At 66.0% G+C, this 57,671-nt stretch carries 48 protein-coding genes and 3 pseudogenes (2 of these 51 running past the window's edge); 23 read left to right on the forward strand and 28 right to left on the reverse strand.

Annotation, left to right across the window (positions count from 1 at the left end):
- A pseudogene (locus J7J08_RS04635) lies at positions 1–130 on the reverse strand (AMP nucleosidase) (its annotated part extends 5 nt beyond the left edge of the window); the annotation flags it as partial.
- 86 nt (positions 131–216) lie between these two features.
- Here J7J08_RS04635 and J7J08_RS04640 point away from each other — a divergent pair.
- The 8 genes from J7J08_RS04640 to J7J08_RS04675 all read left to right on the forward strand — a co-directional run bounded on the left by J7J08_RS04640 (position 217) and on the right by J7J08_RS04675 (position 7,858).
- Positions 217–1,626, forward strand: a complete 1,410-nt coding sequence (locus J7J08_RS04640; protein ID WP_214901983.1) for an amidohydrolase — start codon at positions 217–219, stop codon at positions 1,624–1,626.
- Between the two features lie 11 nt (positions 1,627–1,637).
- Positions 1,638–2,888 carry an amidohydrolase family protein gene (locus J7J08_RS04645; RefSeq protein ID WP_214902418.1) on the forward strand — a complete coding sequence of 417 codons (1,251 nt, stop codon included), beginning with the start codon at positions 1,638–1,640 and terminating at the stop codon, positions 2,886–2,888.
- An 86-nt stretch (positions 2,889–2,974) separates the two neighbouring features.
- A complete protein-coding gene (locus tag J7J08_RS04650; protein ID WP_214901985.1) occupies positions 2,975–3,610 on the forward strand; it encodes a DsbA family protein in 636 nt (211 codons plus the stop codon).
- A gap of 83 nt (positions 3,611–3,693) precedes the next feature.
- A complete protein-coding gene (locus J7J08_RS04655) occupies positions 3,694–4,638 on the forward strand; it encodes a DegV family protein (RefSeq protein ID WP_214901988.1) in 945 nt (314 codons plus the stop codon).
- 106 nt (positions 4,639–4,744) lie between these two features.
- The gene (locus tag J7J08_RS04660) at positions 4,745–5,080 is read left to right on the forward strand and encodes a hypothetical protein (protein WP_214901991.1); all 336 of its coding nucleotides are present in this window, start codon (positions 4,745–4,747) and stop codon (positions 5,078–5,080) included.
- 90 nt (positions 5,081–5,170) lie between these two features.
- Complete coding sequence (locus J7J08_RS04665) at positions 5,171–6,136, forward strand: L,D-transpeptidase (RefSeq protein WP_214901993.1); 966 nt, start codon at positions 5,171–5,173, stop codon at positions 6,134–6,136.
- Between the two features lie 6 nt (positions 6,137–6,142).
- Positions 6,143–6,868: a M23 family metallopeptidase gene (locus tag J7J08_RS04670; protein ID WP_214901994.1), complete on the forward strand. Its 726-nt coding sequence runs from the start codon at positions 6,143–6,145 to the stop codon at positions 6,866–6,868.
- Positions 6,869–6,997: 129 nt separating this feature from the next.
- Positions 6,998–7,858 carry a PA4780 family RIO1-like protein kinase gene (locus tag J7J08_RS04675; RefSeq protein WP_214901996.1) on the forward strand — a complete coding sequence of 287 codons (861 nt, stop codon included), beginning with the start codon at positions 6,998–7,000 and terminating at the stop codon, positions 7,856–7,858.
- Between the two features lie 46 nt (positions 7,859–7,904).
- Here J7J08_RS04675 and fghA read toward each other — a convergent pair whose 3' ends face one another.
- The 7 genes from fghA to J7J08_RS04710 form a co-directional block, all read right to left on the reverse strand.
- Positions 7,905–8,735, reverse strand: coding sequence for an S-formylglutathione hydrolase (gene fghA / locus J7J08_RS04680; RefSeq protein WP_214901997.1), 831 nt, complete (start codon positions 8,733–8,735; stop codon positions 7,905–7,907).
- Positions 8,736–8,752: 17 nt separating this feature from the next.
- Entirely contained in the window at positions 8,753–9,862 is a 1,110-nt protein-coding gene (locus tag J7J08_RS04685; protein WP_214901998.1) for an S-(hydroxymethyl)glutathione dehydrogenase/class III alcohol dehydrogenase, read from the reverse strand.
- A 55-nt stretch (positions 9,863–9,917) separates the two neighbouring features.
- Complete coding sequence (frmR, locus tag J7J08_RS04690) at positions 9,918–10,193, reverse strand: formaldehyde-responsive transcriptional repressor FrmR (protein ID WP_214902000.1); 276 nt, start codon at positions 10,191–10,193, stop codon at positions 9,918–9,920.
- A 237-nt stretch (positions 10,194–10,430) separates the two neighbouring features.
- On the reverse strand, positions 10,431–10,703 hold the full coding sequence (locus tag J7J08_RS04695) for a DUF2845 domain-containing protein (protein WP_214902002.1): 273 nt from the start codon (positions 10,701–10,703) through the stop codon (positions 10,431–10,433).
- Positions 10,704–10,791: 88 nt separating this feature from the next.
- Positions 10,792–11,775 (reverse strand): glycoside hydrolase family 43 protein, encoded by a 984-nt coding sequence (locus J7J08_RS04700; RefSeq protein ID WP_214902005.1) that lies wholly within the window; start codon positions 11,773–11,775, stop codon positions 10,792–10,794.
- A 36-nt stretch (positions 11,776–11,811) separates the two neighbouring features.
- Positions 11,812–13,176 carry a HAMP domain-containing sensor histidine kinase gene (locus J7J08_RS04705; RefSeq protein WP_214902009.1) on the reverse strand — a complete coding sequence of 455 codons (1,365 nt, stop codon included), beginning with the start codon at positions 13,174–13,176 and terminating at the stop codon, positions 11,812–11,814.
- Positions 13,173–13,916: a response regulator gene (locus J7J08_RS04710; protein ID WP_214902012.1), complete on the reverse strand. Its 744-nt coding sequence runs from the start codon at positions 13,914–13,916 to the stop codon at positions 13,173–13,175. The genes J7J08_RS04705 and J7J08_RS04710 overlap by 4 nt, the downstream gene beginning before the upstream one ends.
- Before the next feature lie 244 nt (positions 13,917–14,160).
- Between J7J08_RS04710 and J7J08_RS04715 the strand changes: the two genes are divergently transcribed.
- The 4 genes from J7J08_RS04715 to J7J08_RS04730 are packed head-to-tail and all read left to right on the forward strand — an operon-like array spanning position 14,161 to position 16,989.
- Complete coding sequence (locus J7J08_RS04715; protein WP_214902015.1) at positions 14,161–14,898, forward strand: SDR family oxidoreductase; 738 nt, start codon at positions 14,161–14,163, stop codon at positions 14,896–14,898.
- Between the two features lie 18 nt (positions 14,899–14,916).
- The gene (locus J7J08_RS04720) at positions 14,917–15,969 is read left to right on the forward strand and encodes an alpha/beta hydrolase (RefSeq protein ID WP_214902018.1); all 1,053 of its coding nucleotides are present in this window, start codon (positions 14,917–14,919) and stop codon (positions 15,967–15,969) included.
- Between the two features lie 34 nt (positions 15,970–16,003).
- A complete protein-coding gene (locus J7J08_RS04725) occupies positions 16,004–16,420 on the forward strand; it encodes an organic hydroperoxide resistance protein (RefSeq protein WP_214902021.1) in 417 nt (138 codons plus the stop codon).
- 17 nt (positions 16,421–16,437) lie between these two features.
- On the forward strand, positions 16,438–16,989 hold the full coding sequence (locus tag J7J08_RS04730) for a thioredoxin family protein (RefSeq protein WP_251006418.1): 552 nt from the start codon (positions 16,438–16,440) through the stop codon (positions 16,987–16,989).
- 42 nt (positions 16,990–17,031) lie between these two features.
- On the opposite strand, the gene J7J08_RS04735 is transcribed toward J7J08_RS04730, so the two are convergent.
- The gene (locus tag J7J08_RS04735; RefSeq protein WP_214902025.1) at positions 17,032–17,868 is read right to left on the reverse strand and encodes a porin family protein; all 837 of its coding nucleotides are present in this window, start codon (positions 17,866–17,868) and stop codon (positions 17,032–17,034) included.
- A gap of 195 nt (positions 17,869–18,063) precedes the next feature.
- The gene (locus J7J08_RS04740; RefSeq protein ID WP_214902026.1) at positions 18,064–18,951 is read right to left on the reverse strand and encodes a LysR family transcriptional regulator; all 888 of its coding nucleotides are present in this window, start codon (positions 18,949–18,951) and stop codon (positions 18,064–18,066) included.
- A gap of 104 nt (positions 18,952–19,055) precedes the next feature.
- Here J7J08_RS04740 and J7J08_RS04745 point away from each other — a divergent pair, with 104 nt between their 5' ends.
- Complete coding sequence (locus J7J08_RS04745) at positions 19,056–20,108, forward strand: NAD(P)-dependent alcohol dehydrogenase (protein WP_214902027.1); 1,053 nt, start codon at positions 19,056–19,058, stop codon at positions 20,106–20,108.
- Positions 20,109–20,153: 45 nt separating this feature from the next.
- Here J7J08_RS04745 and J7J08_RS04750 read toward each other — a convergent pair whose 3' ends face one another.
- Positions 20,154–21,518, reverse strand: a complete 1,365-nt coding sequence (locus tag J7J08_RS04750) for a glutamate--cysteine ligase (protein ID WP_214902028.1) — start codon at positions 21,516–21,518, stop codon at positions 20,154–20,156.
- A gap of 230 nt (positions 21,519–21,748) precedes the next feature.
- Between J7J08_RS04750 and J7J08_RS04755 the strand changes: the two are divergent.
- Both J7J08_RS04755 and J7J08_RS04760 read left to right on the forward strand, forming a co-directional pair.
- Positions 21,749–22,578: pseudogene (locus J7J08_RS04755) on the forward strand (AraC family transcriptional regulator).
- A 140-nt stretch (positions 22,579–22,718) separates the two neighbouring features.
- Positions 22,719–23,657, forward strand: a complete 939-nt coding sequence (locus J7J08_RS04760) for an MBL fold metallo-hydrolase (protein WP_251006445.1) — start codon at positions 22,719–22,721, stop codon at positions 23,655–23,657.
- Between the two features lie 18 nt (positions 23,658–23,675).
- Here J7J08_RS04760 and yihA read toward each other — a convergent pair whose 3' ends face one another.
- Positions 23,676–24,296, reverse strand: coding sequence for a ribosome biogenesis GTP-binding protein YihA/YsxC (gene yihA / locus J7J08_RS04765; protein WP_214902031.1), 621 nt, complete (start codon positions 24,294–24,296; stop codon positions 23,676–23,678).
- Between the two features lie 155 nt (positions 24,297–24,451).
- On the opposite strand from yihA, the gene J7J08_RS04770 reads away from it, so the two are divergent.
- The 4 genes from J7J08_RS04770 (at position 24,452) to J7J08_RS04785 (ending at position 27,735) form a co-directional block, all read left to right on the forward strand.
- On the forward strand, positions 24,452–25,252 hold the full coding sequence (locus J7J08_RS04770; protein ID WP_214902034.1) for a c-type cytochrome: 801 nt from the start codon (positions 24,452–24,454) through the stop codon (positions 25,250–25,252).
- 107 nt (positions 25,253–25,359) lie between these two features.
- A complete protein-coding gene (locus tag J7J08_RS04775; protein WP_214902037.1) occupies positions 25,360–26,007 on the forward strand; it encodes a thiol:disulfide interchange protein DsbA/DsbL in 648 nt (215 codons plus the stop codon).
- 106 nt (positions 26,008–26,113) lie between these two features.
- A complete protein-coding gene (locus tag J7J08_RS04780) occupies positions 26,114–26,944 on the forward strand; it encodes a thiol:disulfide interchange protein DsbA/DsbL (RefSeq protein ID WP_214902040.1) in 831 nt (276 codons plus the stop codon).
- A 53-nt stretch (positions 26,945–26,997) separates the two neighbouring features.
- A complete protein-coding gene (locus tag J7J08_RS04785) occupies positions 26,998–27,735 on the forward strand; it encodes an endonuclease/exonuclease/phosphatase family protein (protein WP_214902419.1) in 738 nt (245 codons plus the stop codon).
- Positions 27,736–27,753: 18 nt separating this feature from the next.
- Here J7J08_RS04785 and J7J08_RS04790 read toward each other — a convergent pair whose 3' ends face one another.
- From J7J08_RS04790 to J7J08_RS04800, 3 genes are all read right to left on the reverse strand, one after another.
- Positions 27,754–28,623 (reverse strand): DMT family transporter, encoded by an 870-nt coding sequence (locus J7J08_RS04790; protein ID WP_214902043.1) that lies wholly within the window; start codon positions 28,621–28,623, stop codon positions 27,754–27,756.
- Positions 28,624–28,666: 43 nt separating this feature from the next.
- On the reverse strand, positions 28,667–29,536 hold the full coding sequence (locus tag J7J08_RS04795; RefSeq protein WP_214902045.1) for an EamA family transporter: 870 nt from the start codon (positions 29,534–29,536) through the stop codon (positions 28,667–28,669).
- 138 nt (positions 29,537–29,674) lie between these two features.
- Positions 29,675–30,151: a VOC family protein gene (locus J7J08_RS04800; RefSeq protein ID WP_214902047.1), complete on the reverse strand. Its 477-nt coding sequence runs from the start codon at positions 30,149–30,151 to the stop codon at positions 29,675–29,677.
- A 248-nt stretch (positions 30,152–30,399) separates the two neighbouring features.
- Between J7J08_RS04800 and fhuE the strand changes: the two genes are divergently transcribed.
- Entirely contained in the window at positions 30,400–32,574 is a 2,175-nt protein-coding gene (fhuE, locus tag J7J08_RS04805; protein ID WP_214902049.1) for a ferric-rhodotorulic acid/ferric-coprogen receptor FhuE, read from the forward strand.
- Between the two features lie 122 nt (positions 32,575–32,696).
- Here fhuE and J7J08_RS04810 read toward each other — a convergent pair whose 3' ends face one another.
- The 7 genes and pseudogenes from J7J08_RS04810 to J7J08_RS04845 form a co-directional block, all read right to left on the reverse strand.
- Entirely contained in the window at positions 32,697–35,567 is a 2,871-nt protein-coding gene (locus J7J08_RS04810) for a TonB-dependent receptor (RefSeq protein WP_214902051.1), read from the reverse strand.
- Positions 35,568–35,907: 340 nt separating this feature from the next.
- Positions 35,908–36,187, reverse strand: a pseudogene (locus J7J08_RS04815) (hypothetical protein); the annotation flags it as partial.
- Between the two features lie 69 nt (positions 36,188–36,256).
- A complete protein-coding gene (locus J7J08_RS04820; protein ID WP_285230660.1) occupies positions 36,257–36,688 on the reverse strand; it encodes a DUF4279 domain-containing protein in 432 nt (143 codons plus the stop codon).
- A gap of 1,369 nt (positions 36,689–38,057) precedes the next feature.
- Positions 38,058–38,543, reverse strand: a complete 486-nt coding sequence (locus tag J7J08_RS04825) for a hypothetical protein (RefSeq protein WP_214902055.1) — start codon at positions 38,541–38,543, stop codon at positions 38,058–38,060.
- Between the two features lie 416 nt (positions 38,544–38,959).
- Positions 38,960–39,358: a hypothetical protein gene (locus J7J08_RS04835; protein WP_214902059.1), complete on the reverse strand. Its 399-nt coding sequence runs from the start codon at positions 39,356–39,358 to the stop codon at positions 38,960–38,962.
- 4 nt (positions 39,359–39,362) lie between these two features.
- Positions 39,363–44,099, reverse strand: a complete 4,737-nt coding sequence (locus J7J08_RS04840) for an RHS repeat-associated core domain-containing protein (RefSeq protein ID WP_214902061.1) — start codon at positions 44,097–44,099, stop codon at positions 39,363–39,365.
- A gap of 376 nt (positions 44,100–44,475) precedes the next feature.
- Positions 44,476–44,880: a biopolymer transporter ExbD gene (locus tag J7J08_RS04845; RefSeq protein ID WP_214902063.1), complete on the reverse strand. Its 405-nt coding sequence runs from the start codon at positions 44,878–44,880 to the stop codon at positions 44,476–44,478.
- A 201-nt stretch (positions 44,881–45,081) separates the two neighbouring features.
- Here J7J08_RS04845 and J7J08_RS04850 point away from each other — a divergent pair, with 201 nt between their 5' ends.
- Both J7J08_RS04850 and J7J08_RS04855 read left to right on the forward strand, forming a co-directional pair.
- Positions 45,082–47,061 carry a transglycosylase SLT domain-containing protein gene (locus tag J7J08_RS04850; protein ID WP_214902065.1) on the forward strand — a complete coding sequence of 660 codons (1,980 nt, stop codon included), beginning with the start codon at positions 45,082–45,084 and terminating at the stop codon, positions 47,059–47,061.
- Between the two features lie 80 nt (positions 47,062–47,141).
- Positions 47,142–48,365, forward strand: coding sequence for a multifunctional CCA addition/repair protein (locus J7J08_RS04855; RefSeq protein ID WP_214902067.1), 1,224 nt, complete (start codon positions 47,142–47,144; stop codon positions 48,363–48,365).
- A 14-nt stretch (positions 48,366–48,379) separates the two neighbouring features.
- On the opposite strand, the gene J7J08_RS04860 is transcribed toward J7J08_RS04855, so the two are convergent.
- The 6 genes from J7J08_RS04860 to J7J08_RS04885 form a co-directional block, all read right to left on the reverse strand.
- Positions 48,380–51,361, reverse strand: coding sequence for an autotransporter domain-containing protein (locus J7J08_RS04860; RefSeq protein ID WP_251006419.1), 2,982 nt, complete (start codon positions 51,359–51,361; stop codon positions 48,380–48,382).
- Between the two features lie 150 nt (positions 51,362–51,511).
- Positions 51,512–52,579, reverse strand: a complete 1,068-nt coding sequence (locus J7J08_RS04865; RefSeq protein ID WP_214902072.1) for a heparan-alpha-glucosaminide N-acetyltransferase domain-containing protein — start codon at positions 52,577–52,579, stop codon at positions 51,512–51,514.
- Positions 52,576–53,724: an N-acetylglucosamine-6-phosphate deacetylase gene (gene nagA / locus J7J08_RS04870; protein ID WP_214902075.1), complete on the reverse strand. Its 1,149-nt coding sequence runs from the start codon at positions 53,722–53,724 to the stop codon at positions 52,576–52,578. Before nagA ends, J7J08_RS04865 begins: the two co-directional genes overlap by 4 nt.
- Positions 53,724–54,752 (reverse strand): SIS domain-containing protein, encoded by a 1,029-nt coding sequence (locus J7J08_RS04875; protein ID WP_214902079.1) that lies wholly within the window; start codon positions 54,750–54,752, stop codon positions 53,724–53,726. The genes nagA and J7J08_RS04875 overlap by 1 nt, the downstream gene beginning before the upstream one ends.
- A 7-nt stretch (positions 54,753–54,759) precedes the next feature.
- A complete protein-coding gene (locus J7J08_RS04880) occupies positions 54,760–55,827 on the reverse strand; it encodes a LacI family DNA-binding transcriptional regulator (RefSeq protein WP_214902082.1) in 1,068 nt (355 codons plus the stop codon).
- Positions 55,828–55,869: 42 nt separating this feature from the next.
- Positions 55,870–57,162 (reverse strand): sugar MFS transporter, encoded by a 1,293-nt coding sequence (locus J7J08_RS04885; RefSeq protein ID WP_214902085.1) that lies wholly within the window; start codon positions 57,160–57,162, stop codon positions 55,870–55,872.
- A 368-nt stretch (positions 57,163–57,530) separates the two neighbouring features.
- On the opposite strand from J7J08_RS04885, the gene J7J08_RS04890 reads away from it, so the two are divergent.
- On the forward strand, positions 57,531–57,671 hold the start of the coding sequence (locus J7J08_RS04890; protein WP_214902088.1) for a glucokinase family protein. 882 nt of this gene lie beyond the right edge of the window; only the first 141 of its 1,023 coding nucleotides appear in the window; the start codon lies at positions 57,531–57,533; its stop codon lies off the right edge, out of view.

The following is a 57,671-nucleotide window of genomic DNA, read 5'->3' on the forward strand; positions in this document are numbered from 1 at the left end:
CGTCAAAGCGCAGATGTCGGACCGACTTGCCATTGCGCCGTATTAGCTTAAGCGCCTCGATACCGATCTGGATATGGTTTTCGACGAACCGGGAGCTGACCTTGGCATCGGCGGCATCGGTGTTGACCCCGAATGCGGCATGCACTTGGCCACTTGGCAACGCGCCGGCCAGCGGCTAGCGTCGCGGGTGATCTTTCACGCCGCATCGGGGATGACATGCGTACACGATTGACCGCCGGGCTGGGCCTGGCGCTGTTTGCCTTGGCTGCGCCCTCTGCGCCGGCCGCATCGCGCTTCACGCAGGATCCGTACCCGAGCACCTATGCGCCGATCGCCTCGGCCCCGGTGCTGATCCGCAACGCTACCGTGCTCACCGGCACCGGCACCCGCCTGGAACGGACCGACCTGCTGCTGCGCGACGGCCGTATTGCCGCACTCGGCACCGCCCTGGACGCGCCCGCCAACGCGGTGCAGGTCGACGGCACCGGCAAGTGGGTCACCCCCGGCATCATCGACGTGCACTCGCACCTGGGCGTGTACCCCAGCCCCGGGGTGAGCGCGCACAGCGATGGCAATGAAATGACCGCACCGGTGACCGCCAACGTGTGGGCCGAGCATTCGGTATGGCCGCAGGACCCGGGCTTTGCTGCGGCATTGGCCGGCGGGGTGACCTCGATGCAGGTGCTGCCCGGCTCGGCCAACCTGGTTGGTGGGCGCGGGGTGACGTTGAAGAATGTTCCCGCTACCACCTACCAGGCCATGAAGTTCCCCGGCGCCCCGTGGGGCCTGAAAATGGCCTGCGGCGAGAACCCCAAGCGCGTGTACGGCGGCGGCAAGGGCGTGGCACCCGGCACCCGCATGGGCAACGTGGCCGGCTACCGTGCCGCGTTCATCGATGCCAGCGAGTACCTGGCCAAGAACGCGCCGAAGAAGGTCAGGAAGAAGCGCTGGTTCGGCGGCAGCGACAAGGGCGACAGCGCCGGCGATACCGGCGGCAAGCGCGACCTGAAGCTGGATACGCTGGCCGGCGCCATCGATGGCGACATCCGCGTGCACATCCACTGCTACCGCGCCGATGAGATGGCCACCATGCTTGACTTGTCGAAGGAGTTCGGCTTCAAGATCGCCGCGTTCCACCACGGCGTGGAGGCCTACAAGCTGGCCGACCGGCTGGCCGCCGAAGGCGTCTGCGGTGCGCTGTGGGCCGACTGGTGGGGCTTCAAGATGGAAGCCTTCGATGGCATCCAGGACAACATCGCGCTGGTCGACCGCCCGGCCAACAGCTGCGCGATCGTGCATTCGGATTCGCCCGAGGGCATCCAGCGACTCAACCAGGAAGCAGCCAAGGTGATCGCCAACGCGCGCCGCGCCGGCATGCCGATCGCCCCCGAGCGCGCGATCGGCTGGTTGACCTCCAACGCCGCCCGCTCGCTGGGCGTGGAGAAGCAAACTGGCAGCCTGGAGGTGGGCAAGATGGGCGACGTGGTGGTGTGGAACGGCAGTCCCTTCAGTTCCTACGCGCTGGCCGAAAAGGTATACATCGACGGCCACCAGGTTTACGACCGCCAGGACGTCAGGCGGCAGCCGCTGTCGGACTTCATGCTCGGCCAGGAGGCACGCCCGTGACCGCGCGTTCGATGGTTCCACTGCTGGTGCTGGCACTGCTGGGGGCCGCACCCGCCAGCGGGGCGCAGGACCTGCTGATCCGCAACGCCACGGTGCACACCGCCAGCGCGCGCGGCAGCCTGGAACACGGCGACGTGCTGGTCCAGGGCGGGGTGATCCGGGCGGTCGGCACCGGCCTGGCCGCACCGGCCGGCGCCACCGTGGTGGAAGCCAACGGCCGCCCGCTGACACCGGCGTTGTTTGGCGGCATCACCGATATCGGTATCGATGAAGTTTCCGGTGAATCGACCACGGTGGACAGTTCACTGAAGCTGGAAGACCAGCCGATGCGCCCGGAGTTCGACGTCACCCTGGCCTACAACCCGGCCTCGGTGCTGATTCCGGTCGCCCGCCTGGACGGCATCGGCTTCACCGCGCTGGGCGCCAACACCGACGGCAGCTTCATTGCCGGCCAGGGCGGGGTGATGCGGCTGGACGGCAGCGCCGACCCGATCGGCCCGCGGGCGCTGTTCATCCGGCTGGGCTCGTCCGGGGCCGAACTCACCGGCAGCTCCCGCGCGGCACAGTGGATGCTGCTGGAGCAGATGGTGGGCGAAGCGCGCGGCCAGAGCTCGGTCGATTCGCCGCATGCCCTGCTCACCCCCGCCGGCCGCGCCACGCTGGCGCGCTACCTGGCCGGCCAAGGGCGGCTGGTGATTGAAGTGGATCGCGCGGCGGACATCCGCCAACTGCTGCGCTGGGCCGCGCGCGAGAAGGTGAGCATCGCCATCGCCGGCGGTGCCGAGGCGTGGCGCCTGGCCCCGCAGCTGGCCCAGGCCAACGTGCCGGTGTTCGTGGACGCGCTGGGCAACCTGCCGGCCACGTTCGACCAGCTCGGCGCCACGCTGGAGAACGCCGCGCGCCTGCATGCGGCCGGCGTGCAGGTCAGCTTCGCCCAGCGCGACGATGCCTCGCACAACGCGCGCAAGATGCGCCAGCTGGCCGGCAATGCCGTGGCCAACGGCCTGCCCTGGCAGGACGGCCTGGCCGGCCTGACCCGGGTACCGGCGCAGGTGCTGGGCGTGGGCGACCGGCTGGGCAGCATCGAGGTGGGCAAGCTGGCCGACCTGGTGCTGTGGGAAGGCGACCCGCTGGATGTGGGCCACTACGCCGAGCAGGTCTGGCTGGGCGGGCGCGCCATGCCGATGCGTTCGCGCCAGACCGAACTGCGCGACCGCTATGCCGCCCCGGCCGGCAGCGAACCCAGGGCGTATTCGCGGTAAGGTCCGCATGACGCCAAGGCCGGGCCCTGCCCGGCCGGAATCCCGTAGAGCCAGGCTCTGCCTGGCTGGAGCCGCCAAGGAACGCCATGACCCTGCGCTGGTACTTCGACTTCGTCTCGCCCTTCGCTTACCTGCACTGGCAGCAGCTCAAAACCCTGCCGCAGTTCGAACGGATCACCCCGGTGCCGATCGCACTGGGCGCGGTACTGCACCACCTGGGCAACCTCGGCCCGGCCGAGATTCCGTCCAAGCGCCGCTTCACCTACCGCCAGGTGCTGTGGCAGGCGCAGCAGCAGGGCGTTCCACTGCGCTTCCCGCCGGGCCATCCGTTCAACCCGCTGGCGGCGCTGCGGCTGTGCCTGGCGGCGGGCGCCACACCGGCGTCGGTGGACATCCTGTTCAACTGGATCTGGCGCGACGGCCATGCCGCCGATACCCCGCAGGCGCTGGCCCTGCCCGGCGCGATGCTGGATATAGGCGACGTCGCGGCGGCGGTATCGGCGCCGTCGGTGAAGGAGCAGCTGCGCCAGAACACCGAGGCGGCCATCGCCGCGGGGGTGTTCGGGGTGCCGACCCTGGCCATCGATGGCGAGCTGTTCTGGGGCAACGAATCGCACGCGCTGATGGCGGCGGTGCTGGCCGACCCGGGCCTGCTGCAGCAACCGGAATGGCAGCGGATCGATTCGCTGCCGGTGGCAGTGGCGCGCAGCCGGCCAAGCTGACCCGCGCGGTCAGGCAACAGGAAGCGTTTTGAGATAGCTTTCACACTTTCGAACGGACACCCTGCCTGGAGGGGGCAAACAGGATGCGCATCGGAATCGTGGTCGACTCTGCCTGTGATCTACCGCAGGACTTCATCCAGCAGCACAACATCGTGCTGCTGCCCATCACCGTCCGGATTGGCGAGGCCGTGCTGGCCGACCACCGCGACGAACAGGCAACCCTGAGTTTCCTGCACGCCCACGTTGCCGAACACGGCGCCGAGGCCGAGACCATTCCCTTCAGCGTGGTGCAGATCCGCGATCTGTTCCTGGGCAAGCTGGTGATGGATTACGACCATGTGTTCTGCATGACGATCACCAAGACCCGCAGCCCGATCTACGACAACGCGATGCAGGCCAGCTTCGCGATCCTCAACGATTACAAACCGGTGCGCCAGGCGGCCGGCTACAACTCGCCGTTCGCCCTGCGCGTGCTGGATACGCAGAACCTGTTCGCCGCCCAGGGCGTCACTGCGGTGGAAGCGGTACGCCTGCGCGACAGCGGCGCCAGCGTGCAGCAGATCCGCGAGCGGCTGGAGCAGCTGGCGCTGAACGTGCACGGCTACATGGTCACCCGCGACCTGTATTACATGCGCGCCCGCGCCCGCCACAAGGGTGACCGCAGCGTGGGCCTGATCAGCGCCGCGCTCGGCAGTGCGCTGGACATCAAGCCGGTGCTGCACGGTTACCGTGGCACCACCGGGCCGGTCGCCAAGATCAAGGGGTTCGACAACGCCGTGCAGAAGCTGTTCGACTTCGTCGGCCAGCGGGTCAAGGCTGGCCTGCTCACTCCCACCGTGTGCGTGAGCTATGGCGGCGAGCTGGCCGACCTGCAGGCACTGCCGGGCTATTCCAGCCTGCGCGAAACCTGCAAGGCGCATGGCGTGGCGGTGTACGAATCGGTGATGAGCCTGACCGGCATGGTCAATGTCGGCAAGGGTGCGGTCACCGTGGGTTTCGCCGACGAGGCGCATACCTTCACCGGCTGAAGCCGGTGCCGGGCCAGCGCCAGCCGGTGGCCCGGCCGGCAGCCGGTTCCTGCACACCGGATCCACCGCGCATCTGCCAACCTTGACGCATTCAACGGAGGCCACCATGTCGCAGTACGTCATCAGCCTGCCGGACCCATCCAAGGCCCGCGGCAACGATTCCGATCTTTCCTTCCATTCGCGGAGCGCCAGCGGCTTCGCCGAAGAGCTTGAGGATGCATTGCGCACCACCAGGCTGTTCGACAGCTGGCGCGCCAAGCAACCCGACCCGGATGCGGTCGACTCGCAGTGGGGCGTGACGGATCCCGCCGCCACCGTCACCGGTGAGCTGAAGGACCTGCGCATCAACCTCATCGCCACCACGACCATCAACAGCGATGTGTTCCGGGAACGCTTGCGCCTGCTCGCCGGCCACCACTGGGAACTGCGCGACGTACGTTGAGGCTGGCGGTCAGCTACCCGTCAGGCTTTTCACAAGGCCTGTGCAGCACGCTGCGGCATGGTGGGGTCGAACCTGCCCTGGAAGTACCCGATGCCGCTGCGACTGCCTGTTTCCGCTTCCCTGCTTGCCCTGGCCCTGGCTGCCGCAGTACCGGCGATGGCACAGCCACCGGCCGCGTTGCCGGCGCCGGTGGCGGAAGAAGGGGCACTGGCCACCGGCCCGCGATCTGATCTGCATGCGCAGGTGTTGCTGGACCGGGCGCATTTCTCGCCGGGGCAGATCGACGGCTTGCTGGGCTCAAACCAGAAGCGCGCGGTGGCCGGCTTCCAGGCCGCGCGCGGCCTGAAGGTGACCGGCGAGCTGGACGACGCTACCTGGGAGGCCCTGCGAGCGGGCGACACGCCGCCACTGGTGAGTTACACCCTCACCGCCGAGGACGTTGCAGGGCCGTTCCAGCCGATTCCGGCGCAGCCATCCGCGCAGGCCAAGCTCACGACGTTGGGCTTCAGTTCCGTGGGCGAGGCGCTGGGTGAGCGCTTCCACGCCGATCCCAAGCTGCTGCAGGTGCTCAACCCCGGCGTGGACCTGGGCAAGGCCGGCAGCACGATCCAGGTGCCCAACATCGCGCCGACCGCGCTGGCCAAGGCGACCAGGCTGGTCGTCGACAAGTCCGACTCGACGCTGCGCCTGTATGACGCGCAGGGCAAGGTGTACGCGCAGTTCCCGGCCTCCTCGGGCAGCCAGCATGATCCGCTGCCGATCGGCGAGTGGAAGATCCTGGGCCTCTCGCGCGAGCCGACCTTCCATTACAACCCCACGCTGTTCTGGGATGCCAAGCCCGGTGAAGGCAAAGCCACCCTGCCGCCGGGGCCGAACAATCCGGTCGGTCGGGTCTGGATCGACATCTCCAAACCGCATTACGGCCTGCATGGCACCCCCGAACCGGGCCACGTGGGCAAGACCGAATCGCACGGCTGCGTGCGGATGACCAACTGGGACGCACTGCAGGTGGCCGACGCGGTTGATGCCTCGGTGCCCGTGGTGATGCAGGAGTAACCGACGATGCTGACGCGACTGCTGGCGCTGGGTGTGGTGATTGGCGTTGCCGGGTGGTGGTTGCTGGCGTCGGGACCGACCACCGCGGTAGAGCCGGGCACCGCCCGGCTGGAAACGTCGCACCGCGTAGAGCCGGGCTCTGCCCGGCTGGAAACGCCGCACCGCGTAGCGCCGGGCTCTGCCCGGCTGCCGGCATCGCCCGAGCCGCCCACAATCGGCCGGGCAGAGCCCGGCGCTACGGCTGGCATCACCCAGGGCCGGCCAACGGCCGGCGCTACCGCAGCGGGGCCTTCGGGCCTGCTGCTGCCGGTGCAGGGCATCACACCCACGCAGCTGCAGGACACCTTTACCGACGCGCGCAGCCAGGGGCGGGTGCACGACGCCATCGATATCCTCGCCGCCGAGGGCACGCCGGTGCTGGCGGTGGCCGATGGCACCATCGAGAAGCTGTTCGACAGCGAACGGGGCGGGCTGACCGTGTACCAGTTCGAACCCGGCGGTACCTACTGCTACTACTACGCCCACCTGCAGCGCTACGCCGATGGGCTGGCCGAGAAGCGGGCGGTCAGGCGTGGCGACGTGATCGGCTATGTCGGGCACACCGGCAACGCCAGCCCCGACGCCCCGCACCTGCACTTCGAGATCCACCGGCTGGGCCCGGAAAAGCAGTGGTGGAAGGGCGAGTCACTGAATCCCTACCCGCTGCTGCGCGGTGAACAGGCCCTGCCCTGAGCCCGGCCCGGCCGGCCTGGCTGAACCGGGATGGGGTTCGCAATTGGCCCGGCCGACGCGAAGGTGCGAGAATCGCCGGCCCTCCCTTGCCGGCTGGCGCATTGGCGCCGCCCACCTGACCGAGATTACGTGAAGACCCCCGAAAGCCTGCAGGCGCTGATCGAAGACGGCGTGATCGATGAAGTGCTGCGCCCGCTCAAGAGCGGCAAGGAAGCGGCCGTGTATGTCGTGCGCAGTGGCGACGACGTGCGCTGCGCCAAGGTCTACAAGGACATGGCCCAGCGCAGCTTCCAGCAGCGCGTGCAGTACCAGGAAGGCCGCAAGGTGCGTGGCAGCCGCGAGGCGCGCGCAGTGGGCAAGGCCAGCAAGTACGGTCGCAAGCAGCAGGAAACCGCCTGGAAGAACACCGAGGTCGACGCGCTGTACCAGCTGCGCGATGCCGGCGTGCGCGTGCCCGAACCGCACGGCTACTTCCACGGGGTGCTGGTGATGGAGCTGGTCACCGATGCCGAAGGCTTCTCCGCCGCGCGGTTGGGCGAAGTGGCGCTGGAGGCAGACCAGGCCCTTGAGTTCCATGGAATCCTGGTGCGCCAGGTGGTGCTGATGCTGTGCTGCGGCCTGATCCACGGCGATCTGTCGCCGTACAACGTACTGGTTGGCCCCGATGGCCCGGTGGTGATCGATTTCCCGCAGGTGGTCAGCGCGGGTGGCAACAATGCCGCGCGCAGCATGCTGCTGCGCGACGTCAACAACCTCACCGCCTACCTGGGTCGTTCGGCACCGGAACTGCTGGACACGTGGTACGGCGAAGAGATGTGGGCCCTGTTCGAGGCCGGCGAACTGCTGCCGGACAGCGTACTGACCGGCACCTTCGTGCATGACGAATCGACCATCGACCTGGACAGCGTGCGGCATGCGATCAACGATGCGCGCGAAGAGGCGCTGATCCGCCAGCAGGGCCGGGAAGCGGCGGAAGAAGACGACGATTGATCGGGTACAGCCACGCAGGGCGTGGCTGCGGGATGTCCGGCGCAAATCAGGCGTACAACGCTTTCGCGTGGTAGGCGATGTGCTCGCCGATGAAGCTGCTGATGAAATAGTAGCTGTGGTCATACCCCGGCTGCCGGCGCAGCTGCAGCGGGTGCCCCGCCGCCGTGCACGCGGCCTGCAGCCACTGCGGCTGCAGCTGGCTGTCCAGGAACTCATCGCCACCGCCCTGGTCGATCAGGAACGGCAGCTTTTCCGTTGCCGTGGCCACCAGCTCACTGGCGTCCCACTGCACCCAGCCCGCGCGGTCCTCGCCGAGGTACGCGCTGAAGGCCTTCTGCCCCCACGGCACCCGGGTCGGGGCGACGATCGGCGAGAACGCCGAGACACTGCGGTAGCGCCCCGGGTTGCGCAGTGCGGCCACCAGCGCGCCATGGCCGCCCATCGAATGCCCGCTGATGCTGCGCGCAGTGGTGGCCGGCAGATGCGCTTCAATCAACGCTGGCAACTCCTCGACGATGTAGTCATGCATGCGGTAATGCGCTGCCCACGGCTGCTCGGTGGCATTGAGGTAGAACCCCGCGCCCTTGCCCAGGTCGTAGCCCTCCGCATCGGCGACATCGTCGCCGCGCGGGCTGGTGTCCGGCGCGACCAGGATCACGCCGTGCTCGGCGGCGTAATGCTGGGCGCCGGCCTTGGTGATGAAGTTCTGCTCGGTGCAGGTCAGCCCGCTCAGCCAATACAGCACCGGCAGCTTCTGCGTGGCGGCCTGCGGCGGCAGGTACACGGCCACCTTCATCTCGCAGCCCAGCACCGCCGAGCGGTGCTGGTACACGTCCTGCCAGCCGCCGAAGGCGGCGCGGTGTTCGATGCGTTCCATGGGCATTCCCGCCCTGATCAGTAGTGGACGACCGAGCGGATCGACTTGCCTTCGTGCATCAGGTCGAAGGCCTCGTTGATCTTCTCCAGTCCCATGGTGTGGGTGACAAAGGGCGCCAGTTCGATATCGCCCCTCATCGCGTCTTCGACCATGCCCGGCAGCTGGCTGCGGCCCTTCACGCCACCGAAGGCAGTGCCCTTCCACGAGCGGCCGGTGACCAGCTGGAACGGACGGGTGGAGATTTCCTGGCCCGAGCCGGCCACGCCGATGATCACCGACTGGCCCCAACCACGGTGCGCGCATTCCAGCGCCGCGCGCATCACGTTGACGTTGCCGATGCACTCGAAGGTGTGGTCCACGCCCCAGGTGGTCATTTCAACGATGACCTGCTGGATCGGCTTGTCGAAGTCCTTCGGGTTGACGCAGTCGGTGGCACCGAACTGCTTGGCCAAATCGAACTTGGAGGGGTTGGTGTCGATGGCGAAGATGCGGCCGGCCTTGGCCTGGCGCGCGCCCTGGATCACCGCCAGGCCGATGCCGCCCAGCCCGAACACGGCCACCGAATCGCCTTCCTGCACCTTGGCGGTGTTGTGCACCGCGCCGATGCCGGTGGTTACACCACAGCCCAGCAGGCACACGTGCTCGGGGTTGGCGTCCGGGTTGATTCTGGCCAGGGAGACTTCAGCCACCACGGTGTACTCGCTGAAGGTCGAGCAGCCCATGTAGTGGTAGATCGGCTGGCCGTTGTACGAGAAGCGGGTGGTGCCGTCGGGCATCACGCCCTTGCCCTGGGTGGCGCGCACGGCCACGCACAGGTTGGTCTTGCCCGAGGTACAGAACAGACACTCGCCACACTCGGCGGTATAAAGCGGAATCACGTGGTCGCCCGGCTTCACGCTGGTCACGCCCTCGCCCACTTCCATCACGATGCCAGCGCCTTCATGGCCCAGCACGGCCGGGAACAGGCCTTCCGGGTCATCGCCGGACAGGGTGAACGCATCGGTGTGGCAGACCCCGGTGTGGGTGATCCGCACCAGCACTTCGCCCTTCTGCGGCGGGGCAACGTCAATCTCGACGATCTTCAGCGGTTCGCCAGCGGCGAAGGCAACGGCAGCACGGGATTTCATCGGGAATACTCCAGGACAAGGCACAAGGCAGGACAGCGCGCGGCAGCGCGCGCGCTCATTTCAGGTAAGAACGGATCAGTGCGCTCATGTCGCGCACGCGCTCGGCACGCTGCGTGTCCGACTGCGCAGGCTGGCCGAATTCCTCGCGCAGGTGGGCTTCCATGACTTCGGACATCAGCCCGTTGACCGCGCCACGGATGGCGGCGATCTGCTGCAGTACCGGGCCGCAGTCGGCCCCGGACTCCAGCGCGCGGTCCAGGGCATCGCACTGGCCGCGAATGCGCCGCACCCGGGCCAGGACCTTCTTTTTTTCTTCCGGGGAATGAGGCACGCCACCACGACCAGCTAACTATACTGGGGGATAGTATACACAGACCTGGAAAACGCGCTTCACGGCACCGTCAGGTCGGCGCGAAGCCTCGCGCGTTCTTCTTCTCGTTCTTTTCCGCCTTCTTTTCCTTGGCGGTCTTTGCAGGCTTCTTTTTCTGCTCTTTCTGCTTGTCCAGACCCTTGGCCATGACTGCGTTCTCCCCGTTGGTGAGGGAAGCATGGCACATCACAGGGGGGGTCAGTTGAAGATTTCCCGGATGGCAACGACCCGGCCGTCGCGGAACTTCACCTGCACGGTCTTGCGCTGCAGGTAATACTCCCAGCGCTCACCCACATTGCCGCCCTGGTCGCTCTCCTCCTGGATCACCCGGTCCGGCTTTCCGGCCACCTGGGTGACCTTGCCGGCGGTATCCCCCGAGTTCACCAGGCCTCGTTCGAAGCGGATGCTGTCGGCCATCGCCGAGCCAGCCACCAGGCACAGCGCCAACACCCAACCCTTGCTGTTCATCATCCCTGCTCTCCTTGTGCCCATGGCGGGCAAGCCATGGGCCAACTTTGCCACAAAGTGGCCGGAGGGGCCGGCAGGGCACGACCCTGCATCAGGGCAATGGATGCGCGGGTACCCCTTCGTGGGTCATCTTCACGGGCAGGATATGCCCCTGCGCATCGAACACCATGCGGTCGATGGCGGTGGCGCGCTCGTTGCGGCCAGTCAGGCCCAGCGGGCGCCGGTGGTAGACGATGTACCAGCTGTCGTCGTCCGGCGCATGGATGAGCGAATGGTGGCCGGCGCTGGTGGCGATGGCCGGGTCCTGCTGCAGGATCCGGCCGATCCGCTTGAACGGCCCGGTGGGTGCGTCGGCGATGGCGTAGGCCACGGCGTAATCCGGCTCGCCCCAGCCGCCTTCGGACCACATGTAGTAATAGCGGCCCCCGCGCTTGAACATGAGCGACCCTTCGACGTACTCCGGCGCCGGGGTGATCTCCTTGTACAGCGTGCCGTCGGCCAACGGCTCGATCCCGGTGAAATCGTCCTTGAGCCGCACGATGTTGGCGTGTTTCCAGCCGCCGTACAGCATGTACCAGGTGCCATCGTCATCCTTGAACACGAACTGGTCGATGGGCTGGGCGCCGTTGTGGAACGAGCCGATCAGCGGCTTGCCAAGCAGGTCGCGGTACGGGCCCTCGGGCCGGTCGGCCACGGCCACGCCGATGCCGCCCACTTCGCTGTCGTTCTTGATGTCGTTGGCAGAGAAGAAGAAATAGTACTTTCCGTCCTTCTCCACCACCGACGGGGCCCACAGCGCCTCCCTGGCCCAGGAGACCGCCTCGATCTTCAGCACACCCGGATGCCGGGTCCACTGCACCAGGTCAGGCGACGAAAACGCGTCGAACGCGGTCTGCTCGGCGTACGGTCGCGAGCTGGTCGGGAATATCCAATAGCTATTGCCGAATACCGCCGCTTCCGGATCGGCGTACCAGCCGGGCAGGATCGGATTGCCTGACATCGGCGCGGCTACCGCGCCGAACGAAACTGCCGCCGCCAGTGCTGCGGCCACCACCATCGTGCTGCGAACCCCCATGCCCTGCCTCCCATACCCGTTCGTCGAGAGACCAGTTTAGATCGATTCAAGCACCAGCTTTGTGCGCACTGCAGCATTTTTCCCGGTCAACGCCACGGCGGCGCGCAACCCGCCGCCCTCGCGGTTGGCCAGCGTCAACCGCCCGCCCAGCGCGCGGCTCAGCTGGTCGGCGATGGCCAGGCCCAGCCCGGTTCCCCCACTTGACCGCCCGCGCGAGGGCTCCAGCCTGTGGAATGGCTGCAGCACCGCCGCCAGCGAGGCGTCTGGAATGCCGGGCCCCCGGTCCAGCACGTCAATGGTCACGCTGCCGTCCGCGTCTACCGTCAAACCCACCTCGGCACTGCCGGCGTACGCCAGCGCGTTGTCTATCAGGTTCTGCACGACCCGCCGCAGCACCTGCGGGTGGGTCTGCAGGGTGGCCTGGGCGCCAGCCAGTCGCTGCACCGGCTTGCCCATGTCCTCGTAGTCGCCCACCACGCTGTCGAGGAACGCCGGCAGGTCGAGTTGCACCGGGGTGCCCATGCTGGCTGTTGCGCTGCGCGCATAGTCGATGCCCTCGCGCACCAGCTGGCTGAGCCGGGTCACATCACCCAGCAGGCGCTCCTGCGCGGGCGTTTCTTCCAGCGATTCGAGGCGCAGGCGCAGGCGCGTGATCGGCGTCTGCAGGTCGTGCGAGATCGCCGCCAGGATCTGCATGCGTTCGCTGACGTGTGCGGCCACGCGCGATTGCAGCGCGTTCAGCGCGCGTGCCGCCGCTTCCACTTCCTGCGGGCCCTGTTCGCTGATCGCATCGCCCTGCCCGGCCACGTCCAGGCGGTCGGCGGCTTCGGCCAGCCGTACCAGCGGGCGGGTGGCCAGCCGCACCGCCAGCCACACGCAGCCCAGCAGCAGCAATACCTGCGCGGCGAGCACCCACGGCAGCCAGCGCGCGATCGGCAGCAGCGAGGGCGTGACTTCGATGGTCAGCGGTTGGCCATCGGCCAGGGTCAGCTCCACTTCGTAGCGCTCTGGCGAGGCCGAGACCGCACGCGGCCGCAATGCATAGTGGTGTGCCAGCGAATCATCGATCAACCCCGCCACCTGGCGTGCGCGGTCGCTGGCCAGCGCGCTGCCCGGCTGTGCGGGGCGCAGCAGGTAGCGGTAGGTACGCCGCTCCAGCTGCGGCAGCCAGGCCGTACGCTCGGCCGGCGACAGATGCTCGAGCAGCGCGACGCTGAGCGGCACATCGTCTTCCATGTTGCTCAACATCATCGAGCGCGTGGCCGTGGCGCGCTCATGGAACAGCAGCGCGAACGACAACCCGTGCGCAAGCAGCATGCCCGCAGCCAGGATCAGCAGCAGGCGCGCGCCCAGCGTGCGCGGCAGCCAACGGAACCTGCGGCGATGCACCGCGGTGTTCATGCGTCCTCGTCGAGCAACACGACCGGCTGGCTGAACACATAGCCTTCGCTGCGCACGGTCTTGATGAAGGTCTGTTCGCGCGCGCCATCGCCCAGGCGCTGGCGCAAGCGGCTGACCAGCAGGTCGATGGAGCGGTCGAACAGTTCGGCGTCGCGGCCCTGGGTCAGGTTGAGCAACTGGTCGCGGCTGAGCACGCGCTGCGGGTGGTCGATGAAGACCCGCAGCAGGCGGAACTCGCCGCCGCTGAGCGGGTAGACCGTGCCGGCCTCGTCCAGCAGGTGCCGCGCACTGGTATCCAGCCGCCACGTGCCGAAGCGGATCAGGCGGGCGGCCTCGCTCACCTGCAGGTTCGGCGGCAACATGCGCGCGCGCCGGATCACCGCGTTGATGCGCGCCAGCAGCTCGCGCGACGAGAACGGTTTGACCACGTAATCATCGGCGCCCATTTCCAGGCCGATGATGCGGTCGGTCTCGTCATCGCGCGCGGTCAGCATCACCACCGGCACCGCGCGGTGCTTGCCGGCGCGCAGGTTGCGGCACAGCGACAGGCCGTCTTCGCCCGGCATCATCACGTCCAGCACGATCAGGTCCACATCGCTGGTCTCCAGCGTGGCGCGCATCTCACGCCCGTCTGCCGCCTGGCTCACGCGCAGGCCGTTGCGGCGCAGATAGTCGCCCACCAGCTGGCGGATATCGGCGTCGTCATCGACAACCAGGATGTGGTCGGTGTGGGTACTCATGCCTGCTCCGCGTGGGGGTGGTCCGCGACCCGCTGCGGGCCCGTGAACGCATGGTATCGCCGCCGGCGCGGCCCTGCGGCAAGGCGGGGGCATCCATTTGTATGACTGTGTATCAACCACCGTCGTTGTGCGCAAAGGCGACAAATCTCCGGGTTCGGCGACACCTGCCGGATACGCGGCGGGCGTTGAATGGCCTCCAACGCCGGCGGCTCCTCCGCAGGCCGCCCACCCCGAGGACACCTGCATGAGTGCCACTGCATCCCATTCCAACACCGCGCTGGTTTTCGGCGGCTCCCGTGGCATTGGTGCCGCCATTGCCAGGCGGCTGGCCCGTGAGGGCCATCCCGTCGCGCTGACCTTCGTCTCCCAGCCTGAGAAGGCCGCTGCGGTGGTCGCCTCGATCCAGGCCGACGGCGGCCAGGCTATCGCCATACAGGCTGACAGCGCCGATGCCCAGGCAATCGCCGCGGCGGTCAAGCACGCGGTGGACACCTTCGGCTCGTTGCAGGTAGCGGTGGTCAATGCCGGCATCTACCAGGGCAGCCCGCTGGCCGGCTTTCCCACCGAACTGCTGGACCGGATGCTGGCCGTGAACGTGCGTGGCGTGTTCCTCGCCGTGCAGGCAGCCGCTGCGGCCATGAACGACGGGGGTCGCCTGGTCACCATCGGCAGCAACACCGCCGTGCGCAGCGGTGCGGTCGGCAGCAGCGTCTATGCGATGACCAAGGCCGCAGTTGCCACGCTGGTGCGCGAACTGGCGCTGGACCTGGCGCCGCGCCGGATCACGATCAACAACATCCAGCCCGGCCCGATCGCCACCGACATCACCGCCGATTTCGTCAACCAGCTGGTGCAGCGCAACCCGCTCGGCCGCGTCGGCCAGCCCGATGAAATCGCAGGACTCGCCGCCTGGCTTGCCAGCCATGAAGCGGCCTACATGACCGGTTCCAGCCTGACCATCGATGGCGGCTGGGCCATCTGAACTTCAACGGAGAGCACCATGCACACCACTTCTTTCCCGCTGTCCCGTTCGCCGCGGTCATTCGGCGCCTCCCTGCTGGCAGTGACGATGGCCTTTGCGGCCTCCGCATCCGCTGCCGCAGCGCCTGCCCTGCCCGCCTCTGCGCCGACGGCAACGGTCGCACGCGCTCCGGCCCCACTGGAGGCGAACAAGCATGTCGTCGCCGGCGACCTGGACGTGGCCTACGCCGAGCTGGGCCCGGCCGACGGCGAGGTGGTCGTGCTGCTGCACGGCTGGCCCTATGACATCAATGCCTACGCCGAGGTCGCCCCACGGCTGGCGGCCAAGGGCTACCGGGTGATCGTGCCGCACCTGCGTGGCTACGGCAGCACCCGCTTCCTGTCGGCGCAGACGCCGCGCAACGGCGAACCGGCCGCGCTCGCCTCCGATGTGCTGAACCTGCTTGATGCCCTGCACATTCCACGCGCCAACCTGGCCGGCTTCGACTGGGGTGCACGCTCGGCGGACATCGTTGCCGCACTGTGGCCGGAACGGGTCAAGTCGCTGGTATCGGTCAGCGGCTATCTCATTGGCAGCCAGGAGGCCGGCAAGACGCCGCTGCCGCCGCAAGCCGAACTGCAGTGGTGGTACCAGTTCTACTTCGCCACCGATCGCGGCGAGGCAGGCTACGCAACGTACACCCATGACTTCGCCCGCCAGATCTGGCAGCTGGCCTCACCGCAGTGGCGCTTCGACGAGGCCACCTTCGCGCGCAGCGCCGCCGCGCTGGACAACCCCGACCACGTGGCCATCGTCGTGCACAACTACCGCTGGCGCCTGGGCCTGGCCGACGGCGAGCCGAAGTACGCCGCGCTGGAGCAGCGCCTGGCCCAGGCGCCGAGCATCGGCGTACCGACCATCACCCTGGAAGGCGATGCCAACGGCGCACCGCACCCCAAGGCCGAGGCCTACGCCGCCAAATTCACCGGGCCTTATGAGCATCGCCTACTGCAGGGCGGCGTGGGCCACAACCCGCCGCAGGAGGCACCCGAGGCGTTCGTAAAAGCGGTGATCGACGCCGCTGCACTCTGATCCAACCTCTTCATCCACACCCGAGACAACCACCATGAATGCAATCGACAAGGTCCTGTACACCGGAAAGACCCACACCGTCGGCGGCCGCGCCGGGCGCGCGTACAGCGATGACGGCCAACTGGATATCGCCCTGTCCCCGCCGGGAAGCGGCAAGCCCGGCACCAATCCCGAGCAGCTGTTCGCGGCAGGCTGGTCTGCCTGCTTCCAGGGCGCGATGGCCAAGGCCGCGCGCAGCTTGAACGTGACCCTGCCCGCCGACACCGCCGTTGATGCCGAAGTCGACCTCGGCATGGTCGGCGAGGACTACCAGCTGCAGGCACGGCTGCGGATCAGCGTGCCCGGCATGGACCCCGCACAAGCCTCGGCACTGGCGGAAGCAGCGCACCGCACCTGCCCGTACTCCAAGGCCACGCGCGGCAACATCGACGTACAGATCTCGATCGCCTGAGGAGAAGGACCATGCGCATGCTTCGCCCAATCATCACCCTGCTAGCCGCGTGCATCTCCGCCAGCGCCTGTACGCCGGGCGCAGCGGCCGACCCGGTCCCGCCCAGCCCCAGCCTGCCGGCGCCGCAGGCGCCGGAGTTCACCGGCATCGAGCACTGGCTCAACGGCCCGCCGCAATCGCTGCAGCAGCTGCGCGGCAAGGTGGTGCTGGTGGAATTCTGGACCTACTCGTGCATCAACTGCCTCAACGTGATGCCGCACGTGAAGCGGTGGCATGACACCTACGCCAGCAAGGGGCTGACCGTGATCGGCGTGCACACCCCGGAGTTCGGCTATGAAAAGCTGCCGCGCAACGTGGCGGCGGCGGTGAAGCGGCTCGGTGTCACCTGGCCGGTGGCGCAGGACAACACCTACCAGACCTGGCGTGCGTATGGAAACCAGTACTGGCCAGCGCTGTACCTGATCGACCAGGAAGGCCGCATCGTCTACCGGCATTTCGGCGAAGGCGATTACGCGGCCACCGAAGCACAGATCCGGAAACTTCTTGCCGCATCGGAGCACTTTCCATGACATCCCCGGGCAGGTGCCTATTGCCCCGTGGTATGACGGACTTCAGAACCGGTACACGAACCCGAAGCGCAGGCCGGCATCCCTGAAGTCGACATTTCCACTGAAACTGTCCTTGTCCGCGTCCGCTTCGATCCGGGTGTAGGTGTAGTCGAGGGTGAAACCGGTGCGCTCCCAGGGGAACCATTCCACGCCAGCGCGCCCGAAGTAGATGTCGCCGTCGATGTCATCGACGCTGACGGTGAAGTAGCCCACGTCGGCGGAAAGCCGCCAGTCGTCCGATGGCGTCCAACGCCAGCCGCCGCCGATCATCGGCGCCGGCACATCGGCCGATACCCTGCTGCTGGCCGCGCCACCGCCCTGGTTGCCACCCACGTCCACGTCGAGCTTGATGCCCAGCTCCATGCGGTACCAGACCAAGCCCACGCGCGGGCCCAATGCCCACTGGTCGTGCGATGCCGCCCACCAGGTATAGGAGGCCTCGTAGGCATCGATATCCACATCGGTGCGTATCGTGCTGGAGGCGTCGTAGAGCGTTCCGTCGAACTCGATGTCGCGGTTGATCTGGCGGGTCGCATCGGCGCTCTGCGTGTAATACGAGAGCGCGAACTCATGCTTTTCCCACGGGCGCCAGGTGAGGCCGACGGTGGCGACCAGGTTGTCGTCGCCCAGCCCAAGGTCGCGATGCAGGTTGATGTCGGTACCACGCCTGCCTTCGCCATCGGCGCGGATCTCGGTATCGAACGAGGTCACATAGCCGCTGACGTGGACGCTGAAGGTGTCCAGCGGTTCCACGGCGTGGGCGCATGGGGCGAGCGCCAACACCAGTGTCGGCAGGCCGAGGATGAAGAGGGTGCTGCGGAACGGCAGGGAGAACGACATGACCGGTGCTCCGGGGTGGCCGAGCTCAAATGGAATGTTGCAGGGTCCGCCAATCTGGAACCATGGTTGCACCGCGGGGGGCGGTTGGAAAGATGATTTGGGCAGGTGGTGGTCAGTAAATGTACTTACCGTGGCAGCCAGGCAGGGCCTGGCTCTACGATGGCGCTGGTTACAACGAGATCTCAGCGAACGCGGCTAGTGGTCGCGCAGCATATCCACGAATGCGCGCAACGCCGAGGACATCTGCCGCTGGCGTGGGTAGTACAGCACCCAGCCGGCGAACGGTTCGCTCCAGTCTTCCAGCACTGCCACCAGCCGGCCGTCGTCCAGATATGGACGCGCCGCATCCTCCAGCACGTAGGCCAGGCCCAGGCCGTCCAGCACGGCCTGCAGGATGGTGTGCTGGTCGCCCAGCGTGAGCCGGCCCGGCACATCGATGTCCAAGGTCTGGCCCTCGCGCTCGAACTGCCACTTGTACAGATGCCCGCTGGCGAAGCGGAAGCGCACGCACTCGTGCTGCACCAGATCGCGCGGGTGTTGTGGCACGGGACGCCCGCGCAGATAGGCCGGCGACGCCACGATAAGCCCACGCAACGGCGGCCCCAGCGGCACCGCCACCATGTCCTCCGGCACGAACTCATGCAACCGCACCCCGGCGTCGTAGCCCTCGGCCACGATATCCACCAGCCCATCGTCCTGCGCCACCTCCAGCCGTACATCCGGGTGCGCGCGCAGGTAGTGCGCCAGGCGCGGCCCCAGCTCGGTATGCACCGCCGCGCGGGTGGCATTGATCCGCAGCAGGCCGGCCGGCGCGGCACGGAAGTGGTTCATTTCCTCCAGCGCGTCATGCACCTGGCCCAGCGCTGGCTGCAGGCGATCGAGCAGCCGCTGCCCGGCCTCGGTCAGCGCCACGCTGCGCGTGGTGCGATGAAACAGCCCCACCCCCAACCGCTCTTCCAGCGCGCGGATCGCGTAGCTCACCGCCGAGGTCGACAGCGCCAGCTCCGCCCCCGCGCGACGGAAGCTGCGGTGGCGGGCTACCGCCGCGAACGCGGCCAGGTGGGTCAGGTTGTCAGTAGCCACGATTGTGCAGTCTGCCTTGATGAATCATGCCGATATACTGACTGTATACCGGTTGGATGCGCGCGTATTGTAAAGCGCCTTTCCATAAATCCCAGGATATCTCCATGTCCCTCGCCCATGGCTATGCCGTGCATGACCAGGCCGCGCCGCTGGTACCGTTCTCCTTCGAACGCCGCACGGTCGGTGCCGACGATGTCCGCATCCAGATCCTCTACAGCGGCATCTGCCACTCCGACCTGCACCAGGCCCGCGACGACTGGGGCGGCGCCCAGTTCCCGATGGTGCCGGGCCACGAAATCATCGGCCGGGTCACCGAAGTCGGCACCAACGTCACCCGCTTCAAGGTCGGCGACGTCGCTGGCGTGGGCTGCATGGTCGACTCCTGCCGCCATTGCGACGCCTGCGACCACGACCTGGAGCAGTACTGCGAAAAAGGCCCCACCTACACCTACAACAGCACCGAACGCGGCAGCGACCAGCTCACCTACGGCGGCTACTCCGACCACATCGTGGTCGAACAGCGCTTCGTGGTGAAAGTCTCTGAAACGCTGGACCTGAAGGCCGCCGCCCCGCTGCTGTGCGCCGGCATCACCACCTACTCCCCGCTGCGCCACTGGAAGGTCGGCCCCGGCCAGAAGGTCGGCGTGATCGGCCTGGGTGGCCTGGGCCACATGGGCGTGAAGTTCGCCAAGGCGATGGGCGCCACCGTGGTGATGATCACCACCACCCCGGAAAAGGGTGCCGATGCCAAGCGCCTGGGCGCCGACGAGGTGCTGGTCTCGCGCGACCCGGCGCAGATGAAGGCGCACGCCAACAGCTTCGATTTCCTGCTCAACACCATCCCGGTCGGCCACGACACCAACCCGTACATGTCGCTGCTCAAGCGTGATGCCACCATGTGCCTGGTCGGCGTGATCACCGAACTGGACCCGCCGTTGAACGGCTCCAGCGTGATCTTCGGCCGCAAGCACGTGACCGGCTCGGCGATCGGCGGCATGGCCGAAACCCAGGAAATGATGGATTTCTGTGCCGAACACAACATCGTCAGCGACGTGGAAGTGATCGACATCAAGGCCGTCAACGAAGCCTGGGCGCGCATGGCGAAGAACGACGTGCGTTACCGGTTCGTCATCGACATGGCGACACTGACGGCGTAATGAACCAAAAACCCCGGCATCGCCGGGGTTTTTTCTTGGGGGGAATCAATACGCGAACTGCTTGAACACCGGGTCCACGCTCTGGTTCCACTCACCGTGGTACAGCGCCAGCTTGCGCTCGGCCGGGGTGATGCCCGAGGCCACGATCTCCTGCAGCACATCCAGGAAGTGGCTTTCATCCTGGCCGTCGGCATTGCGTGCCGCACGACGCTGCAGGCCAGCCACCGCGATCTTCAATGCTTCGCCCGCCAGGTCGCGCACCGTGCCACCGCGGAACGGCAGGTTCAGCGCATGCTTCGGCACCCCATCGCGCAGCGCATGGCGCTCGACCAGGCTGAAATCACGCACCAGGTCCCACGCCGCATCCAGCGCCGCATCGTCATACAGCAGCCCCACCCAGAACGCCGGCAGCGCACACAGCCGCGCCCACGGGCCACCATCGGCGCCGCGCATTTCCAGGTACTTCTTCAGGCGTACTTCCGGGAACGCCGTGGTCATGTGGTCCGACCAGTCGCGCAGTGTCGGCAGCTGGCCCGGCAGCACCGGCAGCTTGCCCACCATGAAATCGCGGAAGCTCTGCCCGCTGGCATCGTGGTACACGCCATCCCGGTAAGAGAAATACATCGGCACGTCGAGCAGGTAATCCACGTACCGCTCGTAACCGAAGCCCTCCTCGAACACGAAGTCGAGCATGCCGGTACGGTCGGCGTCCGTGTCCGTCCAGATGTGCGAACGGTAGCTCAGGTAACCGTTCGGCCTGCCCTCGGTGAACGGCGAATCGGCGAACAGCGCCGTGGCGATCGGCTGCAATGCCAACGACACCCGGAACTTCTTCACCATGTCAGCTTCGGTGGCGTAATCCAGGTTCACCTGCACCGTGCAGGTGCGGGTCATCATGTCCAGGCCAAGCGAACCGACCTTGGGCATGTAATCGCGCATGATGCGGTAGCGGCCCTTGGGCATCCACGGCATCTCCCCGCGCGTCCACTTCGGCTGGAAGCCCATGCCCAGGAAGCCCAGCCCCAGCTCCGCCGCCACCTGCGCCACCTCGTTGAGGTGGGTGCCGGTTTCCACGCAGGTCTGGTGGATGCTTTCCAGCGCCGCGCCCGACAGTTCCAGCTGGCCGGCCGGTTCCAGCGTGACCGACGCGTTGTCGCGCAGCAGCGCGATGGTGCGGCCGTTCTCCTGCACCGGTGCCCAGCCGAAGCGGGTCAACCCGGTCAACAGCGCTTCGATACCGCGAGCGCCATCGAAGGTGGGCGGGCGCAGGTCATCCAGCTGGAAGCCGAACTTCTCGTGTTCCGTGCCGATGCGCCACTGCGCCTTGGGCTTTTCACCGGAGGCCAACGTGGCGACCAGTTCATTGCGGTCGGTGATCGGCGTCTCGGCGACGTGGCTGGGGCTCGACAAGGGGAGGCTCGCAGGGATTCTGGACTGGACGGGGATGTGGGGCTGATCGCCCTGCATCGCAAGGGCGCAGTATAGGGTGGCCGTTCCGGCCATCATGCCACCGTGACGGTTTTCTGCATCCTATTGGATGGGACTTGACCGGCTTACGTGCCCGCCGCACCTGGGTTGCACGGCGTGGGCCCGGTGGCGGGCGCGGCATTGTGCGGGCGCTTGCCTGATACTGCACGGCAATGGACATGCCCGTTACCCCCGATCCGCTGTTGGCCGAGATGGCCAGCCTGGCCGACTGCCAGCGTGCCGGCGGCTATGCCTGCGTCACCGCGCGCCGCGAACACGGTGCCCAGTCGGTGGACATTCCGCAGCCCCAGTTCGCCATCCTGCTGCAGGGGCGCAAGCAGGTGCGCACCGCGCACCAGACCCTGCAGTTGGTGCCCGGCGACCTGTTCCTGATCACCCGGCGCTGCCGGATCGATGTGGTCAACACCCCCGATCCGGAAACCGGGCTGTACCTCAGCGCGATCGTGCCGCTGTGCGCCGAAGCGCTGTCGGCAGCGCGCGTGCTGTGGAACGAACCGCTGCCCGAGGCCGGTGATGCATTGGCACGACTTTCGCTGCACGACCATGCCGGCACCCTGCGCCACTGGCGGCAGGCACTGGAGCATGCGCAGTACACCGAAGCCCGCCTGGCGCTGGCGTCGCTGGTGCTGGCGTTCTGCCGGCGCGGCCACGGCAGCCTGCTGGCTCCGCCCGAGCCCAGCCTGGGCGAACGCATCCGCGATCTGATCGCCGCGCAGCCCGAGCGCGACTGGCAATCGCGCGATTTCGAAGCCCAGCTCGGCCTGAGCGGCGCCACCCTGCGCCGCCGCCTGGCGGCGAGCAGTCCAGCGTACGTGAGCTCATCGCAGATGCACGCCTGGCCCATGCGATGAACCTGCTCTACACCACCCAACTGCCGCTCAAGACCGTGGCCGCGCGGGTCGGCTACCGCTCGCCGGGCAGTTTCAGCAAGCGCTTCGCCGCGCGTTACGGGCTGGAGCCGACAGCGATCGGCAACAGCTGAGCACACCGCGAGCGTTTCGCAGCGCATTCTGAGCGGAACGCCGCGCCCGTGCCGCGCACCATGCAGGCACCGCGGCGCTGCCGCCTCTGATGGAAACTGCCATGCCCTTCCCCCGTGTGCGCCTGCTTGTCGCCGCACTGATGTTGGCCGCCGCACCCGCGTTCGCCACCACCACGCACCACCCGCTGGAGCAGGTACCCGGCGTGTACCACCAGCAGATCGGCGAACTGCAGGTCACCGCCCTGTTCGATGGCACCGTGGCACTGGGCCGCTCGGAACTGGTCGGTATCGCGCCTGGCGCGGTCACCCGCCTGCTCGACCACCGCTACGTGCCCGAAGACGGCAAGGGCCTGCAGACTGCAGTGAACGCCTACCTGATCCAGCGCGGCGAGCACCTGACCCTGGTGGATACCGGTACCGCCGGCTGCTTTGGTCCGGGCCTGGGCCAGGTGCTGGGCAACCTGCGCAAGGCCGGTTACGACCCGGCCGAGGTCGATGATGTCCTGCTTACCCATGCCCACCCGGACCATCTGTGCGGCCTGCTGGACGCCAACGACAAGGTCGCCTACCCCAATGCCACGGTGTGGCTGTCCGCGGTCGACGCCGCGTATTGGCTGGACCCGGCCAGCGAAGCCAGTGCGCCACAAGGCGTGCGCTTTGCTTTTGCCCTGGCGCGCAAGGCGGTGGCGCCCTATGCGGCGGCCGGCAAACTGCGACGTTTCAGCGCCGGGCAGACCCTGCCGAACGGGGTCACCGCGCTGGACAGCCACGGCCATACCTCCGGCCATGTGTCCTGGAAGCTGGACGGCGGCGGCGGGCAGTCCGTGCTGGTGTGGGGCGATATCGTGCACTTCCACGCCGTGCAGTTCGCCCAGCCGCAGGCCGCATACGAAGCCGACAGTGACCGCACCGCGGCCATTGCCAGCCGCCGCGCGATGATGGCGCAGGCGGCAGACGGGGGATGGTGGGTGGCCGGTGCACACCTGCCTTTCCCGGGGCTGGGCCATGTGCGCCGGGAGGGTGAGGCGTTCGCGTGGGTACCCGGAGAGTTCGGCCCATTGCCGTCTACCTCACCGTAGCCCGGTAGCGCCGGTGGATTATGCGGTCTCTGCCGGCTTGTTCAGGCCCAGCCAGCCGCCGATGATGCCGCGCGCTTCCTCCACGCCCTGGCGGGCTGGGCCTGAGAAGGTCTGCACGCTGACGGTGTCGCCGAACGCGGACTGCAGCTCCTTGCGCACCTTCTGCAGGGCAATGCCCTGTTGGCCACGGCCGAGCTTGTCGGCCTTGGTCAGCAGCGCGTGCGCCGGCAGCCCGCGCCGGACCGCATAGGCCAGCATCTGCCGGTCGTAGTCCTTGAGCGGGTGGCGGATGTCCATCACCACCACCAGGCCGCGCAGGGCCTCGCGGGTGCGGAAGTACTGGTCGATGAAGGCCTGCCAGTGCGCCTGCAGGTCCAGCGGGACCTTGGCGTAGCCGTAACCGGGCAGGTCGACCAGCTTCGTTTCCGGGGTGACTTCGAAGAACACCAGCTGCTGGGTGCGGCCGGGGGTCTTGGAGACCCTGGCCAGGCTGTTCTGGCGGGTCAGGGCGTTGAGGGCACTGGATTTGCCGGCGTTGGAGCGGCCGGCAAAGGCCACTTCGGCCCCCACGTCGTCCGGCAATTGCCGGGTATTGTGGGCCGAGAGCAGGTAATGGGCGCGTTCGAGGAGCAATGACATGGGCATAGGATCGCATGTCCGGGGCCGCCGCGTGCTGTCGGTCACTGGTTTTGCCGCACTGCCGCGTTGACCCCGGCGTGAAACCGAATGGATAATCGGGTGATCCCCGCGTGTGCATCCTGCACATGCGAGGCCGGTCCACACGGAGCTTCCGCATGCGCCATGCTCGCGTTCTTGCCGTTTCCGCTGTCGCTGTATCGTTGCTTGCCGCCGTTGCGTACGCCCAGACTGCGGTGACCCCGCTGCCGGACAACACACCCGTAAGAACGGCGTCGCTTGACGTCGACTTCAGCAAGACCACCTGGGGCGATGCCAAGGCGGGCCAGACCAAGGCCGCCGCGTGTGCGGCCTGTCACTCGGCCGACGGCAATGCCACGGTTGAGATGTACCCCAGCATCGCCGGCCAGAGCGAACGCTACGTCGCCCAGCAGATGGCCCTGATCGCCAACGGCCAGCGCACGTCGGGGGCTTCGGCGGCGATGGTGCCGTTCGTGCAGGACCTCAGCCCGCAGGACATGCGCGACATCGGTGCGTATTTCGCAACGCAGAAGGCCAGCGCGGGCCTTGCCGATGACAGCCTGGTCAGCGAAGGTCCCTACAAGGACAGGAAGTTCTACGAGATCGGCCAGCAGCTCTATCGCGGCGGCGATGCCCAGCGGGGCATTCCGGCGTGCATGGCCTGCCACGGCCCCACCGGTGCCGGCAACCCGGGCCCGGCCTACCCGCATATTGGTGGCCAGCACGCCTCCTATGTGGCGCGGCGGCTGCAGGAGTACCAGGCCGGGGTCACCCAGGAAACCGACAAGGCGCACTTCCAGATCATGGCCAGCATCGCCAAATCGCTGACCGAACAGGAAATCCAGGCACTGGGCAGCTACCTGCAGGGCCTGCACAACCGTGCCGATGACGTGGCCAGTGCCGCGCCTCGCGCCGGTGCAGGCGCAGCGCGGCAATGACGGCTGCCCGGTACCGATGACAGATGCCGCCCGCCCAGGCGGCGGGTTATGTTCACTGCACGCCGGCACTGGGCCGGCGTTGTTTTTTCCGATGGAGATGGATGTAGATGACGTTGATGCCCCGCCTGTTGTTGCTGCTGCTGGCCCTCAGCCCCCTGTCCGTGCTGGCCGCGCCCGCCCCCGCCACGCCAGTGGAAGGCAAGGATTACGCGCTGATCGATGCGCCCGGCCCGCTCGCGCCGCTGGCCGGCAAGATCGAAGTGGCGGAGGTTTTCGGCTACACCTGCCCGCATTGCGCCCATTTCGAACCGATCCTGGAGGCCTGGGCGAAGAAGCTGCCGACCGATGTGCGCTTCACGCCGGTGCCGGCCGTGTTCGGCGGCTACTGGGATTCCTATGCCCGCGCCTACTACGCTGCCGACCAGCTGGGCGTGGCCAAGCGCAGTCATGCCGCCATGTTCGATGCGCTGCATGAAAAGGGCTCGCTGCCGCTGTCCAACGTATCGCCCGAAGAGCTGGCCGGCTTCTACAAGGACTACGGCGTGAGCGCACAACAGTTCAGCGCCGCGCTCAAGAGCGATGACGTGGAGGCAAAGCTCGCCGCCGCCAGGTCCTTCGCCCAGCGCGTCAAGGTGCAGGGCACGCCGTCGCTGGTCATCAACGGCAAGTACCTGGTCAAGGGCAGCTCTTTCGAGGACATGCTGCGCAACGCCGATGCCCTGATCGCCCGCGAGCGCGCGGCGAAGGATCGCTGAACCGTCACGCACCCTGCACGCGGCGCCCCGGCGGCCGCGTGTCATCATTCCCCCCTGGCTGGCGCCCGACGCGCCGGCCCCAACATGCTCTGCTGGAGACGCTTCGATGAAGACCCGTTTCGCCCTCATGCTCATGGCCCTGCTGCCCATCCTGGCCGCCTGCAAGGCCCAGGACGGCACCGCCGACACTGCTGCGCCGACCGAACCGGCTGCACCGACCAGCACCTCGGCCGCTGAAACCACCCCGACCCCGACCGAGGCTGCCCCGGCTGCCACCGGTGAAACCGCCGCCGCCGAGACCGCCGCCGCCGAAGCCACCACCCCGGCGCCGGCCCCGGCCTCCTCGCAACCGGTGGGTCCGGCCCCGGTGGAAGGCGCCGATTACGTGGTGATCGCCAACGGCAAGCCGTTCCAGCCGGCCACCGGCAAGATCGAAGTGGCCGAAGTCTTCGGCTTTGTCTGCCCGGCCTGCGCCGCGTTCCAGCCGTTGATCGGGCCGTGGAAAGCCGGTCTGCCGAGCGATGTGAACTTCGTGTACGTGCCGGCGATGTTCGGCGGTACCTGGGATGACTACGCCAAGGCGTTCTACGCCGCCCAGGCGCTGGGCCTGGAAGACAAGACCCATGAAGCGCTGTACAAGGCCATCCATGTCGACCAGGCCCTGAAGGGCGAACGCGGCCGGGATTCGGTGCAGGACATCGCCGCCTTCTACGCCAGGCACGGTGCCGATGCCAAGCAGTTCGAAGCGACCATGTCGAGCTTCGCGGTCTCCGCCAAGACCAATGCCGCCAAGCAGTTCGCCCAGCGCAGCCAGATCACCGGCACGCCGTCGGTAATCGTCAACGGCAAGTACCTGGTCAAGGGCAAGAGCTTCCCCGACATGCTGCGCATCGCCGATCACCTGGTTGCCCGCGAACGCGCCGCCAAGGGCACCTGAGTTTCCAAGAGATCCGTACCGTCGTGACTTCCCCCAACACGCGGACCCTGCGCCTGCTCACGGCCAACATCCAGGCCGGTTCGAGCACCCGCCGCTACAGTGACTATGTGACCCGCAGCTGGTCGCATGCGCTGCCGGCGGGGCGCAAGCGGACCAGCCTGGACGCCATCGCCCAGCTGGCCCGCGGTCATGACATCGTCGGCCTGCAGGAGGCCGATCCCGGCAGCCTGCGCTCGGGCTTCACCAACCAGACCCATTACCTGGCCGAGCGCGCCGGCTTCAACTACTGGAGCCACCAGCCCAACCGCCGCATGGGCGGGGTGGCGTCCAGTGCGAACGGCCTGCTGAGCCGGCTGGAACCGGTGGAAGTGCAGGATCACGCCCTGCCCGGCCGGATCGGCGGGCGCGGCGTGCTGCTGGCCAAGTTCGGCGACGGCGCCAAGGGGCTGGCGGTGGCGGTGGCGCATCTGTCGTTGGGGACCACGTCGCGCGTGTCGCAGTTGGCCTTCATCGCCGACCTGTTGTCCGAGCACTCCAATGCGGTGTTGATGGGCGACTTCAACTGCCTGGCCGAACGCCCGGAAATGCAGGTGCTGTACCAGAAGACCAACCTGCAGCCACCCGGCTGCGCGGTGCCCACGTTCCCGAGCTGGCGCCCGGACCGCGCCATCGACCACATCCTGCTCAGCAGCAGCCTGCAGCAGCGCAGTGCCGAAGCGGTACCTGCCGCGTTTTCCGATCACCTGGCGCTGGCCATGGCGATCGACGTGCCTGGCGACGCCCTGCGCTGATGCGTTGATCCGGCTCCGCTACGGCGTTACTTCCACCGGCGGCCGCTTCGCGGTCAACGTGCTGCCCACCGATGCCACCACCGTGCAGCCGATCGCCGCCCACTGCAGCGGCGTCAGGTGCTCGGCCAGCAGGCCCATCGCCAACAGCGCGGCCACGGCCGGTTCCATGCTGATCAGGATGCCGAAGGTTTCTTTCGGCAGCCGCTTCAACGCCGCCATTTCCAGCGACATCGGAATCGCGCTGGACACCACTGCAACGCCCAGCCCGAACAGCAGCAGCTTCGGGTCCAGCAGCGCCATGCCCGCATGTGCCACGCCCACCGGCACCACCACCAGCGCAGCCGCGCACATCCCCAGCGATACGGTGTGCCCGGCATGCAGGTGGCCGGCACGCTTGCCGAAGATGATGTACAGCGCCCAGCAGAACGCGGCGCCCAGCGCGTACATCACCCCGACCGGATCCAGCGGTTCGCCATGCCCCAGCGGCAACAGCAACAACAGGCCCGCCAACGCGCAGCCCACCCAGACGAAATCCATCGGCCGTCGCGACGACCACATCGCCACCGCCAGCGGCCCGCAGAACTCGATCGCCACCGCGATGCCGAACGGGATGGTCCGCAGCGCCATGTAGAACAGCAGGTTCATCACCCCCAGGGTGATGCCATAGCGGAAGATCGCCCCGGCATCGGCACGGGTGGTGGTCCAGCGCCACGGCCGGAACACCGCCAGCAGCACCAGCGCCGAGAAGCCGACACGCAGCGCACTGGTGCCCTGCGCACCGATCAACGGGAACAGCTGCTTGGCGAACGAGGTGCCGACGGACAGGGCCGTGACCGAGCCAAGTACGGCCAGCACCGGGAACAACGTGGAGAGGCGGGAGGTAGACATCGCGGCAGGATACTCCGGCGGCCGGCCCGTGGATGGAAGTGCGTCAGGTGATGATCCCGGTGGTTGCCCGCTTCGCGGTCAACGTGCTGCCCACCGATGCCACCACCGTGCAACCGATCGCCGCCCACTGCAGCGGCGTCAGGTGCTCGGCCAGCAGGCCCATCGCCAACAGCGCGGCCACCGCCGGCTCCATGCTGATCAGGATGCCGAAGGTTTCTTTCGGCAGTCGTTTCAGCGCCGCCATTTCCAGCGACATCGGAATCGCGCTGGACACCACTGCAACGCCCAGCCCGAACAGCAGCAGCTTCGGGTCGAGCAATGCCATGCCCGCGTGCGCCACTCCCACCGGCACCACCACCACCGCGGCGGCCAGCATGCCCAGCGACACGGTGTGCCCCGCGCGCAGGTGCCCCGTGCGTTTGCCGAAGATGATGTACAGCGCCCAGCACACCGCTGCGCCGAGCGCGTACAGCATTCCGGCTGGATCCAACGCGCTGCCCTGCCCGAGCGGCAGCAGCAACAGCAGGCCGCCCAGCGCACAGCCGACCCACAGGAAGTCGACCGGGCGTCGCGAGGACCACATCGCTACTGCCAGCGGACCCGAGAACTGGATCGCCACCGCAATGCCGAACGGAATGCTGCGCAGTGCCATGTAGAACAGCAGGTTCATTGTTCCCAAGGTGAACCCATAGCGGAGAATCGCACCGGCGTCGACGCGGGTGGTGGACCAGCGCCACGGGCGAAACACCAACAGCAGCACCAGCGCGGAGAATCCCACGCGCAACGCACTGGTGCCCTGCGCTCCGATCAACGGGAACAACTGTTTGGCGAACGAGGTTCCGACGGCAAGTGCGGTTACCGAACCGAGTACGGCCAGCAAGGGGAACAGGGCAGGAAGACGGGAGGTGGACATCGCGCGAGGATACGCACGCGCGCGCACCGGCAGAAGAGTCGAACCCGTCGTTTCGACACACCGTGCGTGTCCCACGGAAACCCCGACACCACGTATCGCGAACGATGCAGGACCGCTTGGGACACGCGTGGCGTGTCGCTACGCGATTGCGGCCTTGATGGTGGCTACGTCGATCTTCTTCATGGTCATCATCGCTTCGAAGGCGCGCTTGGCTACCACCGGGTCCTTGCTGGTGAAGGCCTCGGTCAGCACCCGCGGCGTGATCTGCCAGGACAGCCCCCACTTGTCTTTGCACCAGCCACAATCGCTCTCCTGCCCGCCATTGCCGACGATCGCATTCCAGTAGCGGTCGGTCTCGGCCTGGTCGTCGGTGGCCACCTGGAAGGAAAAGGCTTCGCTGTGCTTGAAGGCGGGACCGCCGTTGAGGCCGATGCATGGAATCCCGAGCACGGTGAAGTCCACCGTGAGCACATCCCCCTTCTTCCCCGACGGGTAGTCGGCGGGTGCGCGATGCACCGCCTGCACCGCGCTGTCGGGGAAGGTGGCGGCGTAGAACGTGGCGGCTTCCTCGGCGGTGCCGTCGTACCAGAGACAGAGGGTGTTCTTGGCGATCATGGGTGGCATTCCTGGAAGGGGACCGGCCCCGGTGCACCCACCGTAGGCGCGGGTCCGTTAAGTCCAGGTCGGCCGCCCTCCGTGCGCATGACGTTCATAGCGCCATTGCGACTCATGGCCGAATTGCGGCTGAGACTGATTCGCATTACCATACTGTGATCCCGTTCGCCTACTGACCCCCCACTTTGTCCGCAGCGCCTGGCATCCGAGGATCGTCGCCTGGTGCGCGCCGCCGCCAGGAAACCCTGATGACCCGTACTTCCGCTGTGCTGTCCCGCACCCTGCCGCAGGGCCGCCTGCCGCAGGCGCTGCTGATCGCGCTGGCCTCGCTTGCCGCCGCCGCTGCCTTTGCCCAAGAGGCGGCCGTCGACGCCACCACCCTGGACAAGATCGTGGTCAAGGGTGAGCGCGCCGAAGGCTACTCAGTCCGCCGCACCTCGGCCGGTACCCGTTTCGACCTGGCCCCGCGCGAGATTCCGCAGTCGATCAGCATCATCAGCCACCAGCGCATCGAGGACCAGAACCTCGACGACATCATCGATGTGCTGGCCAACACCACCGGCGTGAGCAGCACCCAGTCCGATACCGAACGCACCGAGTTCTACGCGCGTGGCTTCTACATCGACAGCTACCAGTACGACAACCTGCCCACGCAGATGGTGCAGAACTGGAGCTACGGCGATTCCGGCCTGGACCTGGCCCTGTACGACCGCGTGGAAGTCGTGCGCGGCGCCACCGGCCTGCTGACCGGTGCCGGCAACCCGTCCGCGTCGGTCAACCTGATCCGCAAGCATGCCTACAGTGCCGAACTCACTGGCAGCGTGTCGGTCAACGTGGGCAGCTGGGGCCGTACCCGTTCCACCGTGGACGTGACCACCCCGCTGAACGCCAGCGGCTCGGTGCGCGCGCGCGTGATCGGCAGCTACCTGGACACCGAATCGGAGATGGACCGCTACGACCAGCACAAGACCCTGGGTTATGCGGTGATCGATGCCGACCTGACTCCGGACACCCAGCTCAGCGTCGGGTACGACTACCAGCAGAAGCGCGCCAACGGCGCCACCTGGGGTGGCTTCCCGATGCTGTTCTCCGACGGCAGCCCGACGCCGTTCGACGACTCGTTCAACTCGGCGGCGAAGTGGACCTACTGGGACACCACCAGCAAGCGCGCCTTCGCCACGCTGGAACACGGCTTCGCCAATGATTGGAAGGTTCGCATCGGTGCGAGCCATGACGAAACCAAGGCCGACGACAAGCTGTTCTACCCGGCCTACAACGATTGGGTGACAGGCGCGTCGCTGTTCGACCCGGTAACCGGTACCGGCATTTCGCCGTCCGCTGGCTTCTACAACACCGAGCGCAAGGTCGATGCCGTCGATGGTTACGTGGAAGGCCCGTTCCAGCTGTTCGGCCAGGAGCACAAGGTCATGGCCGGCCTGAGCTACAACAAGCGCGACTACGCCAACTACGGCGACTACCAGATCGGCGGCCCCGGCCTTGCCTGGGACCCCTTCACCAGCTATCTGGGCTGGACCGGCAACATCTCCGAGCCGAACTGGAACCCGCTGGCGCTGGCCAGCGAAGGCACCATCACCCAGAAGGCCGGCTATGCCGCCACCCGGCTGTCGCTGGCCGACCCGCTGAAGCTGATCCTCGGCGCGCGCCACACCGACTGGAAGAGCGAGGGCGAAGGTTCGGATCGTTCGCACAAGGAAACCACGCCCTACGCGGGCCTGGTCTACGACCTCAATGAAACCTGGACCACGTACGCAGCCTACACCGAGATCTTCCAGCCGCAGACCGCGCGCGACCGCAGCGGTACCTATCTCGATCCGGTCGACGGCAAGAGCTACGAAATGGGCGTCAAGGCCGCCTGGTTCGACAACCGCCTGAACGCCTCGCTGGCGGTGTTCCGCATCGAGCAGGACAACGTTGCCCAGATCACCAATGAACCGATCCCGTCGCGTCCGGGCGAGTTCGCCTACATCGCCGCACGCGGCACGGTCAGCCGTGGCTTCGAGCTGGAATTGAATGGTGAGTTGACTGCAGGCTGGAACGCCACCTTCGGTGCCTCGCGCTTCGTGGCCAAGGACATCAACGGCGCGGACATCAACACCAACCTGCCGCAGACCACGATCAAGCTGTTCACCAGCTACACCCCGCAGTCGCTGGGCGACCTCACCGTCGGCGGCGGCGTGAACTGGCAGAACGGCATCTACTACCCGGTGCCGGCTTACGGCCGCATCGAGCAGGACGGGTATGCCCTGGTCAGCGCGTTCGTGCGCTACCGCCTGGCCCCGCAGTTCAGCGTGCAGGCCAACCTCAACAACCTGCTGGACAAGGAATACTTCTCGCAGATCAACGGCTACGGCGCCTACGGTGACGGCCGCAACGGCTCGATCACCTTCACCTGGTCGTTTTGATGCGTAAGCCGGGCAGAGCCCGGCGCTACCTTAAGCTGGGCAGAGCCCGGCTCTACATCTGGTAGCGCCGGGCTCTGCCCGGCAAACAGGGGCGCCATGGGCGCCCCTGTGCTTTTCCGGCCTTAGAACCGCAGGTCCGCCCGCAGGTACCAGTAGCGCCCACGCGGAATGTCGTAGGTGGACGCGTCGTAGCCGTTGAGCGAGCACGACAGGCAGATCGGCGGATCCTTGCCGAACACGTTGTTCAACCCGGCCGTGAGCTGCAGCCCCTTCATCCAGTCGATCTTGTAACCCACCTGCGCATCATGGAAGGTCGTCGCTTCCAGCTCGTTGGTGCCGGCGGCCTGGTCGCTGCAGACCGGGAACGCCGCCGCATCGCCACACTGCTCGGTGAGCTTGGAGATGTGCCGCACCGTCCACGAGGCATTCCAGCTTCCCAGGTTCCAGCCCAGCGTGGCATTGCTGGTCCATTCCGGGATGGAACTGTCGGTGACCTCCACGCCCGGCTCCTGCGGCTGGCGCTGGCCAGCGGCACCGACGGCCTCATAGCGACCGACGAAGGTGTTCTGCCAGCCCAGCTTGAACTGTCCCGCATCGCTCTGCGGGAACGTCCAGAACAGGTCCACGTCCCAGCCGTCGGTCTTGATCGAGCCCAGGTTGGTGAGCCGGTTGTTGAAGCCGCTCACCGCACCGGTGGAGGCACGGGTGATGCCGCCGCAGTAGAGCGGGTCGAGCGTGTCCACGCACAGGTCGAGCTGGGTCTGCGCGTTGATTGCCTGGATCGCGCCTTCGATGGTGTGGCGGTAGAAGGTGATTTCCACGTCGAAACGCTCGGACCACGCCGCATCACTGCCGAACCACGGGCTCCAGACGAAGCCGGCGGTGAAGCTGCGCGAACGTTCCGGGTCCAGCTGGTCGTTGCCGCCGGTGGTCACCGATATCTGCGAATTGGCTTGCTGGAAGCCGGTCGGCACGCCAAGCGCGGCGCAGTTGGCGGCACTGCCGCGCGGCGGTGTACCGCCCAGCCCCACCGAGCACGGGTCGAACAACTGCAGGTCGGCGCGCGCGGCCGAACCGTACAGCTCACCGATCGACGGCGCACGGAAGCCTTCGGCATAGCTGGTGCGCAGCACGAAGTCGTTGCTCACCTGCCAGCGCAGGCCGTACTTGGGCGTGAACTCGCCACCGAACGTGGAGTAATCCGAGTAGCGCCCGGCCAGGCTCAGATCCAGCCGTTCGCCGCGGTCGGCCCTGGCGTAGATCGGCACCGCCAGTTCCAGGTACGCCTCGTTGACATCGTAGGAGCCGGCGGTGGGCAGCGAGGGCACGCCGTTGTAATGCCCGGCCACCGTGATCGGATCCGGCTGGTACTCACCTTCGTACTTGCGGTACTCGTAGCCAGTGGCGAAGGAGACCGGACCGGCCGGCAGCGTGAACAGATCGCTGCTCAGGTTGGCGGTGAACAGGGTGAGCTCGTTCTGGCTGCGGTCGCGCACCACCGGCTGGACCCACGCCAGCATTTCCGGGGTGATCGTGCCCGGCCCACCGAAGATATTGAGCGGCACGCAGCCCGGGGTAGCCGCACAGACGGCCGGATCGCCCAGCGCCATGTTGACGTTGAAGATGTTGTAGCTGCCGTAGTTGGTCTGTTCGGCCTCGTTCTTGCTGTACATGCCGTTGACGTCCCACGACCAGCTGCGGTCGGCGGCGTCGAACAACCCGGTCAGGCCGGTGGCAAAGTACTGGGTGTCGACCTGCTGCTCGAACACGCGCGGGCCGCCTTCGACCGGGCGACGGCCGATCATGATCAGGTTGTCGGCCGAATCCAGGTCGAAGCCGAACGGGTTGTACGGGTTGAGCGCGGAGATCACGATGTTGTCGGCCAGCGGGTTGCCGGTGGCGCCGTCAGGCCCGAAGAACAACGGTTCCGGACCGGCCTGGTTGGTCGATTCGCGGCGGTTGCCCAACGCCTTGATGTACCACTGCATATTGTCGGTGATGTCGAAGCGGAACTGGCCGAAGATGCCCTTGCGCTCGGACGGCGTCAGCAGCATGTTGTATTCGGCGAAGTTGAAGCGGTCGGCGGTGGCGAAGCAGTGGTAATCGTCGGTGCGCGCGCAGCCGTCGCCGCCGTTGAACACCGGCGAGGTGGCCCCGGTATTCGGGGTCAGGTCGTGCTCGATGCCGGTGTTGGGGTCGGTGAAGATGAAGCGCCCGGCCGGCGTGGCCGAGCTGCCGAAGGCCAGCCCGGTCTGCGGGATCGGGTAGCGAGATTGCTCACGGGTGTTGGCATACACCGGGTCCTGCTTGGTCCAGCTGGCACCGAGGAACAGGGTGTAGCGGTCGCCGCTGGTGCCCCAGGCCAGGTCCACGCCTTTCTGGGTGCCATCGCCCATGCTGTACTCACCGTAGTTCACGGTGACCTGGCCGCCGTCGAACTCGCGGCGGGTGATGATGTTGACCACGCCGGCGATCGCGTCCGAACCGTACAGCGACGAGGCGCCGTCTTCGAGCACCTCAATGCGCTCGACGATCGCCAGCGGAATGGTGTTGAGGTCGGTGGCCGCGCCCACGCCCGAGGCGGAGGACTCGTTGACCCAGCGGATGCCATCCACCAGCACCAGCACGCGCTTGGCACCCAGGTGGCGCAGATCGACCTGGGCCGAACCCGCGCCGACACCGCTGCCATCCGGCGGGAAGCCGAAGTTGCCCGATGAGTTGAACTTGGCGTTGAGCGCCGAACCGGAGCCGGTCAACTGCTGCAGCACCTCGCCGATGGAATTCAGGCCGGTGCGTTCGATCTCGCTGCGGGTAAGGGTCTGGATCGGCACCTGGCCTTCGACCTCGGCCCGCTTGATGCGGGTACCGGTGACTTCCACCCGGTCCAGCTCGGTGGTGGTGCGGGGAGCGTCCTGCGCGGTGGCAAGGACGGGAACGGACAGCAGGCACAGCGCTACGGCAGCCGCCAAGGGGCGGTAATGCAGGTTGTTCATTCTCTCTCTCCAAAGGAATGGCTGGCTGGGACTGCCCGCGCCTCCCCCTTGAAGCGCGGCAGCGTCTCTTTTGTAAACAACCTGTAAAGATGAAGGCGTGATGAAAGCGTGTATTTCACGCAGACCATACGAAGGCGGCACCAAGCGGCGGTTTTGGACGGATAAGCGGCCTCTACCCGGGCAATATCCAGACGATATTGGCAAACGCCGTATGGAACCTGGATTGAACCCGGACCAACGGCGCAGCCACCGAGGAATCGGTAGGGTCGCGCCCCAGCCGACCGCACGCACAGATGATCGACGCGACGAAGGCATGACCGAGGACGCAAAGCGTCGCTTTCACCCTTCGGAAATTGAGGATCGTTGTCTCGTCTGGAATGCGGTCAAGCCCACTGATGCAACAGATGGACGCGGAGCATCGTGGCCAATGGATATCGCTGACACGCCGGACGGCTTGCCACCGGGTAATGCCGGTCGATGAGCACCAGGAGGCGCTTTCAGGGGACCACCTGATCCATCTCATCAAGGAGCGGCTCGCGGCGCGTCTGCTTGCGTTGGCCCAACCTCTCGGCATCACCGAAATGACAGCTGCATGGAGGGTTCCTCGAGTTGAGTCTGATGGCCCTCAAGCTTGCCGGCCAACGGCCGGCGCTACCGTCAGATTTCCTGCAGAGTTGTTCAGATAATCCCTAGCGTTCGGCGTATATATCAAACGCCAAGTTTATCTTCAAATCAGAAATCAACTTCAGAAGGCGATGCTCCAGAACGAACCCTGAGTTCTCGGTTGAAAACCATCCAATGAAGTACTCCAGCCGACCACCTGTCTCTTTCAAATGCCGTAGGAATTCTGCCTTTTCGAGCAATTTAGCGCTTATCCCAGCAACCGCAACCTCGAAGGAGTCGCCCACCAACCACTCATGGCTCCAGAAGGTTTCAGTTCTGAAGCCGGTGAGCTCAGTGCCCTTTGGCGTAACTCTCTTATCCCCTGCGGAGTATGAAATCTTGGGCGACAGCCCAAGCATCCCTGTGATGTCATCGCCCCGAACTTCGGGGTGCCAAATCCTAAGAGAAATTCTGAATCGCGCTGGGCTACTCACGACATATGGCCTTCCATACTCCATCGAACAGAACTATCCCGTGCTCACCCGCCTTCCTTCGGATAGAGCTCGATTGATATACCCATCCCCGTAACAGCCATCCGACTAATGAAAGAGCTATCAAACTCGAAGCCACATAACCCATTCAAGAATGCGCTCACGTAAAACTCCACCTCACCCCCCGTCTCAACCAGACTTCTGATGAAATCTCCATGCTGTCTGATTGATTCGTAGCAACGCTCCAGCGCCTCGTCAAGTTCGACACTCTCCTTCCGTACCATCGACATTGAAACGTACGTCTTGTCATACACCCCTCCCAACCTTCTCCCGGAAGGCGTCATCCTTGACTCACCCATGCTATGAACCACCTCGATGGGAAGTCCCATATGCGAGGTTATGTCATCACCAGAAATTGTAGGATGCCATGCACGAAAGGAGATGTTCATAATTTCACTCACTGATCCTCTCCAAATCCAAAATACTGGACCGCCTGCCACGCCTGCCCGGACCGATCAGACCGATCTCAAGTGATGCGCCCCTCAAGCACTTTGCGATCCTGACGAGGCCCCGTGCATCCAACCCCACAATCGCAAGAGTCGACACGCAAGCCAGAGGAATCAGATAGCGAGTGGAACGACCTCGAGTTCTGAATAGGCGAAAGCCACTGCGCGACAACTGCAACACTCGCAGCGGCACAATGCCAACCGACAACAGCCCAACCCAACCCAGGATGTACAAAGCAATATCATCTATGGTCAGCTGTTTCACGGCTCCTTCCTTACCTGCTTCTGCAGACTTCCAAGCCAGCAATGCCCCTCCTCAACGTAAAGAAGCAAGGGATGCCAAAGATTGCCACCGTGGCGCATGTCACTTCGGTGATGTGCGAGTCCATCCAAATATCAGCGCAGCATCCCATAATCAGAACTCATCGAACGGGCCATCTACTGAGACCCTTCTTCAGCCGGGCGGAACACAGGACGAGATTGCCTTCTCGATCACCTTGGGGTGGGCGGCATACTACACAAGCAGCTCATTCAGTCCTCTGCAATTGGGGTGGGAGTCGGCGCTATAAGGAAACAACACCAAGTTGCCGCGGCTATCAATTGCATCAAGGTACAGCACTGCGCACGAACCATTGTCCATCTCAACTTTGACCACCCGCGTATCCGCTCGATACGAGCACCCCACCCATCACGACATAGGCACGCACGCTCTTGGGGAAGAATAGGTATTTGCGCCCAGTCTCGGCCACCACAGCCACCCCCAGTTATTTAGTTCCATCCAAAAATCACCAGCTCCATCGCTGAGCTTCGGCAGGGCACAATCAGTCTCCAGCTTGCCGGCCAGCGGCCGGCACTGCCATCAGATTTCGTGCAGAGTTGTTCGAGCATCCCTAGCGCTTTCCGACCCAGTACAAAGCCAGGCTAGCCGAAGCATCAATCGCAATTCCTGCGGAGATACTGGAACCAGCATGATTCATTTCCGAACAATAGTACAGTGTCCATGCCGAGGAGGGATTCTTGCGACCCGGATTCGTCAATTCTTCCGGCCACCATGCCACAAGCCTTGTAGTCCGCCTTGCATCCGGAAGATCCACCGAAGAACTCGCACTGCACTCACCGATGAGATCTTTTATATCGCGCCCATCATAATTAAAGCGAATCCATATCTCACCAGAGTCCACGTTATGGATCTCTTCAATCCTGGTAGCCGATCGGGGCATCTGCATGGGAAGCCACCCGTTTTCGAAGGCACTACTCTTGGCCGCCGCAGAGTAATTTTCATAGGCTCCATGAACAGCATCATTTACTCCGGATATCTCGGAACATGCCGGAGTGAGCATAATTGCCAAAAGAATGATTGATAGATGCTTGATCATGGATACGTGAAATTCCTTGGCATCAATGAGGCACAGGAGGATGCACACGATTGGTTACGCAATCCGGCAGCGATACCTTGTCCATTCGCCCGATTGTCGGCTGCGCATTCCGATGCAGGCTCGCCCTTTACATGCTGTTGATATAACTCACGCGCAACACCCGCGGAGGCGGCGAAAGATGCATCCAGTGGACCTCGCGATGACACTTCACACATTGCCAGACAATGATAGAACTTATCTGCTCCGATAAAGTTCCTGTCAACCATGTCGTTTGCTCTAGCGCGCAGGGTGTCCAAGGTATTCGCCAGTTGCGAAAGAACAGAAGCATCCGATCCTTTTTCCCTGTCGACGGTAGCGCCACCGTTGTTGAACGATCCGATGGCCCCGCTGACGAAGGCATGGTTGGCGTCAAAAGATCAAGGAAGCTCAGGTGGAGCATCATCAACCGGGACCACGCTCACACGCACAAGATTGGGCACCACCTTATCACCAAGGAGGCAAGCAATCTCGGCGCCAGAAGCAGCCTCGATAAGGACCAGGCTTCCGCTTTTTAGTGCCAACTCCGCTTCCTCCTGACCAAGATCAAGCATGCCGCAAGCGCGCTGAAACCCAAAGGCACTGGATGGCACCGCATAAACACTCAGATCGAGAACTATATTTTGCAAGCTGAATCCATCTACATATAGCTTCCTTACGTTTGTGAAATTCATCACATACGACTCCGCGCTTCTCACATCAACCAGATTTAACTCGAAAGCGCTGCGGCCGGATGTACGTACTGAAGTAATCTCAAAGTCGTGGATGTCCATGTTCATCACATCACCTCTTGGGCCAATCACTTACCGGAACCCCTGGCTGTCTTTCTCCACCAACCCATTCGTGCACGTGGGGATTGCCCTGACCATGATCATGTCCACGATCAACGTCGAATTTCGGAGCGCCATCCTCTCCATAGTATCTTGAGCTCTTGCCGTAGGGATGATCCACCCAGGAGTTTGGCTCTCCTTTGGTCGGCAATCCTCGCTGGGGAGGACAATCAGCCGAACTGTCAGCCTTTTCGTTGTGCATCCAGAACGGCTTGAGTAGCGGAATCATCCTGCTGGCGTGAGATAAGATTCCCGCCAACGTTTGTTCGGCGATCCTATCGGGATAAATGTATGGACCTCCGCTTCCACCAGTATAAAAATCTGGATAGTCAGGATCGTATTGCTGGTAGCCTCCCGGATAGGTGTACACCGGCGACGTGACAACGCGCGATGACTGCCCCGCAACGGTTGCTTGGAGACCGACAGGATCGACGTGGGTTGTTGGTCGCCCATCAACGTATCCATATGTATTGATCCCACCTAGCATTCCAACTGGGTCGCTCTGCGAGTAGCGCCCTACAACCGGATGGTAGTCGCGCTGGTAGTTGTAGAACATCCCACTTGCATCGGTTGCCTGTTGACCCGGGAATCGGAGCGCCAGTTCAAAGACTGCGCCATCCCCGTCTGGATCACCGTTCGGCGCCTGATTACCGAACACTTCACTCTTGCTGCTCCACTCCCATATCGCAACATCCCGCACCGGATCGATGACTACGCGAGGGGTGCCCAGGTGATCGGGCTGGACGTAGGCCAGCTCTGGCACCCCCGCGACTGTGGCGTTGAGCAGGGCGACCGGGTAGTTGTCCAGCCAGATGGCCTGCTGCAGCGGTGAACTGCTGGCGCTGTAGTTGCCGAGCCACTGGCCCGCTTCGTCGTACAGCGTGATCTGTGCCTCGCCTGCAGTCGGCGCGCGCAGCACCCGCTCACCGCGATGGTTGTAGGTATACGCCTCTACCACCGCACCGCCCTGCTTGACCTGGCTCATGCGATTGGCATCGTTGTAGACGAGCTCCTTGCCATCCAGGCTTACCGTGTTGCCAGCGGCATCATGGTTGCGCGCCGCGCCATCCACGGCGGTAAGGCGATGGCTGTCGGCCGGATAGGTGTAGCTCGCCGTGCCGGACGACGTGGTCAACGAGGTTCGGTTACCGGTCGCGTCGTAGGTGTAGGTTTCGATGGGAGTACTTGCGGGGCCGTCCTGTGTTTGGGTCAGGCGGCCCAGGGCGTCGTAGCCGTAGCGGGCAAGCACGGCGGAGCCGGTGCCGTTCTTCAGCTCGGTGATGCTGCCTACGGGGTCGTAGCCAAAGCCCAGCGACAGCCCACCTGCGGCCGGATCATGCACGGCCCGCGGGCGGTAGTCGGTGTCCACCGGGCGCTGCAGCTGGCGGCCATTGCCATAGGTCCAGCCGGTGACCGGACCAAACGGGGCATGGGTAACATCGGTCACCACCACTTGCCGCGCCTGCCCCGGCCGGGTCAGGCCGATCTGGGTGATGCGGCCGAGGCTGTCGCGTACGTAATCGGCGACACTGCCGTCCGGATAGGTCAGCTGGGCGAGGCGACCTGCGCTGGTGTACGCGTAGCGCAGGGTGCTGCTGACGCCGTTTACGGTCTGCAGCTTGCGGGTAACCTGGCCGAAGCGGTCGTAGCAATAGGCGGTGCTGCCCGCCGCGTGCTGCACCTGGCCCAGCCGCCCCTTGGCGAAGTGTTCGGCGGCCTCACAGGCAGCGGGCGCGGTGTCGTATGTATAGCCGACGTCGAGATTCGGGTCGGGGTAGCCGATGCCGGTCAGGCGATTGAGCGCGTCGTAGTGATAGGTGGCGGTGATGCCGCGTGCATCGGTGCGCGTCTTGCGGTTGCCGGCAGCATCTACCGTGAAGCCGGTGCTGCCGGTGTCCGGGCTGACCTGTGCGGTCAGGTCGCCGAAGCCGTTGTAGCTGTAGCGGGTGTGCAGTCCCTTCGGGTCGGCGACCTGGGTGGCCTGATCCAGTGCGTTATAGGTGGACGTGATTTCGGCTTCGATACCGCCAACGTCCTGCAGGGTGCGGGCCAGGCGATTGAGCGGGTCGTGCTGCTGGCTGGTCACACGCTGCAGGGCGTCGGTCAAGGTGGCCGGGTTGCCTTCAGCGTCGTAGGTGAAGGCCGTGGCGTGGTTGCCGGCATCCTTCAGCGTGGTCAGCTGGCCCAGCGTGTTGTAGATGCGGGCCAGTGTGCGCCGCAGGGTTCCTGCGGCATCCACGGTGTCTTCCTTGAGGCGGTTGCCGGCGTCATCCAACATGTAGTGGAGAGTGTTGCCGGCATTGTCGGCAATGTCGGTCAGGCGCTGGGCAGCGTCGTAGACATAGGTGATCGTGCTGCCATCAGGTTCGACAACTTCCTGTACCTGGCCGTTGGGCCAATAGCTGATCCGGGTGGTGCGGTTGGTGGCGGCGATATCGCCCCGCACCGTGACCGACGTGGGCCAGCCACGCGGATGGCAGGTGAAGTCCGTGATGACGCCGTTGCTGTCTACCACCGAAAGCGGCCGGCCATCGGCGTCATACGCCAACGTCTGGGCGCTGTGTCCCACGGCATTGGTCACGCTGAGCAGATCGCCTTTGCGGAAGTCGCACGTACCGGTACCGCCCGGCGCGCAGCCGGCATCGTCAGCCGCGTAGTACGCGTAAGTGACCACATCACTCAGGTCGGTGCGCGGACCGTCCACCTGCTTGAGCAGGCCCAGCACCGGGCAAGTGTCGCCAGCGACCACATCAGATGCCTCGCAGTAGCTCAGGGTGGTGGTGCGGACGTCGTTGGTGGCGATGTCCCGCACCGCAATGGTGGCCGGTTGCAGGCGTGCGTTACGGGTAATACGTGTCTCGCGATTGCCCACCCGGCTGAGTACCACCCGGTTGCTGGTCGCTTCCGTGTGCGTCTCGATGATGCGCTGTTCGGGCAGGCCGACAGCCTCGGTCGTGGTCTGCACGTTGACCGCCTGGCCGCCCACCGGGTCTGTGCCGGTGCTGTAGGCGTACCTGGTCTGGATGCCTCGACGGTCGGTGATAGTGTCCAGCCTTCGGCGGAAATCCTGCGATACCGGGTAGTAGGTTCGACTGACAGCGCCCTGGGTATCGGTAAGCCCGGTAACCTTGCGCGGATAACCCCCGTTGGCGGTACCGGTGAGGCCATAGGTGGTGACATGGCCGAGGGCATCGGTAACGACAGTGGTGCCCGCGGCGGTGTAGACCAGCCGCGTGCCATCAATCCCGACATCGGCCTGGCTGCAGTCACCAGAATGGCGGCTGCAGGTCACGCGCCCCTTGGCATCATAGGCATACCAGCCAAGCCGTTGGTTGCCCTCGGCGGTGATGCCGGTGAGGTACAGCGGGAAGCGGCTGTCTTCATAGTGGTAGACACGCGTTGCACCGCCGGCATAGATGGCGGTGGCCACCTGTGCATTGGGGGTGTAGGTGTAGGACGCCACTACGCGTCCCGCTACCGAGAGCGCGCTGATCAGATCCGCGCCTTGCGGCGCATCGTAATGGAACGCCAGTGTCCGACCGCTTGTGTGGGTGGCGGAAACGAGCCGGCCCCGCAAGTCATACGCATAGGTCAACGACGTACCATCCTCGCGGGCGCGCAACTTCAATCGGCCATTGGCGTCGAAGGTCAGCACCTCGTCGGCGCGGTACAACTGCCATTCGGCGCCCTGCTGGATGATGCGATCACCGCTACCGTCGATGGCTTCATATGCAGTGCCCACCTTCTGGAAAGCGCCGTGCGTGCCGTCGGCCTGGACCAGACCCACGTTGAGTTCCGTACCCGGCGGGAAAGTGGTTGGATCAGTGCCGATCGCCAGGCGCAGATTGTGCGAGTGCGTCCAGCCCTGGCCGAACGCGCCACCTGCAGTGGAGGTCATGGACTGGAAGTAGCGGGTGAACTGGATCCAACCGTAGACCAGATCCGGTTCCGGCTGGGACTTGTTGCCGGTTGTGGGTTCGCACGGGTTGCCCACCGGGCACTGGTTGGTCAAAGGCGAGCTGGAATAGGTGCGCATCTGTGCGCTGCCCTGCTCCTGCATGGGGTCCATGCCGCAGGCGTCCAGATCGGGGCGCCAGGCCATGATGGTGTTGTTTGGGCATTTGACCGTGCGGATACGCTGCACGTACTGCGTGAAAGGCATGGGAGAGCATGCACCAAAAGCTGTGTCATAGAACTGCACCACCACCGTATGGCTTGCATCTTCGCCGGTGTTGCTGCCGTCCGCGCCGGCGCCGGCGCCACCGCCGGGGATCCCGGTCCAGGTGCCGGGAGCGACTTCCGTTGCTGGACATTGTGGGGATGATACTGATGCAGCCTTGATGGCGGCGATCAGCGCGTCTTCGGTCGCGTAATCCTGCGAGTTGAAGATGTAGTTCCAGTCGGTGCGCTGCAGCGCCTCCGGCTTGATCTGGTAGTCGTACAGGACCTTGTCTTTTGCGACGGTCTGCTTGGCCACGTGCCAGCTGAAGGGTCCGCCGGACTGGTAGGAGGCGTAGATGTTTTCAATCGCGCCCTGGACTTCGCCCTCGGTGTTCTTGGGCTGACCGAAGGCGGCCATGGTTTCCCACTGCTTCTCTACTTCCTGCGCATGCGCGAGCGGAGCGCAGGAAAGTGCGATGAGAACGACGAGCACACGTTGGCGCGTGCGGTGCGGGGTTGAGCTGGACATCCCTGTACTCCTTCCTGGAGGCAGACTGCGCGTTTGACGGGAAACATCATTCGGGCGTCACCGCGTGTGCCGACTGTACGGGCGGTGAGTGACAGGAAGGTTTATGCGCGATGGGGGCGCTGTGGGCAAGGTGGAAAAGTGTGATCTTCCGCACCGAATGAAGTGGCCGGCGCTTGATCTGCGTTGGTTGCGGGGTTTGCTTACGCGTTAGCGCGGATTTTCCCTACGGCGACATGGGCGCACTCATTAGAGGCAGGTGACGGAGGGTATGTCGGTTTCGGGGTGGTCCGCAGGGGTACCGACCAACGGTCGGTAGCTACCGGGGTATCCGTTCGTGACGCAGGGCGGCCCGCCGGTGAGCGGGCCGCCCTGTCCGCTATGGATTCACGAAGGCGATCTTTTTCATATGCGCGTTGTTGGCCGCAGCCAACACCTTGGCCATCACGTCGTACTCGGCATTGGGATCGGTGGCGATGCGCAGTTCGGGAACGTTACCCGTATTGGCCTGGGCGGCGTCCTGCATGCGCTGCTGCAGCGAGGCGACGGCGACCTTCTGGCCGTTCCAGCTGACCTGGTTGCTGGCGTCCACGCGCAGTTCGATCGGTTGTGGCGGCGTGTCCGGCGGCGTGGTGGTCCGTTGCGGCAGGTTGACCGGGATGGGCAGGGACACCATCGGGGCGGTCACGATGAAGATGATCAACAGCACCAGCATTACATCCACCAACGGGGTGACGTTGATGTCGGCCAGTGGTCCGGAGTTGCCTGCTGCGCTGAATGCCATGGTGTGGGTCCTTGTTGATGGGTTCCTGCGGGCCGGCCAACGGCCGGCGCTACCGTTTCGTTTGAGTCTCCTTGGCCATCGGGCTGGCAGCTTTGACACTACGCCGCGCCGGGGCGCCTGTTCAGGGGGGTGACGGGTTTCGTTCATGATCGAGTTGGCTTGTCATCACCGGCGTTCACCCCTGCCCGCTATCCTTTCGGCATGAACCGACTCCCCCTGTTGATCCTCAGTTCCGCCACCCTGCTTGCCTGCGCCGGGGTAGGCGCCGATGCGGGCGCCCAGAGCCTGGACGCGCAACGCGCGCAGATGAAGGCGGCCATCGAGAATGCCGAGCGCGGCCAGTTCGATCCTGCCCAGGCGGTGGCGCTGAGCCGGCACCCGCTGTATGGGTGGCTGGAGTACGCCAACCTGCGCCGTAACATCGATACGGTCACCAGTGGCCAGGCACAGGACTTCCTGAAGCGCTACAACGGCCAGGCCGTGGCCAGCAGCTTCCGCAACGTGTGGCTGCCGTCGGTAGCCCGCCGCGAGGACTGGCCCACCCTGCTGGCCAACTGGGCCCCCACCGAGAACGTCGGCCTGCGCTGCGCCCAGCTCAATGCGCGCCAGGCCACCGGCAAGGCCGATGCGCAGTGGGTGAGCGAGGCGCAGGCGATCTGGCGCAGCGCCGGCAAGTCGCTGCCCGATGCCTGCGACCCGGTGTTCGCGGTATTGGATGCCAAGGGCGGGCTGAGCGCGGAGCTCCGCTGGGAACGTATCGATGCCGCCGCCGATGCACAGCAGCCGGCGGTGATGCGCAGTGCCGCCCGCGGGCTGCCGACTGCCGACCTGGCGCTGGCCAACACCTACGCGGCCTTCGTCGACAAGCCCAATGCCAGCGCGTTGAACTGGCCGCGCAACGAACGCAGCCGGCGCATCGCTACCGATGGCCTGGCCAAGCTGGCCAAGGCCGACCCGGACGCGACCGAGCAGCAACTGCCGCAGTACGCCAACGCGCTGCAGCTGAGCGCGGCCCAGCAGGCGGACGTGAAGTACCAGATTGCGCTGTGGACGGTGGCGTCCTATGGGCCGGATTCCGCGCGCCGGCTCAACGCAGTGCCGGATTCGGCCTATGACGAGCGCCTGCACGAATGGCGCGCGCGCGAGGCGATGTCGCGGGGCGACTGGCCGGCCACGTTGGCGGCGATCCGCAAGATGGGCCCGACCCAGCGCAGCGACTCGCGCTGGCGCTATTTCGAGGCACGCATGCTGGACAAGACCGGCAAGCGTGCAGAGGCACAGCCGCTGTACAAGGAAGCGGCACGTTCGGCCACCTTCCACGGCTTCCTGGCTGCTGACCAGCTGGGCCAGAGCAGCTACACCCTGTGCCCGATCGAGCCCAGCGACAGCAAGCAGGCACAGGCCGCCGTTGCCCGCGACCCGGCGATCATGCGCGCGATGGAGCTGTTCAAGATCGAACGTTCCAGCTGGGCCGTGGCCGAGTGGAACGACGCACTGACCCGCTTGGACACCACCCAGCGCCGCATCGCGGTGGAAGTGGCGCGCGACAACGGCTGGTTCGACCGCGCGGTGTTCTCGCTGGGCAAGAGCCCCGAGGAGCAGCGCCTGTACAGCCTGCGCTTCCCGCTGCACCACGACGATGCGATCCGCCGCGAATCGGCACGCAACGCGATCGACCCGGCCTGGGTGGCCGCTGAAATCCGTGCTGAAAGCATCTTCAACCCGAAGGCGCGTTCGCCGGCCAATGCGATGGGCCTGATGCAGGTGCTGCCGGCTACCGGTGCAAGCGTGGCCAAGACGATCAGCCTGACCAACTATGGCGGTGCGGCCAGCCTGTATGACGCCGACACCAACATCGCCATCGGCACCGCCTACCTGCGCCAGCTGATGAACAAGTACGAAGGGCTGCCCTACGTGACCATTGCGGCGTACAACGCCGGGCCAACCCCGACCGCGCGCTGGCAGTCGCAGCGGCCGGGCTTCGACCCGGACATCTGGATCGAGACCATCAGCTACAAGGAAACCCGTGAGTACGTGGCACGGATCCTGGCCTTCAGCGTGATCTACGACTGGCGCTTGAACGGCGACGCGCTACCGGTGACCGACCGCATGAACGGGCGGCTGCAGGCGAAGCGGAAGGCGTTCACCTGTCCAACCGACGCAGAAAAGGGCGGCGATTGAACACGAGCGACCCACGGACGCATCCGGCACGGGAACGACGACTGCAATCACCCCGGGGAACGCCGTGGCATCATTCCCCCATGAAGATCTATCTCGTTGGTGGCGCCGTGCGCGACCGCCTGCTGCAGCGCCCCGCCGGCGACCGCGACTGGGTGGTGGTCGGCGCTACCCAGCCCGAAATGGAAGCACTGGGCTACAAGGCGGTGGGCAAGGATTTCCCGGTATTCCTGCATCCGGACACGGGCGAGGAATACGCGCTGGCGCGGACCGAGCGTAAATCCGGGCGCGGTTACCGCGGCTTCGTGGTCGATGCCGATCCATCGGTGACGCTGGAAGAAGACCTGCAGCGCCGCGATTTCACCATCAATGCCATCGCCTGCGATGAAGCCACCGGTGCACTGGTCGACCCGTATGGCGGCGTCCGCGACATCGAGCAGCGTGTGCTGCGGCATGTGGGCCCGGCCTTCGTGGAGGATCCGCTGCGGGTGCTGCGGGCGGCGCGTTTCATGGCACGCTTTGCACCGCTTGGCTTCACCGTCGCCCCGGAAACCCTGCAGCTGATGCGGCAGATCGCCGAAAGCGGCGAGCTGGATGCACTGGTGCCCGAACGTGTCTGGCAGGAACTGCGCCGCGTGCTCGGTTCCGCGCAACCCTCGGCGTTCCTGCGTACCCTGCACGAGGCCGGTGCGTTGGGCGCGGTGCTGCCGGAACTGGAGGCGCTTTACGGGATACCGCAGCGCGCCGAGTACCACCCGGAAGTGGATACCGGCGTGCACCAGGAGATGGTCAGCGACATGGCCGCGCAGCTGGCACCGGGCGATGACCTGGTCGGCTTTGCCGCGCTCACCCATGACCTGGGCAAGGCGCGGACGCCGGCGGCGGAATGGCCGCGCCATGTGATGCATGAGCAGCGCGGGCTGAAACCGCTGCAGGCGCTGTGTGATCGGTTGAAGGTGCCGCTGGACCACCGCCAGCTGGCCGAAGCGGTATGCCGCGACCACCTCAACGTGCACCGCATCGACGAACTGCGTGATGCCACGGTGCTGGAATTGCTGGGACGTTGCGATGGCTTCCGCCGGCCCGAACGGATCGCCAGGATCGCGCTATGCTGCGAAGCCGACGCGCGTGGCCGGCTCGGCTTCGAGGATCGGCCTTACCCGCAAGGTGAAACGCTCAAACGCCTGCACCAGGCAGCGCTGTCGGTGCAGGCGCGCGACCTGGATCTCGCGCATTTGAAGGGCGCTGCGGTCGGCGAAGCGCTGGCCCAGGCCCGCATCAAGGCAATTGCCGCAGCCCGGGGGTAGGGTCCGTTTCGCAGCTAGAAGTCGAACCGCATGCCGATGTTGCCTTCGATGACCTTGCGCTCCTTCTGCTGGCTGCTTTCCAGGTCGCGGGTGTAATCGGCGACCGCAAACGCACTGACGTTGGCATTGAAGCGCGCCACCACGCCGAACCCGACCTCCAGCGCGCGTGAATCCTGCTGGTTGGTGATGCGGTTGCTGTCGAAGTCGATGCGGTCTTCGCCATCGAGCGTCTGCCAGTAGTTGAGCTTGAAGTACGGCTGCCAGCCGTTACCGGCGATATCGTAGTCGGCGGCCAGGCGCAGGCCGACGCGCCCGGTCCAGGCATTGTCGGCGGCAAAGCGCAGCTGCGCGACGCGGTCGGCGGCGTCGTCCACCGAGGTACGTTGCCAGATGAGCTGCGCCTGCGGTTCCAGCCACCACGCCGACTGCCCCATGCGCAGCAGCGGCTTGCCCACTTCCACCGACGCGGTGGTGCCGTCGCCGTCCACGTTGATGCCGAGGCCGCGTGCGGACGTGGCGTCGCCGTCGTAGCGGCTCTGCATCACCACCACGTCCAGGTAGCCACCGGCACTGCCGGCGCGCGTCCAATACAGGCCCACGTGCTTGTCATCCACGCGGGTACGCCCCACCGCGACATTTTCCCAGCCGATCGCAAAGCCATGGACGTTGCCCTGCGCGCGGGTGCGGCCGACGAACACGCCGAATTGATCGCGGTGGCTGTCGTCTGCATTGGCATACAGGTCCAGGCCCGCCTGCACGCCCTGGATGTCGCCGTCGAAGCCGGGCTGGGCGTCGCCTTCCCAATGCTGATCGTGGCTCTGCCCGACCAGCCGTGCCCACGCGGCACGAACGCCGCCCTGCCCGGCGAGGATGCGCTGCTCCCCCTGGCGCTCGTGGAAGGTTCCCAGGCTGGCCAGGCTGGCTTCGCGCAACAGCGGTGGCACCACCGAGTACAGGCCGGTCTCCAGGCGATACAGTGGCACGATGTCCGCGTCGGATGCACGCGCTCCGGGCGTCGGCGGCACCGCCAGCGGACCGGGCACGGCGGCTACCTCGGTTGGCACGGGCGGCGGCACATCGTCCTGGGGCGCAGGCACCGGGGCCGGGGCGGCCGGTTCCGGCGGCGGCGCAGGTTCTGCGGCCAGGGGATCAGGATTCTCGGGCACATCCGGCGAGGCGGGCGGCGGCAGCGCAGGCGGGGGCGTCCCCAGCGCCTCCGGCGGCGGTGGCTCAGGTGTCACCGAGCCCAGACCGGTCGGCGGCGCAGCGCGTCCAGCGACCGCACCATTGACCAGGGTCGAACGCAGATACCAGTTCTCGCCACTCCCTGCGCTGACGCCACCCTTGAACAGGAAATACTCGAACGCACCGGCAGCTACCGGGCTGTACAGCGCGAAGGCATTGGCACTGGTGCTGGCGCCGTTGATGGCCTGCACCACCAGGATGCCGTCGGCGACCGTTTCAGCACCCGCGCCGCCCGCGTTGAGGATGCCCACGCCGGTGGTGCCATCGGCAATGCCGTTGGAGATCACCAGCCGGTCCGATGCGGAATCGTCCGCGCCCAACACCGTGTCCAGGTACAGGGCACCGCCGTTGCCGGTGTAGTTGCCGGCGATGGTGAAGGCATCGCCGGCGCCGTGGCCGCCATTGGTCAGGTCGATGCGCCCGGCATTGGTCACGTCCACCGGCAGCGCCGCGTTGATCGCGGCAATGCTGGCGTTGATGCCGCCGGCGAACAGCGCGCTGGTGGCGTCCACGTCGAGCGTGCCGGTGCCGGTGGCGCTGTCGCCCAGGTGCAGGTCGCCATCGAAGGTCAGCTGGGTGTCGTCGTGCAGCCCGACCGTTTCCCACCCGGTGAAGCGGGCGACGCCATTGGTCTTGACGTTGTCCATGCTGAGCGTGTCGTTGCCCAGGTCGCCGTCGAATCCAGGCAGCGCCCCCAGATGCGAGACATTGAGGTTGGCAAGGCGGGCGGTATCGTTGCCTTCGCCGAGATCGATCAGGCCATGCACCACGCCGCCACCGCTCCAGTCGAGGCTGTCATCGCCGACGCTGAGGCGGATTTCGCCGCGCACGGTGCCCCCGGTGATGGTGACCTTATCGGTGCCGCCGCTGACGCTGATGTTGCCGCCGATGTAGCCGTCGGACAGCACGATCGTGTCGTTGCCGAAGCCGGCGACCAGGTTGCCGTCGATGGTGCCGCCGGACATCAGGAAGGTGTTGTTATCCAGCTTCATGTTGACCCGGCCGATCCGCCCGCCGGACATTTCGGCGTAGTCGCCGTCGTCGAACGCGCCGACGATGCGGCCGTCGCTCATGTAGAAGGTATCGCGTGAATCACTCTGCAGCAGCGCACCGATGCTGCCACCGGTCATCCTGAAGCTGTCGATGCCCGACCCCTGCAGCACGGTGCCGGTGACCGTGCCGTCGCTTATCTCGAAGCTGTTCTGGCCGCCGCCCTGGTCGACGCCGCCATTGATGGTGCCGCCGCTGATGAGCATCGAATCATCGCCATCACCCTGCCGCACGTCGCCACCAATACTGCCGGCAAGCATCTCCAGACGATCGTTGCCGGCGCCAAACACGATCCCGCCGGTGGTACCGCTGATCACACCGCGATTGACCACCCGGGTCGCGCCGGTCAGGAGCATGGCGGTGCCTGCCGAGGTGGTGATGCTGCCGTCGTTGGTGACGGTGTGCCCACTTCCGCCCTGCAGGGTGAGCGCACTGCCGCTGGCCACGGCAAGCTCGGCACCGGACCCGACGTTGACGTTGATGTTGTCCGAACCGGCCACGCTGGTCACCGGCGTGGTGACCGGATTGGGGGCCGCGCTGGTGCAGGTAACCGTCTGCCCTGCAGTGGGCGCGGTGGTGTTGCAGGCCGCCCAGACCGGTGCGGTGGTGGCCAGCAGGATGCTGCTGCAGGCAAAGCGCAAGCTGCGCGAGATGCCTGCCGCCAGCCGGGAGCGTGGCGGAATCTCATTCATGGGGCGCATAGACCGTTCCTTTTCCAATGAAGGGAAATACGGTTGCCGATGCGTCCCCCGTAACCAACGCAGACCGACGCTGGTACTTTTACTGGCCTGATGTGAGGTGAAGGTAAAAATTGGGCGGTTTTCGGACAATCGTCAGAATATTCCGCGCATTCATATTTTCAGATACACCCGCCGGCGATCCAATGCCCACGCGCCCCCCCACCAGAACAGGACAAATCCGACCGCGCACAGCAGCGACGCCAGTTCCGGCATCGCCGGTAGCGCCCTGGCCAGCGCGGCGTAACACGCCGCCCAGGCACCACTGGCGATCAGCACCAGTGCCATCACCGACGAGCCCAGGTAGGCGGCAATCGCATTGACTCCGAAGCGGCGGCCCAGCGCCGGCCAGTGGTAGCGATCAACCAGCAGGTGTGCCAGCAGCAGCGCGGCGATGGACAGTCCGCCGGTCCAGAGCACGTAGCTGGGCGTCCACAGGTTCTTGTTGAAGGGCAGCACCGGTGCCAGCAGCAGGCCGCCACCCAGCAGCACCAGGCCAAGGCCGGCCAGCGCGCCCACGCTGCCGGCACGCAGCCAGCGGCCGGCAATCAACCCCAGCAGCGTGGTGGCGATCGCACCCGCGCTGCTGAGCAGGCCTTCGGGGTCATGGCCGAGCCGGGTGATGGCGTCGTACCTGTAGAGGAACGGGGCGAACAATGCGGTGTCGGCGCGGCTGACCGGGTTGAGCCACGGCTCCAGCGTGTCGGCGCCCCGCAGCAGCGCCGCATAGGCTAGCAACAGGCCGCCCAGCACCCACCACTGGGTGCGCTGGCGGGCGTGGATGGCCAGCATGCCCACCACCGCCACGCACAGCGCAATCCGCTGCAGTACGCCCCAGATACGATAAGCAGGCAGGTCGAACAGCCACCAGGCCAGTACATGCAGCAACGCACCGGCGAGGAGGATGCGCAGCGCGCGTTGCAGCAACGTGCGCCCCAGGGCCGGGCGCGCGGTTGGATCGGCCGCGCGTGGCACGAGGCTGAAGGCCATCGACACGCCGGCAATGAACAGGAACAACGGGAAGATCAGGTCAGTGGGCGTGAAGCCATGCCACTCCGCATGCAGCAGCGGCGCATACACATGGTTCCAATCGCCGGGGTTGTTGACCAGCAGCATGGCGGCCACGGTGAGGCCGCGCAGGGCGTCGATGGAGCCCATGCGCGAAGAGGCGGCAGTGTTCATGCGTCCTCGCGCTGGCCGGCAATCCACGTGGCGCGCACCTGCAGCGTATCGTCGAGCAGCACCAGGTCGGCCTGGTAGCCCTCGGCGATTTCACCCAGGCGATCATCCACGTTGAGGAACTGCGCCGGATAGCGCGAGGCCATCCGCGCCGCTTCTTCCAGCGACAGGCCCAGCAGCTGCACCGCGTTGCGCACGGCAGTGGCCATGTCCAGCGCGGAACCGGCCAGCGAACCGGCCGCGTTGCGCACCACGCCATCCACGGCGGTGATCACTTCACCGTAGAGTTCGTAACTGGGGTTGTCGGCGCCTACCGGCGGCATCGCATCGGTAACCAGCATGACTTTGCCCTGCGGCTTGGTCGCCAACGCCACGCGAAGGCTGGCCGGGTGCACGTGCACGCCGTCGGCGATGATGCCCACCCAGCTGCCGCGATCTTCCAGCGCCGCGCCCACGGCACCGGGTTCGCGCCCGGTCAGCGGCGACATCGCGTTGTACAGATGGGTAAACCCACGGATGCCGGCATCCAGCCCGGCGCGCGCTTCTTCATACGTCGCGGCGGTGTGCCCGGCGGCGACGATCACGCCGCGTTCGACCAGTGCGCGGATGCTGTCCAGCGGCACCCGTTCCGGGGCGAGGGTCAGCAGGGTCACGCCCGTGTCGAGCGAGGCCGCCATCGCGATTTCGTCCGCATCGGGTACGCGGAACTTGTTCGCATCGTGCGTGCCCTTGCGCGCCGGTGCGATGTACGGGCCTTCAAGGTGGATGCCGATCACCCCCGGCACACCCTCGGCAATGGCCTGCCGGATGGCGTCGATCGCCTTGCGCATCACCTGCACGTCGTCGCTGATCAGCGTGGGCAGCAGCGCGGTGGTGCCGAAGCGGCGGTGCGCGGCGGCCAGCGTGCGCAGGCTCTCGACGTCGGGCGTGTTGTTGAACAGCACGCCACCGCCACCGTTGACCTGCGCATCGATGAAACCGGGCAGCAGCCAGCCGCCGCCCAGGTCCACCTGCTCCGATGCGCCGCCCAGTTGCGGCGCGGCATCGGAGACCAGCGCGGTGATGCGCCCCCCCTCGATGACCACGGCCAGGTCATCGCGGAAACCGTCGGTGGTGAGGATGCGGGCATTGCGCAGGACGGTCTTCATCAGACGGTCTCCGTAACCTTGTTCAGGTGCGGCGGCAGATCGGGATTGTGGCCACGCTGCAGCGCCAGGGCGTTGATTGCCTTGTAGAACGCCTGCACGGTCAGCAACGGTGCGCAGGCCGGGTGTGGCGCCTGCGGCAGCGGCAGGTCGCCATCCGTTGCGGCCAGCCACACCTGCGCATCGCGCGCGGCGAACTCGGCGGCGACCGCACGGGTGCCCGCGCCGGTTTCATCGGGCTGGGCGAAGGCCAGCACCGGAAAGCCGGGGCCGATTAGTGCCATCGGACCGTGCTTGACCTCGGCCGAGCTGTAGGCTTCGGCGTGCAGGCCACAGGTTTCCTTGAACTTCAGCGCCGCTTCCTGCGCCGCGCCCAGGCCCAGGCCACGACCGACCACGAACAGATTGTGCGCCGGCACCAAGCCGTTGGTCAGTGCGGACCAGTCGCTGTTCCAGGCCTGGCGCAGTGCATCGGGCAGCGTGCGCAGCGACGCGATCAGCCCGGCGTCCTGGCTCCAGTACGCCACCAGCTGCAGGATCGCCGACAGCGAGGCGAGGTAGCTTTTGGTGGCCGCCACGCTGCGCTCGGCGCCAGCGCCCAGCGGGATCACGGTCTCGGCCAGCTGCGCCAACGGCGAATCTTCCACGTTGACCAGCGCCACGACGCGTGCACCGGCCGCGCGCGCCGCTTCGGCGTTGCGCAGCAGGTCCGGGCTCTTGCCGGACTGGGAAATGACGATGTACAGCGCACCGCGCAGCTGCAGCGGCGCTTCGTATACCGAACCCACCGACGGCGACGCTGAGGCGGTAACCAGGCCCAGCCGGGTTTCCAGCAGGTACTTGGCGTAGGTGGCGGCGTGGTCGGAACTGCCGCGCGCGCAGGTCACCACGAACGGCGGCGGTGCCGCGCGCAGGGTCGCAGCCAGCGTCTGCACCGTCGCTTCGTTGCGCGCGAACTGCGCGGCGATCACGTCGGCCGCTTCGGCGGCTTCGCGGAACATCAGGGTGTCGTGCGGGGCTGGCAGGGACATGCGGGGCTCAGGTGGTTTCAGGGGGGGAGGGCCGTGCGCCAAGCGGCCGCATCGGGGCGGTGGAACCGCGCACGACCAGCTGCGGCACGAAACCCTGGTTCTGCAGCTGCAGTGGCGCGTCGTCGTACGCGTCGCTGCGCAGCTGCGCGATCAACAGGCGCGCGGCATGCCGCGCGATGTCTTCGGTGGCCTGCTTGGCGGTGGTCAGCGGTGGCCACGACTGGCGCGAGAACGGGCTGTCCTCGAAGCCGGCGATGGACAGGTCATAGGGCACGTTCATGCCGGCCGACTTGGCCGCAGCCAGCACGCCTGCGGCGATCTCATCGTTGGAGCCGAAGATCGCGGTGGGCGGTTCGCGCAGCGCCAGCAGGCGACGTGCGCCCCGGAAGCCATCGTCGAAGGTGTAGTCGCCCTGCACCACCAGGTGCTTGTCCACGGTCATGCCGTAGTCGCGCAGCGCGGCTTCGTAACCGGCATGGCGTTCGCCGCTGGAACGGTGCGAGGAGCCGCCCCAGAGGAAGCCGATGCGCTGGTGGCCGAGCTGGATCAGGTGTTCGGTGATTTCGTAGGCGGCCTCGCGGTCGTCCACGAACACGCACGCGCCATCCTCCGGATCGGCGGTGGCGGCGATGATGCGTACCAGCTTGATGCCACGCGCGGTCAGCGCGGCGACCAGGTCGCGGCGTTCGGACATCGGCGCGGTCAGCACCAGCCCGGCCAGGCGCGAACGCTGCACCCAGTCGGCGAGTTCTTCGGCCAGCATCGGCGAACTGGAATCGCAGGGATGGATCTGCAGCCCGAAGCCGGTCTCGCGGCAGGCAGCAAGCACGCCGTTCTGCACGCCGATGATGTGGTACGGGTTGGGGTTGTCGTACACCAGCCCGATCACCAGCGTGGTGCCGGTGCGCAGGTTGCGTGCGGCCGGATCGGGCTCGTAGTCGAGCTCGGCGATGGCGCGCAGTACGCGCGCGCGCGTGGCCTGCATGACCGACGGTTCGTTGTTGATGACGCGCGAGACGGTCTTCAACGACACCTTGGCCCGTTCGGCGACGTCCTTGATGGTCGCTCTACGCATGCTCTTTTCCTGGCTCACCGGTTGGGCGTCCATGATCGCCGATCACTGCCCGTCGCGGGGCAGGCCGACCCGGTGGCCGCGCAGGGAATAGAACAGGATGTACAGGTAGCACGGCACCATCAGGCCCGCGAACACCCACTGGAAGTCGAAATGCTGCTTCAGCACCGCGAACGCCTGCGGGATGATCGCGCCACCGGCGATGGCCATGACCAGCAGCGCCGAGCCGGTTTCGGTGAAGCGTCCCAGGCCACGGATCGCCAGCGGGAAGATCGCCGGCCACATCATGGCGTTGGCAAAGCCCAGCGCAGCCACGAAGCCCACCGAGACATAGCCGTGGGTGAACAGCGCGCCGATGCAGAACAGCACGCCCAGGCTGGCCGAAATGCTCAGATAGCGCGACTGCGACACCATGTGCGGGATCAGCGCCAGGCCGGCCAGGTAACCCACCAGCATGGCGAACAGGGTAATGGAGGTGAACAGTTTGGTCTGGTCCAGCGGCAGGCCGAAGCCGTGCCCGTAGGTGCCGATGGCATCACCGGCCATCACTTCCACGCCCACATACACGAACAGGCACAGCACGCCCAGCCACAGGTGCGGGAACTGGAAGATGCTGGTGCGCTCTGCAGCGCCCGGCGCCCGCGCCGGCGTTGCGTTGGCTTCGGCGGTCTTGATTTCCGGCAGCGGCGAGAACAGCACGCCCACCGCCAGCACCACCAGCAGGCCGGCCATGGCCATGTACGGCATCTGGATCTTGGCCGCGAAGGTATCCAGCAGCGCGTTGCGGGTCACCGGATCGGCACTGGCCACCTGCTCGGACAGGTCGCCGATGCCATGCAGCACCAGCGTACCGATCAGGAACGGGGCGATCATGCCGGCGATCTTGTTGCAGATGCCCATCAGCGCGATGCGCCGTGCAGCGGTTTCGATCGGGCCGAGGATGCTGATGTACGGGTTCACCGCCGTCTGCAGCAGGGCCAGCCCGCTGCCGATGATGAACAGGCCACTGAGCGCGCCCGGGTACCAGCGTTGCTGCGCGAAGTGCGCGAACACCACCGCACCGGCGGCCATCACCAGCAGGCTCAGGCTGAGGCCCTTCTTCATGCCGGTGCGCTTGAGGATCCACGAGGCCGGCAGCGCCAGGAAGAAGTACGACAGGTAGAACACCATCAGCACCAGGAAGGCGCCGACTTCGTCCAGCTCGAAGGCCAGCTTGACGAAGGTGATGAGCGGGCCGTTGAGCCAGGTGAAGAAGCCGATCAGGAAAAACAGCACCCCGATGATGAGGATCGAGGTGGCCACGCTCGAACGCGCGGAAGCAGCAGGCACTGCGGACATCTGGAAGGCTCCTGCATCGACGGCGCGCGGGCGGCGTCGGAAGAGTGGCTGGGAACAACGTTGTCACATTTATTCGACGGGCCACCCGACTTTGTCAACACGTGGTTTCGGCGCACGTCGCGGAAAACCCCATGCTGCACCTGCGCAGAAACCCCGCAACGGCCCGCCACGCCTTCACATCCCCACTGATTGCAACGGCTTTACGAAATCTTGACGGCAGTGGAGTGAAAACGTTTTCCTGTGACGCAGCTCGCTGCGGCGCAGCATCGAAAGTGTGAGGTTATCGTTGACATCGTTGTCAGAACGATTACAGACTCCGCTCAATCGCCGGGTCCAGACCTGGCCGTACGTATCCCAAGGGAGCCCGTGTGACCGCAGCCGCCCACGCCGTACCGGCCCATGCCCCCGCCGCGAAGCCGCCGCCGTTCCTGGCTGCCGACGTGGGCGGCACGCACGTTCGCGTGGCCCGTGCCCAGGCCAGCCAGGACCCGGCCCATCCGGTCCAGCTG

It is taken from the genome of Stenotrophomonas sp. ISL-67, assembly GCF_018612915.1.
Classification (GTDB): domain Bacteria; phylum Pseudomonadota; class Gammaproteobacteria; order Xanthomonadales; family Xanthomonadaceae; genus Stenotrophomonas.

Excerpts from the sequence above, each read along its gene's own strand:
- J7J08_RS04700 (WP_214902005.1), bottom strand. The coding sequence starts at position 11,775 with ATGGGGGTTCGCAGCACGATGGTGGTGGCCGCAGCACTGGCGGCGGCA.
- J7J08_RS04645 (WP_214902418.1), top strand. The coding sequence starts at position 1,638 with ATGGTTCCACTGCTGGTGCTGGCACTGCTGGGGGCCGCACCCGCCAGC.
- J7J08_RS04710 (WP_214902012.1), bottom strand. The coding sequence starts at position 13,916 with ATGAGTACCCACACCGACCACATCCTGGTTGTCGATGACGACGCCGAT.
- J7J08_RS04855 (WP_214902067.1), top strand. The coding sequence starts at position 47,142 with ATGAAGATCTATCTCGTTGGTGGCGCCGTGCGCGACCGCCTGCTGCAG.
- J7J08_RS04810 (WP_214902051.1), bottom strand. The coding sequence starts at position 35,567 with ATGAACAACCTGCATTACCGCCCCTTGGCGGCTGCCGTAGCGCTGTGC.
- J7J08_RS04820 (WP_285230660.1), bottom strand. The coding sequence starts at position 36,688 with ATGGAGTATGGAAGGCCATATGTCGTGAGTAGCCCAGCGCGATTCAGA.
- J7J08_RS04825 (WP_214902055.1), bottom strand. The coding sequence starts at position 38,543 with ATGATCAAGCATCTATCAATCATTCTTTTGGCAATTATGCTCACTCCG.
- J7J08_RS04670 (WP_214901994.1), top strand. The coding sequence starts at position 6,143 with ATGCTGACGCGACTGCTGGCGCTGGGTGTGGTGATTGGCGTTGCCGGG.
- J7J08_RS04845 (WP_214902063.1), bottom strand. The coding sequence starts at position 44,880 with ATGGCATTCAGCGCAGCAGGCAACTCCGGACCACTGGCCGACATCAAC.
- J7J08_RS04840 (WP_214902061.1), bottom strand. The coding sequence starts at position 44,099 with ATGTCCAGCTCAACCCCGCACCGCACGCGCCAACGTGTGCTCGTCGTT.
- J7J08_RS04775 (WP_214902037.1), top strand. The coding sequence starts at position 25,360 with ATGACGTTGATGCCCCGCCTGTTGTTGCTGCTGCTGGCCCTCAGCCCC.
- J7J08_RS04850 (WP_214902065.1), top strand. The coding sequence starts at position 45,082 with ATGAACCGACTCCCCCTGTTGATCCTCAGTTCCGCCACCCTGCTTGCC.
- J7J08_RS04725 (WP_214902021.1), top strand. The coding sequence starts at position 16,004 with ATGAATGCAATCGACAAGGTCCTGTACACCGGAAAGACCCACACCGTC.
- J7J08_RS04745 (WP_214902027.1), top strand. The coding sequence starts at position 19,056 with ATGTCCCTCGCCCATGGCTATGCCGTGCATGACCAGGCCGCGCCGCTG.
- J7J08_RS04665 (WP_214901993.1), top strand. The coding sequence starts at position 5,171 with ATGCCGCTGCGACTGCCTGTTTCCGCTTCCCTGCTTGCCCTGGCCCTG.
- fghA (WP_214901997.1), bottom strand. The coding sequence starts at position 8,735 with ATGGAACGCATCGAACACCGCGCCGCCTTCGGCGGCTGGCAGGACGTG.
- J7J08_RS04800 (WP_214902047.1), bottom strand. The coding sequence starts at position 30,151 with ATGATCGCCAAGAACACCCTCTGTCTCTGGTACGACGGCACCGCCGAG.
- J7J08_RS04695 (WP_214902002.1), bottom strand. The coding sequence starts at position 10,703 with ATGATGAACAGCAAGGGTTGGGTGTTGGCGCTGTGCCTGGTGGCTGGC.
- J7J08_RS04880 (WP_214902082.1), bottom strand. The coding sequence starts at position 55,827 with ATGCGTAGAGCGACCATCAAGGACGTCGCCGAACGGGCCAAGGTGTCG.
- nagA (WP_214902075.1), bottom strand. The coding sequence starts at position 53,724 with ATGAAGACCGTCCTGCGCAATGCCCGCATCCTCACCACCGACGGTTTC.
- J7J08_RS04685 (WP_214901998.1), bottom strand. The coding sequence starts at position 9,862 with ATGAAATCCCGTGCTGCCGTTGCCTTCGCCGCTGGCGAACCGCTGAAG.
- J7J08_RS04655 (WP_214901988.1), top strand. The coding sequence starts at position 3,694 with ATGCGCATCGGAATCGTGGTCGACTCTGCCTGTGATCTACCGCAGGAC.
- fhuE (WP_214902049.1), top strand. The coding sequence starts at position 30,400 with ATGACCCGTACTTCCGCTGTGCTGTCCCGCACCCTGCCGCAGGGCCGC.
- J7J08_RS04860 (WP_251006419.1), bottom strand. The coding sequence starts at position 51,361 with ATGCGCCCCATGAATGAGATTCCGCCACGCTCCCGGCTGGCGGCAGGC.
- J7J08_RS04780 (WP_214902040.1), top strand. The coding sequence starts at position 26,114 with ATGAAGACCCGTTTCGCCCTCATGCTCATGGCCCTGCTGCCCATCCTG.
- J7J08_RS04885 (WP_214902085.1), bottom strand. The coding sequence starts at position 57,162 with ATGTCCGCAGTGCCTGCTGCTTCCGCGCGTTCGAGCGTGGCCACCTCG.
- J7J08_RS04715 (WP_214902015.1), top strand. The coding sequence starts at position 14,161 with ATGAGTGCCACTGCATCCCATTCCAACACCGCGCTGGTTTTCGGCGGC.
- J7J08_RS04705 (WP_214902009.1), bottom strand. The coding sequence starts at position 13,176 with ATGAACACCGCGGTGCATCGCCGCAGGTTCCGTTGGCTGCCGCGCACG.
- J7J08_RS04865 (WP_214902072.1), bottom strand. The coding sequence starts at position 52,579 with ATGAACACTGCCGCCTCTTCGCGCATGGGCTCCATCGACGCCCTGCGC.
- J7J08_RS04790 (WP_214902043.1), bottom strand. The coding sequence starts at position 28,623 with ATGTCTACCTCCCGCCTCTCCACGTTGTTCCCGGTGCTGGCCGTACTT.
- J7J08_RS04760 (WP_251006445.1), top strand. The coding sequence starts at position 22,719 with ATGTTGGCCGCCGCACCCGCGTTCGCCACCACCACGCACCACCCGCTG.
- J7J08_RS04730 (WP_251006418.1), top strand. The coding sequence starts at position 16,438 with ATGCTTCGCCCAATCATCACCCTGCTAGCCGCGTGCATCTCCGCCAGC.
- J7J08_RS04640 (WP_214901983.1), top strand. The coding sequence starts at position 217 with ATGCGTACACGATTGACCGCCGGGCTGGGCCTGGCGCTGTTTGCCTTG.
- J7J08_RS04650 (WP_214901985.1), top strand. The coding sequence starts at position 2,975 with ATGACCCTGCGCTGGTACTTCGACTTCGTCTCGCCCTTCGCTTACCTG.
- J7J08_RS04835 (WP_214902059.1), bottom strand. The coding sequence starts at position 39,358 with ATGAACATGGACATCCACGACTTTGAGATTACTTCAGTACGTACATCC.
- J7J08_RS04875 (WP_214902079.1), bottom strand. The coding sequence starts at position 54,752 with ATGTCCCTGCCAGCCCCGCACGACACCCTGATGTTCCGCGAAGCCGCC.
- yihA (WP_214902031.1), bottom strand. The coding sequence starts at position 24,296 with ATGTCATTGCTCCTCGAACGCGCCCATTACCTGCTCTCGGCCCACAAT.
- J7J08_RS04660 (WP_214901991.1), top strand. The coding sequence starts at position 4,745 with ATGTCGCAGTACGTCATCAGCCTGCCGGACCCATCCAAGGCCCGCGGC.
- J7J08_RS04770 (WP_214902034.1), top strand. The coding sequence starts at position 24,452 with ATGCGCCATGCTCGCGTTCTTGCCGTTTCCGCTGTCGCTGTATCGTTG.
- J7J08_RS04795 (WP_214902045.1), bottom strand. The coding sequence starts at position 29,536 with ATGTCCACCTCCCGTCTTCCTGCCCTGTTCCCCTTGCTGGCCGTACTC.
- J7J08_RS04720 (WP_214902018.1), top strand. The coding sequence starts at position 14,917 with ATGCACACCACTTCTTTCCCGCTGTCCCGTTCGCCGCGGTCATTCGGC.
- J7J08_RS04735 (WP_214902025.1), bottom strand. The coding sequence starts at position 17,868 with ATGTCGTTCTCCCTGCCGTTCCGCAGCACCCTCTTCATCCTCGGCCTG.